52 protein-coding genes are annotated in these 45,871 nt (G+C 39.1%); 16 read left to right on the forward strand and 36 right to left on the reverse strand.

Going from position 1 to position 45,871, the window contains the following annotated elements; all coding sequences use genetic code 11:
- Window positions 1–465 precede the first annotated feature (465 nt).
- Entirely contained in the window at window positions 466–639 is a 174-nt protein-coding gene (rpmF, locus tag AAV98_RS17535; protein ID WP_010193033.1) for a 50S ribosomal protein L32, read from the reverse strand.
- Window positions 640–686: 47 nt separating this feature from the next.
- The gene (locus AAV98_RS17540) at window positions 687–1,202 is read right to left on the reverse strand and encodes a YceD family protein (RefSeq protein ID WP_060666832.1); all 516 of its coding nucleotides are present in this window, start codon (window positions 1,200–1,202) and stop codon (window positions 687–689) included.
- A 158-nt stretch (window positions 1,203–1,360) separates the two neighbouring features.
- On the opposite strand from AAV98_RS17540, the gene AAV98_RS17545 reads away from it, so the two are divergent.
- Window positions 1,361–2,605 (forward strand): nucleotidyltransferase, encoded by a 1,245-nt coding sequence (locus AAV98_RS17545; RefSeq protein WP_060666833.1) that lies wholly within the window; start codon window positions 1,361–1,363, stop codon window positions 2,603–2,605.
- A gap of 424 nt (window positions 2,606–3,029) precedes the next feature.
- On the opposite strand, the gene AAV98_RS17550 is transcribed toward AAV98_RS17545, so the two are convergent.
- Together AAV98_RS17550 and AAV98_RS17555 are read right to left on the reverse strand one after the other, a co-directional pair.
- Window positions 3,030–4,055 carry a SepM family pheromone-processing serine protease gene (locus AAV98_RS17550; RefSeq protein WP_060666834.1) on the reverse strand — a complete coding sequence of 342 codons (1,026 nt, stop codon included), beginning with the start codon at window positions 4,053–4,055 and terminating at the stop codon, window positions 3,030–3,032.
- The gene (locus tag AAV98_RS17555) at window positions 4,045–4,842 is read right to left on the reverse strand and encodes a patatin-like phospholipase family protein (RefSeq protein ID WP_060666835.1); all 798 of its coding nucleotides are present in this window, start codon (window positions 4,840–4,842) and stop codon (window positions 4,045–4,047) included. Before AAV98_RS17555 ends, AAV98_RS17550 begins: the two co-directional genes overlap by 11 nt.
- 346 nt (window positions 4,843–5,188) lie before the next feature.
- Here AAV98_RS17555 and ylbJ point away from each other — a divergent pair, with 346 nt between their 5' ends.
- Complete coding sequence (ylbJ, locus tag AAV98_RS17560) at window positions 5,189–6,427, forward strand: sporulation integral membrane protein YlbJ (RefSeq protein ID WP_060666836.1); 1,239 nt, start codon at window positions 5,189–5,191, stop codon at window positions 6,425–6,427.
- Between the two features lie 60 nt (window positions 6,428–6,487).
- On the opposite strand, the gene coaD is transcribed toward ylbJ, so the two are convergent.
- The 3 genes from coaD to AAV98_RS17575 all read right to left on the reverse strand — a co-directional run bounded on the left by coaD (window position 6,488) and on the right by AAV98_RS17575 (window position 8,172).
- Complete coding sequence (coaD, locus tag AAV98_RS17565) at window positions 6,488–6,970, reverse strand: pantetheine-phosphate adenylyltransferase (protein WP_060666837.1); 483 nt, start codon at window positions 6,968–6,970, stop codon at window positions 6,488–6,490.
- A 1-nt stretch (window position 6,971) separates the two neighbouring features.
- Window positions 6,972–7,544 carry a 16S rRNA (guanine(966)-N(2))-methyltransferase RsmD gene (rsmD, locus tag AAV98_RS17570; protein ID WP_060666879.1) on the reverse strand — a complete coding sequence of 191 codons (573 nt, stop codon included), beginning with the start codon at window positions 7,542–7,544 and terminating at the stop codon, window positions 6,972–6,974.
- Window positions 7,545–7,851: 307 nt separating this feature from the next.
- The gene (locus tag AAV98_RS17575; protein ID WP_060666838.1) at window positions 7,852–8,172 is read right to left on the reverse strand and encodes a hypothetical protein; all 321 of its coding nucleotides are present in this window, start codon (window positions 8,170–8,172) and stop codon (window positions 7,852–7,854) included.
- 94 nt (window positions 8,173–8,266) lie between these two features.
- On the opposite strand from AAV98_RS17575, the gene AAV98_RS17580 reads away from it, so the two are divergent.
- Window positions 8,267–8,656: a DUF7147 family protein gene (locus AAV98_RS17580; RefSeq protein WP_060666839.1), complete on the forward strand. Its 390-nt coding sequence runs from the start codon at window positions 8,267–8,269 to the stop codon at window positions 8,654–8,656.
- Window positions 8,657–8,740: 84 nt separating this feature from the next.
- On the opposite strand, the gene AAV98_RS17585 is transcribed toward AAV98_RS17580, so the two are convergent.
- The gene (locus AAV98_RS17585; RefSeq protein ID WP_060666840.1) at window positions 8,741–9,016 is read right to left on the reverse strand and encodes a YlbG family protein; all 276 of its coding nucleotides are present in this window, start codon (window positions 9,014–9,016) and stop codon (window positions 8,741–8,743) included.
- A 129-nt stretch (window positions 9,017–9,145) separates the two neighbouring features.
- On the opposite strand from AAV98_RS17585, the gene AAV98_RS17590 reads away from it, so the two are divergent.
- A complete protein-coding gene (locus tag AAV98_RS17590) occupies window positions 9,146–9,478 on the forward strand; it encodes a hypothetical protein (RefSeq protein WP_060666841.1) in 333 nt (110 codons plus the stop codon).
- A 150-nt stretch (window positions 9,479–9,628) separates the two neighbouring features.
- Here AAV98_RS17590 and AAV98_RS17595 read toward each other — a convergent pair whose 3' ends face one another.
- The 4 genes from AAV98_RS17595 to AAV98_RS17610 form a co-directional block, all read right to left on the reverse strand.
- Complete coding sequence (locus AAV98_RS17595) at window positions 9,629–10,078, reverse strand: YlbF family regulator (RefSeq protein ID WP_060666880.1); 450 nt, start codon at window positions 10,076–10,078, stop codon at window positions 9,629–9,631.
- 67 nt (window positions 10,079–10,145) lie between these two features.
- The gene (locus AAV98_RS17600; protein ID WP_060666842.1) at window positions 10,146–10,571 is read right to left on the reverse strand and encodes a hypothetical protein; all 426 of its coding nucleotides are present in this window, start codon (window positions 10,569–10,571) and stop codon (window positions 10,146–10,148) included.
- Between the two features lie 108 nt (window positions 10,572–10,679).
- The gene (locus AAV98_RS17605; RefSeq protein ID WP_060666843.1) at window positions 10,680–10,919 is read right to left on the reverse strand and encodes a YlbE-like family protein; all 240 of its coding nucleotides are present in this window, start codon (window positions 10,917–10,919) and stop codon (window positions 10,680–10,682) included.
- 15 nt (window positions 10,920–10,934) lie between these two features.
- Window positions 10,935–11,330 (reverse strand): YlbD family protein, encoded by a 396-nt coding sequence (locus AAV98_RS17610; protein WP_060666844.1) that lies wholly within the window; start codon window positions 11,328–11,330, stop codon window positions 10,935–10,937.
- 138 nt (window positions 11,331–11,468) lie between these two features.
- Between AAV98_RS17610 and AAV98_RS17615 the strand changes: the two genes are divergently transcribed.
- A complete protein-coding gene (locus tag AAV98_RS17615; protein ID WP_060666845.1) occupies window positions 11,469–11,954 on the forward strand; it encodes a PaaI family thioesterase in 486 nt (161 codons plus the stop codon).
- A 14-nt stretch (window positions 11,955–11,968) separates the two neighbouring features.
- Window positions 11,969–12,337: a hypothetical protein gene (locus AAV98_RS17620; protein ID WP_060666846.1), complete on the forward strand. Its 369-nt coding sequence runs from the start codon at window positions 11,969–11,971 to the stop codon at window positions 12,335–12,337.
- A 244-nt stretch (window positions 12,338–12,581) separates the two neighbouring features.
- Here the strand turns inward: AAV98_RS17620 and AAV98_RS17625 are convergent, their stop codons facing one another.
- Window positions 12,582–13,643 (reverse strand): CAP domain-containing protein, encoded by a 1,062-nt coding sequence (locus AAV98_RS17625; protein WP_060666847.1) that lies wholly within the window; start codon window positions 13,641–13,643, stop codon window positions 12,582–12,584.
- A gap of 166 nt (window positions 13,644–13,809) precedes the next feature.
- Window positions 13,810–14,223, reverse strand: a complete 414-nt coding sequence (locus AAV98_RS17630; RefSeq protein ID WP_060666848.1) for a CBS domain-containing protein — start codon at window positions 14,221–14,223, stop codon at window positions 13,810–13,812.
- Between the two features lie 241 nt (window positions 14,224–14,464).
- On the opposite strand from AAV98_RS17630, the gene AAV98_RS17635 reads away from it, so the two are divergent.
- Entirely contained in the window at window positions 14,465–14,821 is a 357-nt protein-coding gene (locus tag AAV98_RS17635; RefSeq protein WP_060666849.1) for a YugN family protein, read from the forward strand.
- A 66-nt stretch (window positions 14,822–14,887) separates the two neighbouring features.
- Here the strand turns inward: AAV98_RS17635 and AAV98_RS17640 are convergent, their stop codons facing one another.
- Window positions 14,888–15,229: an Asp23/Gls24 family envelope stress response protein gene (locus AAV98_RS17640; protein ID WP_060666850.1), complete on the reverse strand. Its 342-nt coding sequence runs from the start codon at window positions 15,227–15,229 to the stop codon at window positions 14,888–14,890.
- Between the two features lie 214 nt (window positions 15,230–15,443).
- Here AAV98_RS17640 and ytvI point away from each other — a divergent pair, with 214 nt between their 5' ends.
- Complete coding sequence (ytvI, locus tag AAV98_RS17645) at window positions 15,444–16,502, forward strand: sporulation integral membrane protein YtvI (RefSeq protein ID WP_060666851.1); 1,059 nt, start codon at window positions 15,444–15,446, stop codon at window positions 16,500–16,502.
- Window positions 16,503–16,543: 41 nt separating this feature from the next.
- Here the strand turns inward: ytvI and AAV98_RS17650 are convergent, their stop codons facing one another.
- The 7 genes from AAV98_RS17650 to cyoE all read right to left on the reverse strand — a co-directional run bounded on the left by AAV98_RS17650 (window position 16,544) and on the right by cyoE (window position 23,793).
- Window positions 16,544–17,011 (reverse strand): DUF420 domain-containing protein, encoded by a 468-nt coding sequence (locus tag AAV98_RS17650; protein ID WP_060666852.1) that lies wholly within the window; start codon window positions 17,009–17,011, stop codon window positions 16,544–16,546.
- 140 nt (window positions 17,012–17,151) lie between these two features.
- Window positions 17,152–18,060, reverse strand: coding sequence for a cytochrome c oxidase assembly factor CtaG (gene ctaG, locus AAV98_RS17655; RefSeq protein ID WP_060666853.1), 909 nt, complete (start codon window positions 18,058–18,060; stop codon window positions 17,152–17,154).
- A gap of 578 nt (window positions 18,061–18,638) precedes the next feature.
- Window positions 18,639–18,971 (reverse strand): cytochrome c oxidase subunit IVB, encoded by a 333-nt coding sequence (ctaF, locus tag AAV98_RS17660; protein WP_060666854.1) that lies wholly within the window; start codon window positions 18,969–18,971, stop codon window positions 18,639–18,641.
- Window positions 18,972–18,977: 6 nt separating this feature from the next.
- Window positions 18,978–19,601, reverse strand: coding sequence for a cytochrome (ubi)quinol oxidase subunit III (locus AAV98_RS17665; protein WP_060666855.1), 624 nt, complete (start codon window positions 19,599–19,601; stop codon window positions 18,978–18,980).
- Window positions 19,601–21,472, reverse strand: coding sequence for a cytochrome c oxidase subunit I (gene ctaD / locus AAV98_RS17670; protein ID WP_060666856.1), 1,872 nt, complete (start codon window positions 21,470–21,472; stop codon window positions 19,601–19,603). The genes AAV98_RS17665 and ctaD overlap by 1 nt, the downstream gene beginning before the upstream one ends.
- Before the next feature lie 25 nt (window positions 21,473–21,497).
- A complete protein-coding gene (gene coxB / locus AAV98_RS17675) occupies window positions 21,498–22,559 on the reverse strand; it encodes a cytochrome c oxidase subunit II (RefSeq protein ID WP_060666857.1) in 1,062 nt (353 codons plus the stop codon).
- A gap of 292 nt (window positions 22,560–22,851) precedes the next feature.
- Window positions 22,852–23,793: a heme o synthase gene (cyoE, locus tag AAV98_RS17680; protein ID WP_060666858.1), complete on the reverse strand. Its 942-nt coding sequence runs from the start codon at window positions 23,791–23,793 to the stop codon at window positions 22,852–22,854.
- A 491-nt stretch (window positions 23,794–24,284) separates the two neighbouring features.
- Between cyoE and AAV98_RS17685 the strand changes: the two genes are divergently transcribed.
- Entirely contained in the window at window positions 24,285–25,223 is a 939-nt protein-coding gene (locus AAV98_RS17685; protein WP_156317851.1) for a COX15/CtaA family protein, read from the forward strand.
- A gap of 45 nt (window positions 25,224–25,268) precedes the next feature.
- On the opposite strand, the gene AAV98_RS17690 is transcribed toward AAV98_RS17685, so the two are convergent.
- The 4 genes from AAV98_RS17690 to glsA form a co-directional block, all read right to left on the reverse strand.
- Complete coding sequence (locus AAV98_RS17690) at window positions 25,269–26,693, reverse strand: cryptochrome/photolyase family protein (RefSeq protein ID WP_060666859.1); 1,425 nt, start codon at window positions 26,691–26,693, stop codon at window positions 25,269–25,271.
- A gap of 666 nt (window positions 26,694–27,359) precedes the next feature.
- Entirely contained in the window at window positions 27,360–30,803 is a 3,444-nt protein-coding gene (gene pyc / locus AAV98_RS17700) for a pyruvate carboxylase (protein ID WP_060666861.1), read from the reverse strand.
- A gap of 221 nt (window positions 30,804–31,024) precedes the next feature.
- The gene (locus AAV98_RS17705) at window positions 31,025–31,306 is read right to left on the reverse strand and encodes a YlaN family protein (RefSeq protein ID WP_010192813.1); all 282 of its coding nucleotides are present in this window, start codon (window positions 31,304–31,306) and stop codon (window positions 31,025–31,027) included.
- A 104-nt stretch (window positions 31,307–31,410) separates the two neighbouring features.
- On the reverse strand, window positions 31,411–32,340 hold the full coding sequence (gene glsA, locus AAV98_RS17710; RefSeq protein WP_060666862.1) for a glutaminase A: 930 nt from the start codon (window positions 32,338–32,340) through the stop codon (window positions 31,411–31,413).
- 116 nt (window positions 32,341–32,456) lie between these two features.
- Here glsA and AAV98_RS17715 point away from each other — a divergent pair, with 116 nt between their 5' ends.
- On the forward strand, window positions 32,457–32,957 hold the full coding sequence (locus tag AAV98_RS17715) for a hypothetical protein (RefSeq protein WP_060666863.1): 501 nt from the start codon (window positions 32,457–32,459) through the stop codon (window positions 32,955–32,957).
- A 250-nt stretch (window positions 32,958–33,207) separates the two neighbouring features.
- Here the strand turns inward: AAV98_RS17715 and AAV98_RS17720 are convergent, their stop codons facing one another.
- Window positions 33,208–34,536, reverse strand: coding sequence for a PhoH family protein (locus tag AAV98_RS17720; protein WP_060666864.1), 1,329 nt, complete (start codon window positions 34,534–34,536; stop codon window positions 33,208–33,210).
- A 227-nt stretch (window positions 34,537–34,763) separates the two neighbouring features.
- Here AAV98_RS17720 and AAV98_RS17725 point away from each other — a divergent pair, with 227 nt between their 5' ends.
- Window positions 34,764–35,393 (forward strand): YhcN/YlaJ family sporulation lipoprotein, encoded by a 630-nt coding sequence (locus AAV98_RS17725; RefSeq protein ID WP_060666865.1) that lies wholly within the window; start codon window positions 34,764–34,766, stop codon window positions 35,391–35,393.
- A 284-nt stretch (window positions 35,394–35,677) separates the two neighbouring features.
- On the opposite strand, the gene AAV98_RS17730 is transcribed toward AAV98_RS17725, so the two are convergent.
- Complete coding sequence (locus AAV98_RS17730; RefSeq protein ID WP_060666866.1) at window positions 35,678–36,136, reverse strand: pyridoxamine 5'-phosphate oxidase family protein; 459 nt, start codon at window positions 36,134–36,136, stop codon at window positions 35,678–35,680.
- 165 nt (window positions 36,137–36,301) lie between these two features.
- On the opposite strand from AAV98_RS17730, the gene AAV98_RS17735 reads away from it, so the two are divergent.
- Window positions 36,302–36,502 carry a YlaI family protein gene (locus tag AAV98_RS17735; RefSeq protein WP_060666867.1) on the forward strand — a complete coding sequence of 67 codons (201 nt, stop codon included), beginning with the start codon at window positions 36,302–36,304 and terminating at the stop codon, window positions 36,500–36,502.
- 3 nt (window positions 36,503–36,505) lie between these two features.
- Window positions 36,506–36,940: a hypothetical protein gene (locus tag AAV98_RS17740; RefSeq protein ID WP_060666868.1), complete on the forward strand. Its 435-nt coding sequence runs from the start codon at window positions 36,506–36,508 to the stop codon at window positions 36,938–36,940.
- Between the two features lie 43 nt (window positions 36,941–36,983).
- Here AAV98_RS17740 and AAV98_RS17745 read toward each other — a convergent pair whose 3' ends face one another.
- From AAV98_RS17745 to typA, 3 genes are all read right to left on the reverse strand, one after another.
- Window positions 36,984–37,268 carry a hypothetical protein gene (locus AAV98_RS17745; protein ID WP_060666869.1) on the reverse strand — a complete coding sequence of 95 codons (285 nt, stop codon included), beginning with the start codon at window positions 37,266–37,268 and terminating at the stop codon, window positions 36,984–36,986.
- 12 nt (window positions 37,269–37,280) lie between these two features.
- Window positions 37,281–37,595, reverse strand: a complete 315-nt coding sequence (locus AAV98_RS17750; protein ID WP_060666870.1) for a YlaH-like family protein — start codon at window positions 37,593–37,595, stop codon at window positions 37,281–37,283.
- 99 nt (window positions 37,596–37,694) lie between these two features.
- A complete protein-coding gene (gene typA / locus AAV98_RS17755; protein WP_060666871.1) occupies window positions 37,695–39,530 on the reverse strand; it encodes a translational GTPase TypA in 1,836 nt (611 codons plus the stop codon).
- Between the two features lie 128 nt (window positions 39,531–39,658).
- On the opposite strand from typA, the gene AAV98_RS17760 reads away from it, so the two are divergent.
- Entirely contained in the window at window positions 39,659–39,844 is a 186-nt protein-coding gene (locus tag AAV98_RS17760) for a YlaF family protein (RefSeq protein ID WP_010192789.1), read from the forward strand.
- 76 nt (window positions 39,845–39,920) lie between these two features.
- Here the strand turns inward: AAV98_RS17760 and AAV98_RS17765 are convergent, their stop codons facing one another.
- Window positions 39,921–40,718, reverse strand: coding sequence for an inositol monophosphatase family protein (locus AAV98_RS17765; protein WP_060666872.1), 798 nt, complete (start codon window positions 40,716–40,718; stop codon window positions 39,921–39,923).
- A 159-nt stretch (window positions 40,719–40,877) separates the two neighbouring features.
- Window positions 40,878–41,057, reverse strand: a complete 180-nt coding sequence (locus tag AAV98_RS17770; protein WP_442853692.1) for a hypothetical protein — start codon at window positions 41,055–41,057, stop codon at window positions 40,878–40,880.
- A 222-nt stretch (window positions 41,058–41,279) separates the two neighbouring features.
- Between AAV98_RS17770 and AAV98_RS17775 the strand changes: the two genes are divergently transcribed.
- Window positions 41,280–41,924 carry a YktB family protein gene (locus AAV98_RS17775; RefSeq protein ID WP_060666874.1) on the forward strand — a complete coding sequence of 215 codons (645 nt, stop codon included), beginning with the start codon at window positions 41,280–41,282 and terminating at the stop codon, window positions 41,922–41,924.
- A gap of 282 nt (window positions 41,925–42,206) precedes the next feature.
- Here AAV98_RS17775 and AAV98_RS17780 read toward each other — a convergent pair whose 3' ends face one another.
- Both AAV98_RS17780 and AAV98_RS17785 read right to left on the reverse strand, forming a co-directional pair.
- Window positions 42,207–42,482, reverse strand: a complete 276-nt coding sequence (locus tag AAV98_RS17780) for a UPF0223 family protein (RefSeq protein ID WP_060666875.1) — start codon at window positions 42,480–42,482, stop codon at window positions 42,207–42,209.
- A 54-nt stretch (window positions 42,483–42,536) separates the two neighbouring features.
- The gene (locus AAV98_RS17785) at window positions 42,537–43,496 is read right to left on the reverse strand and encodes an NAD(P)H-dependent flavin oxidoreductase (protein ID WP_060666876.1); all 960 of its coding nucleotides are present in this window, start codon (window positions 43,494–43,496) and stop codon (window positions 42,537–42,539) included.
- A gap of 186 nt (window positions 43,497–43,682) precedes the next feature.
- Between AAV98_RS17785 and AAV98_RS17790 the strand changes: the two genes are divergently transcribed.
- Window positions 43,683–45,164 (forward strand): aminotransferase class I/II-fold pyridoxal phosphate-dependent enzyme, encoded by a 1,482-nt coding sequence (locus AAV98_RS17790; RefSeq protein ID WP_060666877.1) that lies wholly within the window; start codon window positions 43,683–43,685, stop codon window positions 45,162–45,164.
- A 61-nt stretch (window positions 45,165–45,225) separates the two neighbouring features.
- Here AAV98_RS17790 and AAV98_RS20085 read toward each other — a convergent pair whose 3' ends face one another.
- Entirely contained in the window at window positions 45,226–45,351 is a 126-nt protein-coding gene (locus tag AAV98_RS20085; RefSeq protein ID WP_082380950.1) for a GapA-binding peptide SR1P, read from the reverse strand.
- Window positions 45,352–45,871: the final 520 nt, after the last annotated feature.

The raw sequence follows: 45,871 nt of genomic DNA on the forward strand, positions 1-45,871 counted from the left end.
CATACACCGCCGTTCGGGCTTAGAGACGGCTTCTCTCCTTCCGTTTCCACTTCCCACTCCGCCGCTCGGGCGTAGAAACGACTTCTCTCCTACCGTTTCCCCTTCCTTCACCGCCGTTCGGGCTTAGAGACCGCTTCTCTCCTACCGTTTTCACTTCCTTCACCGCCGTTCGGGCGTACAGACGGCTTCTCTCCTTCCGTTTCCACTTCCCACTCCGCCGCTCGGGCGTAGAAACGACTTCTCTCCTACCGTTTCCCCTTCCTTCACCGCCGTTCGGGCTTAGAGACGGCTTCTCTCCTTCCGTTTTCACTTCCTTCACCGCCGTTCGGGCGTAGAAACGGCTTCTCTCTTACCGTTTCCCCTAACTCGATCAAATTCCGGGCGTAGAAAACCTCTTCTTCTCCTCATCAACTTTTCAGCACATAATAAAAAAAGCACAAGGCAGCAAGCCTCATGCTTTTTTCATTATTTATTTACTACTTCTTTCCCTTTGTAAGTACCGCATGCCGGGCATACACGGTGTGATAATTTCTGTTCACCGCAGCTTGGGCATTCTACCATACCAGGAACTTGTAGTTTAAAGTGTGTACGACGCTTTCTTTTTACAGTTTTAGACGTTCTTCTGAAAGGTACAGCCATTCTTCCCACCTCCTTAAAAAATGAGCATCTACTACATCATGTAATGTCTACTCTTGGTCTTTCTCAAAAAACTTAGCCAGTCCTGCAAGTCGTGGATCCACTTTTTCTTGTGTATCCTCTTCTGAAATGACGCCCCAGTCTTTACCAGATTGAGGTGCTGCTTCTTCCTTATCGGGAGAATCACTGAAAACCTGCATCGGCACTTCTAGGATAATCGCTTCTCGAATAATTGGCATTAAATCGACAACGTCTCCTTCGACCGTATGCAACTCTTCTTCATCTGTTTCATACTCGCCAGGCTGAAAAAGATAAGTTTCAGTTGTTTTTATCGTAAAAGGATAGTCCACATCAACCAACGTACGTGAACATGGTAAAACCATACTACCTTCCACAGTTAGATGAAACGTAGCTTTTCTTGAACTTAAATCAGCTCTTCCAGTTACGTGAACTGGTTTGACAGATCGAATTTCACTATGTGCCGTAATTTCACTTACATCAACTGTTTCATCGATTTCTAAACCTTTATGTTGTAACTGATTTAACTGGAATAATGTCCATTTCAACAAGATATTCACCTCAAGGCAACAAAAGTAATTATAGCTTTCGCAAGTTTATTTGTCAATATTTTTTCTTTACACTATAATTATAGACATAATAACGTAAATTGAACAAGTATCCAAGTAAATATTGATAAATGAAATATAGAAGAAGTGGGTGTGAAATGAAATCCTTAGGTGTAATTGTGGAGTACAACCCTTTTCATAACGGACATTTGTTTCATTTGACAGAATCCAAAAGACTGACAGGTGCAGATGTTGTAATAGCTGTAATGAGCGGGCAATTTCTTCAAAGAGGAGAACCTGCGCTTGTATCCAAGTGGACCCGTACAAAAATGGCACTATCTAATGGCATTGATATTGTTGTGGAATTGCCGTACGCATTTGCTACCCAGAAAGCAGAAGTTTTTGCTGGTGGCTCAATTTCCATTTTATCTGGATTAAAATGCGATAATGTGTGTTTTGGTAGTGAACAGGGTAACATTCAGGACTTTGAACGTACCATTCATTTAATGAACGATCATAAGGATACGTACGATTTGTACGTTCAGGAGTATATCGCAAAAGGTTACAGCTTTCCGAAAGCTTCTTCTCTCGCCTTCAAAAAATTGACTGAAAACAGAGAAAAAGTGTTGGATTTGACTCAACCGAATAATATCCTTGGCTTTCATTATGTAAAAGCAATACAAGATCAAAAAAGTTCCCTGCAACCTTGCACCATTGAAAGAACAGGGGCTGGCTATCATGATCCTGAGTTCAATGATTCCCCAATTGCCAGCGCAACAAGCATAAGGAAACATCTTTTTGATCATAGTGGAAATATTGAAAAGGTCCAAAGGTTTGTACCGGAACCTACATATAATCTGTTAGGCCACTATAAAGACCATGTAGGGAGTTTTCATCAATGGGAGGATTATTTCACTCTCCTAAAATACCGAGTTCTTTGTAGCACTCCTGCTGAGCTTTCAGAGATATATGAAGTGGAGGAAGGTCTTGAGCACAGATTAATCCATACGATGAAAGAAAGTTCTACTTTCCATGAATTTATGACCAAACTAAAGACTAAAAGATACACGTGGACAAGACTGCAGCGAATGTGCACTCATTTACTTACAAACACGAAAAAGGATGATATGTTGAAAGTTTCGTCATCAAAGCAAAGTGAGTATATTCGCTTGTTAGGTATGACAAAGCGTGGGCAAGCTTATTTGAAGAAAATAAAAAAAGAAGTGGAAATACCTATTCTTTCTAAAGTGTCTGGTGTGGAAAGTGCGATGCTTGATATGGATATTCGTGCAACGAATACGTATGCCATGAAATTTCAAGAACCCGCTCGGAGTGATTGGACGCTGCAGGAGTTTTCTAAACCACCTATACGCTATGATGAACAGGAACATAGGTTTATATAAAAATTTATCCGTCACCTGAGTAACTTAAATACCTTGTTTGTAACTTTTCACGGTCTTATTGTAACTACTTCTGAAGTTATTGTGACTTTTTAGACAGTTATTATGACTTTTTTAAGGATTATTGCGACATTTCGAAATTCGAAAAATTATTTCTCCCATAAATAACGCCTCACCACCATGAGGCCACTGAAAAAGTCATTGAATTAAGACTGTGTTTAGACACCGCTGTTGATTTCCGCAAATGGCTTCGCTTTCCTAGGTGCGTTGCTGGAGCCTCCTCGGCTACTACGCCTGTGGGGTCTCCACCTAGCGCTATCTCCCTCAGGAGTCTCCGCCTTTTGCAACAATCACCAGCTAGGAATCATTAAAAACTTTTCGTTATTAGTTTTTCAGTGGCCTCACCACCTTGTGTGAGGCGTTTTCCTTATTCATTATTAGCTTCTAATTGCTCCAAATACTTAATCGCATCTTCAAAGGTATCTACCGGCACAATCTTCATGGATGTGTTAATATCTTCTGCCGCTACTAGTGCCTCTTCATAATTAGACCCTTTCACACCTTTTTCATTTGGGGCAAAGAAAATATCAACGCCTGAGTTATCGGCGGCAACAATCTTTTGTGCGATTCCTCCAATGCGAAGGACTTCACCTTTTTCATTGATTGCTCCTGTACCAGCGATTTCATATCCTTTGGAGATGTCTTCTGCCATAAGTTGATTATATATTTCCAAAGAGAACATCAACCCAGCAGATGGACCTCCTATTTGAGCAGTATTGATTGTAATCGGAGGATCCATGGTAATTTCGTAATCTGTTAATAAACTGATTCCAAGCCCAGCACGGTTTGGGTCTTCGGGGTGCTCTCCTAATATAATGGAAGTTGTTTTCTCTTCCTCGTCACGATCAAAAGTAAGATCTATTGTGTCCCCAATATTTTTTTCACCGACTACTTCCATCAGTTCCTCTGCGGTCGCTGTTTGTTTACCATCAATATGTGTTATACGATCGCCAATATTAAGCTTACCTTCAGCTGCTAATCCTTTTTTAACACTGAACACATATACTCCTTTAGAAATGAGTTCAACTTCTTTGCCAGCCTTGTCATAAGCGATTTTTATAGCTGTTTCCTTAGAACTCTCCATCATATGTAACTGTCGGTAGTTATACTCTTCGTCCGTTTCATCCTCAGCACGGATCTGGTTAATAGGAAAGATATTTTGGTATTCACTTACTTTTGCAAAAGCATATGTAAAGATGTTTGCCTTCCCCATTTTAACGGTGGTCAGCATAAAACTTCCTTCGTCTTCATCGCCGCCTTCTACGGATACAAGGGGCCTTAATTCCTGCGCATCACCAGGACGTGTTATATAGTAGGGCAATGTCACAAAATTCAAGACCACTGCAAGCACTATCCCAATTAAAAGGGACCTCATAAAATATCTATTTTTCATGTTGCTGTTTCTCCTTCCACTCCTCTATCGTCTTCTTAATATAGGGTATTTGCAGTCTAGTCGCTTCTTCCCCGATTCGAATAATTTCTTCGATGTTGGTAAATGCCCGTGAACTATAGTGTGCAACAGACGGTCTTATCATAATATCTGCTTCCGTTTCACTTCGTTTTACCAACTCGTTTTGCATAATATCTATGGTTTGCAAAATAACATCGAATATGGAATCAACGGGTTCATTCGTTTTTACTTGTGAAACGTCAATCGCGATAACAATATCCGCACCCATTTCTTTCGCTACACTAGCAGGGACACGGTCTACAACTCCACCGTCGACCAGCAACCGCCCATTAACCTTTTCTGGAACAAAAATACCTGGAATGGATATACTTGCCCTCACTGCATCGGATATTGGTCCACTGGTTAAGATTACTTTCTCCGCTTTCTCCAAATCTGTGGTGACGATGGATAGGGGAATGTCTAATTCTTCAATGTTTTTGTTTTGAGTGAACATGCGGATAAGTTCTTTCACCCGGTTTCCACTCACAAATCCCATTTTGGGAACAGTAAAGTCCAGGTAATACTTTCGTTTGAATGCAGTGGCAATTTTATATAGGCGATCCATATCATGTCCCATTGCATAAAAGCTTCCTACAAGTGCGCCCATACTGCTTCCTGCAATCAAATCCACGTTTATATTCTCTTCCTGTAGTACTTTCAATGCGCCAAGGTGAGCAAAACCTCGTGCACCACCAGATCCCAATGCAATTCCTACTATAGGTTCTTTCAAGTTATCACCTCAAGCTGTTTACAGCCACCTAAAGCTTTACAGCACCAAATTATCAAGTCCTATACCATTATCCTTTGATTGTTCTAATTTATCATACGCTATTCCTTTTTCTTGGTGAACAAACTATGACGACTTGGGTCAATTTAAGTTCTAATTCACTATCCCTTTTACGTATATTGAAAGGTAAGGTGATAGGACAAACCTGGTTGCCAATCTAAGGGTAATTATTATTATTCTAACAAAAACCTATTCATTCTTGTACAAAAAAGAAATCAAGTGCTCATTGATTATTTTCATATGTGAACATATTAGTTGTTTTTTATACTTTTGAAGGGGGGTTAATCGGATGGACTATTCGAAGATAAAGACCGTTTTCTTTGCTATAAGTATTTCTCTACTTACACTCTCTCTTATTCTTAACCCCCAAGCATCTTTTCAAGCTAGTGTAAGAGGACTTAATATGTGGTGGGATATAGTTTTTCCGTCCCTACTGCCGTTTTTAATAATCAGTGAACTCCTAATTGGGTTTGGTGTTGTGGCGTTTATCGGGGTCCTATTAGAGCCTTTTATGCGGCCACTTTTCAGAGTGCCTGGTGTTGGAGGTTTTGTGTGGGCGATGGGCATGGCTTCAGGTTATCCTTCAGGAGCGAAATTAACCGTGAGGCTTCGTCAAGAAAATCAGATAACGCAAGTGGAAGGAGAAAGACTTGTCTCCTTCACGAATTCTTCAAATCCTCTTTTTATATTCGGAGCGATAGCAGTTGGTTTTTTTCACAATCCAAAAGTCGGCATTATACTTGCCGCTGCCCATTATATAGGTAATATTTGTGTCGGTTTGATTATGCGATTTTATGGACCTTACTATGTTTCCAAACGTCAAGATGAACTGTCTAGAAGTCCACAAAAAATATCTATCAGAAAAGCATTTTCCGAGTTGCACAAGACACGCCTAAAAAACAATAAACCGATTGGTAAACTGCTGGGGGAGGCAGTTTCGTCCAGTGTTCAAACATTGCTAATGGTTGGTGGATTTTTGATTCTGTTTTCAGTGTTAAACAGCATGCTTTCCATCATTTCCGTCACCGCAATCCTTGCAACACTTATCAGTGTATTTCTAGGTATATTTGATATTTCAAAAGACCTTAGCTATCCACTTATATCCGGACTGTTTGAAATCACTCTAGGCGGAAAATTAACAAGCGAAGTAAAAGGGGTCACTTTAATGGAGCAGATTATCATAACCAGCTTCTTCCTTGCTTTCAGCGGGTTCTCCGTTCAAGCACAGGTTGCAAGCATATTGGCCGAGTCCGATATTCGTTTCAAGCCTTTTTTCCTTGCTCGAATCCTGCATGGTGTGTTTGCAGCAGTTATTACATTTGTTCTATGGCAGCCGTTAGATCAAAGGTTAAATGGGTTTGAGACTGCTGATGGAGACTTGCCCGTTTTTTCGCCCTATTTGCCTGCAGGATTTTGGGAAACAGTTTTGGGCCTGTTTGAGACATATGGTCCTATTTTTACGATTGCCATGCTTTGGATTTACCTTTTGCTTCTGTTAAAAAAAGTTGGTAAAAATGAACATGCTTAAATGGTTATCAAAAAAAGCCGTCATGAAAATTGGTTTTCATGACAGCTTCCGTTTATTAGTTTATTTATGAAACTTCTTTTTCAGAGCTTCTTCCACTGTAGGCGGAACCAATTCTGCAACCGATCCATTATATTTCGCAACTTCCTTTACAATGCTTGAGCTTAAGAATGAGTACTGGTTATTAGTCATCATGAACAATGTTTCAATACTTTCATCTAATACTCTGTTCATGGAGGTGATTTGCATCTCATATTCGAAATCGGATACTGCGCGCAACCCTCTTACAATGGAACGGGCATTTTTGCTGTGTGCATAATCAATAAGCAAGCCATGGAATTCTTCTACTTCTACATTCCCAAATTCTTTTGTCACCTGCTTGATCATATCAACTCTCTCATCGACAGAAAATAAAGGTTTTTTAGATGAGTTATTTAGCACACAAACATACACCGTATCAAATACTTTAGAAGCCCTCTTGATTATATCTAGATGCCCGAAAGTTACCGGATCAAAACTTCCCGGACAAACTGCTACACTTGCCAAGTCATTCTCCCCCTTTTTCTCCACTGCTATGGTGGTAAACGGAGATGACCGTCAACCCATAGACTTCCTTTCTTGTTCTTTTAAACGTAGCCAGAATTTCAGGCAACTCCACTTCATTGCTATGTTCTGCCATGATCAGTCCGTTTTGTTCCAGAAGATCAAATTCACTTATTTTATGTATCAATTCCTCTAAATGATGCTTTTTATACGGGGGGTCTAATAAGATTAAATCAAATTTGACCTCACGTTTCTTTAATGCGTTTAGTGCTCTCACTGCATCGTTTCTATAGACTTCAACCTGTTCTCCTATATGGAAGGTTTCTATATTTTGCTTGATTGTCTGGATGGCTTTTCCGTCCTTGTCCACAAAGATTACTTTGTCCACCCCACGACTTAACGCTTCAATGCCAAGAGATCCACTTCCTCCAAATAGGTCAAGTGCCAAACCACCATCAAAATATGGACCGATAATATTAAACACGGACTCTTTCACTTTATCTGTAGTTGGTCTCGTATTCATTCCCGGAACCGCTTTCAATTGTCTACCTTTCCATTTACCTGAAACTACTCTCATCTTCTCACCATACTTTGTTTCTAAATTACCAATCATCAATATCCTATCATATTCGACATGAATTTCAAAAGTATTTCTCAGCTTCCATTTTAGTTTTATCAATTGTGTATAGCTTTACACCTTTTGGTTCATACTTAGTGTTAACAACATCCTTTCGTGTGATGTTGTTGCCAACCGCGGAGAAGACTTACGTTTCCCCATAAGTTCTTCCTCCGGTTTCTCCTCTCCCTTTGCCTTCTTAACCTTGATTCGTTTCAAGGGATGGAAGGACCCTGCCCGGACATCCGAGCAGGGTTTTTTTGTTAGGTTAGGTTGATGGCATATCAATATCAAAGACATTCTCATGTGTCTCACAGTGTGTTAAGCATAATTTTCCCCATTCGTGTTGATTCAAGATACCTTTCTGTGAAACATACCCTTCTATTTCCTCAAGACTTTTATCTTCTAATAGCTTTTCTTCTTCCTTGCTTAATAGCCCTTCTTGGACAAGGTAGTATAAAATTCCTGTTACAAGCATCCCTTTAATAGGAAGGCCCTTATTGGATAAAGAAGTATTCTTTCCGTAAAAATGATCATGAATGTACAAATCGATCAAACTTGTTATAAGAAACAAGGTGAACCAAAGCATCGATATACCTCCTTTAGACTGTATATTCGCTTCAATTTTCAAATGGAACATGGTAAAGTATGTGTGAGTAAAGCTCGTTGAGAGGAGAAATAAAATGATACAACGCTTTATTGAACTCGGAGAAGGCTATTCTGATATATATGAACTTATGGAGCTCGCAAGAAGTAATAAAAATAGACTGCAGCATCTCATTATGCTCCATACGGTGAAAAACGGACGAAATCTGTCTTCTTTTGTTGTTGTAATGAAACCTACAAACCCTGGTGACTTTCAAGCTCTTTATATTAGTTTGGAAGGGATTCCAAACCATCAAGTCCAACCTAATAAACGCGCTGCCCTTTTTCAAGAACTGGCTAAGGAATTGGATAAAGAAATTATTCAATTCGAAGTAAAATCTACAGATGTTTTTGCTGAAAAAGAGCTATATTTTCAATATTTAATTGGAATATTGCGGTTAAATCATTATATTCCCGCTTTAAGGTAATCATGAAACATATCCGTACCGGACATCTCTGTTTAATAGAAAAAGCAGTATCAAACCTAATCTCTTAAGTTTGTACTGCTTTTTCTATAAGCCCATCTTATAGTCATATTCTTTTGCTTTGTCCGGTCTGGAGTTTTCATAATGCGTTTTTATGGACGGCTTATGTGAAACCTCTACCTTTTTAACATAAGATTGTCTGTTAAGCTTCTCCACCAACGCTTCCGTATCCTCACTGTTACAATAGAACAGGACATATTTCAATTTTTTTGATATGTAGATGACATTTCCATAGCGCCTCAGCAGTTTGGCTTGTTTCAATGAATGTAGCCACACCACAATGCCTTGTCTTTGTGATAGCATATGATTTACCCCTTTAAAATATTGATCCATGTTATATTATAGTTTAGCATGAATGGAAAAATTATGACATACTTAACGCACACCAATTAGGGATTATTCCATTATAAAATAGAGGAAAGGACGTTTTTTATGGAGTTGGAACAGATTTGGGATGTATTTTTAGAAGAACTTGATAAAAATGTTTTAGTCTTGAGCTGTTTCCGAAAACATGTAGCTGGAATTCCCTTTTTATACGTAGATGTTGATCCTAAACATATTAATGATTGGGAAGATAAAGGCATGTCCTTTATTGAAGTTTGTTCAAAAGTAGCGATGCATAAGAAGAAAGTGACAGTGGAAACGCATTTTGTGAGAAGCAAAAAATCTTTGTTTGTTTATAGGCACCGCTTCTATGTCCCTCAGGAAAAGATGTTTTGTTGTGGCAACCTTTGTGAGGATTGTATTCGGTTAAGAGTAAAATAATTTAGTTGATTGGTTATACTCCTCTATTGATTTCTGCAAATGGCTTCGCTTTCCTACTGCTCCAATCAACAGCTATGTGTATTTAGCTTAGCTCCAAACTTACCATTTAAACACAAAAAAAGAAGCTACAATTAAGCAGCTTCTTTTTTATTAACTTGCTTTACATCCACAACCGCCGCCTGAGCCACAGCCGCCTCCGCAGCTTGATAAGGAATCAAAGAATGGGTTACCAGTTGGAACTTTTACATTTGTCGAAACTGCCTGTCCTATCATCACACTGATTTCATCAAGTGTTTTTTGAATGGCATCTTCAGCTTGTTTAAAAGCATGGACGGTTTCGTGGAGATCCACTTTCCGTTTCAACTCCCGTGTTTCTAGGGTTACTTTGCGATAGTCGGGGTGATATTTCCCGAATCGCTGAACTTCCTCATATCTTTCTTTTATAGAATCGAATGCACGGATAAGCTCCTGCGCTTCTTCGTCATGTTGTAAGTTATATAAACAGCGATGATAGTCTTCAGCAAGTTCGGACTGCCAAATCATTTTCGCTAATTCTTCTGCTTTTTCAACCATTTGAACATGCTCATAAGTTGCAATCATCATCGAATACACCTCCAAATCCATCATACCATGTTTTTCTAGAGATGTATAATACCCAAAGAGGTGATTAAATTTCCACTTGGATTGTCTGTTCTACACCGTATTCAGTCTCATCATTATGAAGCAATTTGACCGTAAGAATATGTTCTCCTTTTGGTACGCCTTTAAGTATGAATGCACCTTTTGCGAAACTTCCCCATTTTTTATTATCTACGTACACAATTACCTGGCCTTCTCCTTCTTTTTTTGCCTTGCTGTTCTCTTTGAATTTAAAATTTGGTGTGACAATACATTCTACATAGATATCCTGATTTTTCACGGAATGATGCAAAGTCATGGAGATGTCTTGATCTTTTGATTTAGTATTTGTTGAAATGACCTCCATCACCTCTACTTCTGTTGCTGCTTCACTTTCGGGCTTTTGTTGGTCTTCTTTACAACCTCCAAGGGTTAGTGTTAATAAGCAGATCATAATAATTAAAGATCGTTTCATATTTTTGCTCCTTTCTTATACTGCTATTTCTATAGTTTGAGAAAGGAGGATATATTCTATTCTAATAAAAAAACGCCCACTTATAAGTGGCGCGCATGAATTTGAAGTTTAGTCCATATTCTTCATCGTTTGAAACATGTGAACCATCATGGAAGCCATTTGAACGGAGTTTTGAAATTTCTCCACTTTATGAGGAATCGTTTGCTTGTAATAATGCATGGAGGATAACTCAAAGTCGTTAAGCTTATCAGGTTCTCTAGTAAGGGTGCGATACCATATAGGTTGTTCGCGTAAGTAACTTTTTAACGTTTTCTTTTTTTGGATATATTCATAGACGTCTTTTCTCATTTGCCTCATCCATTCCTAGTCTTTTCTAAACGAAAACGGATTTTTTACTCCTTGGGTCGGGGAACTGCTACCTTTGGTTGAATTCGGAATGAACTGTTGTATTAACTCCTGGATATTGCCTATAGCAGAATTGACATTAGTCAGATGATACTGCATCTGGTTCACATCCATTTTTTTCAATGATTGCAGCAGTAGAGGAATAACATCGGATTTTTTTTCTGTTTTCTCCTCTTGTGTTTCGTCATCACGGAAATTTTTCCAACTTTCGTCCTCTTCTCCGAGCAAATACCATTCCTCAAATAAATCCTGCCAAGTCTTTTTCTTACTCTTGACTTCCTGTGAAAGCTTTGGATGTCGTTTTACAAAGTCTTTGAACTTTTCGATGCTAGGATGTTTTTGATTAGTTGCCATTCTCTCACCTCTCTCCTCGTTAATATGCCTAGTTTATTTTATTTGGAAAAAGTAAAAGCGTTCGCCTATTTTTCTTTTCTTCCGTGCTCGCCCTTGATAAGATGTAGGTAAACTTTTTGGAGAAAGAAGGACAGAGTAATGGATATTAAGCAGCAATGGAACCACTTTTTATCAGATGCTACGGAGGAGGAAAAACATGTAGCTTCCCTATACCTAAAAAGCATCGAACGCATAAGGAATGGTTCGAACAGTACTCACATTGGCGCACTTATGGATATAAACAGTGAATTTCAAGAACCAGATACTTTAACCATGCGGATACCAAACAGCGAACTGCTTCAGAATTCGTTAGATATTTTACACGGAGGTTTAACGGCGACATTGCTTGACTCTGCTATGGGAACGCTCGCTTTCAAATTAATCCCGAAAGACAAAGCTGCCGTTACGACTGAAATGAAAGTGAATTACGTAGCAAAAGGCGTAGGAGATCATTTTACCTGTGTGGCTTCTGTGATTCATAAAGGAACAAAGTTATTGGTGATGGAAGGCAAAGTCTTTCGAAGTGATGGTGTTTTGATTGCACATGCAACAGGCAGTTTCTTTGTTATTCCAAAAAGAACCTAGAAAGGAAGGGTGATATGGTTACTGCCATCGTTATCCCTATTCTGATTGGTTATTTTTATTGGATTACCAAAAAGGAAGCTAAGAAACAGAAAGAGCGTTGGGAGAACCTCTCACACGTACCTTCTGAAGCTAGAGTGGAAGGAAAACTTCTGTCGATACATACAGAGAATAAACGCTTTTATCATCAACTGTATATACTTGAAACTACTTGTCGGATACAAAATGATCATGGTCTTACAACGATAGTATATAGGCAACCATTTACTCCTACAATTACCGCTCCTTCGTTTAATAAGGGAGATCAATTACAGATTGTTGGAAGCTGGGATGGTGAAGTTTTTCTTGCAGGCAATATGAAATTGGTGAACAGAAAAATGTCTTGAATGAAGCATCTGGAAAAGTCTTTGATTTTAGTTGTTGATTAGACACCGCTGTTGATTTCCGCAAATGGCTTCGCTTTCCTAGGGAAGGTGCTTGAGCCTCCTCGCTATTCGTTGCGGGGTCTCAAGCTACCTTTATCTCCCTCAGGAGTCTTCGCCTTTTGCTCCAATCAACAGCTAGGAATCATCATAAACTATACGTTTCCAGTTTCAGTGACGTTCTTTGAATGACTGTCTTTTTTCTGTTCTACCATGTTTCAATAAAATTTTGGGTATAATATTTCTCCTTCACTCCTACTCCAAGGTGAGTGAACCTTGGATTTAATAACGTATTCCTGTGCCCTTCACTATTTAACCAGCCTTCCACTGCTGCAACCCCGTCCACGTACTTTGCAGCGATATTTTCCCCAGCCAAACGAAATGGGACTTCTCCTACTGTAAGTCTATCAGTTAAGTTCCCTTTTGTAGGGGAGGTATGAGAAAAATAGTCTTGCTCCCTCATATCTTTACTATGTAAGTATGCAACCCTTGCTGTTTCTTCATCCCATTCTACTGGTGAAAGCTCAAAGCGATGTCTAATAATATTAGTAAAGTCAATAATTTGTTTTGCATCCCCTTCTTCAACCCTAGCCCATTCTTCTTCGCTTAACTCTCTCGGTTCGACTAAAGGGCCTCTATATAAAAGTTCATAAGGGCGTTGTTTAATCAAGGTAGAGCTGTCCATATAGCGAACACTTGAAAGAGTTTGTTCAAAATTATCAAAGTACAACTGTACATAGAAATCTTCTATTTTAAGCAAAGGTCTAGTTTTCAATTCTTCTTCTTTTAACTGAAAACGATAAGAACCTTCTTCATGCGAAACTGTCATATCATTTGAAAAGTTGTAAGTATTATTCAACTCGTCGTAAGACTGCCCTACCTTAAACAGTTCATTTTCACTTTCACTTCCTGTACTAAAAATAGTGACGATTTTCCCCTCACTCACGCCAAATTGCATGTAATTCTCCAAATTCCCATTATATATCCACCATTCATAGTCATAGGAGGACAGATCCTTTCTAACCGGTTCTCCCAGCTTGTCCATTAAGAATTGAGGATCTTTCCCCATAAAAGTAGCTAGTCCGCCGATCTCTTGATTCATTTGTATTTCAGATTGTACAAAAGCTTTGTCTTCTGATTGTCTCTTTTCTGTGGCGATTTGGCCAGTTAGTGGTTGTTCTGTTATCAGCTGCTCCAATTCATGTGGTTCGACATTAACAAATAAATATAAACAAAATGCAATAAATAGCAAAAAGAATAAACCCCTCATGTCTCTTTTCCCTCCCTTTTCTATCATTATATTTACTAGATTCACTTTCATTCACAATTTTATAGTAGAGTTATTCTATCTATACCCTATTACAGAAGAATGAATACTTTTCTAGACATAAAAACAAAGAACTGAATCTAGGTAGATTCAGTCCCTAAAGAAACGATTAACTTTCAGAGATATCGCTTAAGGCATCTCCCGCTTGGTCGTCTGAATAATCCCGTACAGCCAAGTCTCCAAGTGATACTATTCCGATTAAATGACCATTTTCCACTACAGGTAATCTTCGTACTTGATGTTCTGCCATTAGATGGGAAGCCTCGGCAACAGAAGTATCAGGACTAATGGTAATTAAGTGGTCGCTCATCACATTTGTTACTGGATTAGAACCTGGATGTTTTTCTGCAATACCTCGGACAACTAGGTCCCTATCTGTAATCATTCCCAATAGCTGTCCATTTTCCACAATTGGAATGGCCCCTACATTCAAATCCTTCATTTTTGTTGCAACTTCGAACACATTATCCAATGGTGTGCAACAATCTACATCCGTTGTCATAACATCTCTTACCGTTTGCATTTTTTCTACCTCCGTATCATGTCATACATAGCTGTACACTATTTTGAAGAGGATAAAGGTATCTTCTTCTATAATGATAGGTTCACCATTTTCTACAAAATCATGAATTTTTCCAAAAAACTTAAGTGGACCGGCCTGAGATTGAGAACCTTTTATTGAAAGTTGTCCGCTTTCGTACTATTATTAAACAGGGAGCATGCTTAATTAGGTTTCATAGTGATAGAAAAAGGAGTGTACATACATGAAGATTGAGAATACAGGTTTTGAAAATGAAAGAGTGGAATTATCCCGTTTAACAGACATTATGGAAGATTTAGGTTTTGACCTTGCTGGTCAATGGGACTATGAGCGAGTAACATTTGATCGTAAATTTGAAACAAAAGAAGGCACATTCTACCTTCGATTACAAGGCTACGCTGTTGAAGGTGATATTGGTGGTTCACATGCCATCATTAATTTGATGACACCGCTTTTAGGTAAGCATTACTATCCACATGGTGTGGAGTATGGAGAAGGCGAAACATTTCCTTCCAATATAGTATCCACTTCCACTTCTTTATTAAAACAAGCTAAAGAACGTATGGATTCCATTAAATAATTGAAATGAATTCTGAAGGTGAATTGCAGGCATAACGGGCTTGCTTCACCTTTTTTTATTTAAACTTTATTTGATCCATATATGATTTACGTATATATTTACTTCAGATACTGTTTCTCCAGTAATGACTTCAATTTCTTTCTTTATCAATGCTTGTAGCTCCTTGCATTTTTGTGGAATACATTTGTTGTGTACGACAGCAACAAAAAGCTCGATACATAGTTTTTTTTCTATATTATAATTAATAACTGCATAATTGATTTGGTCTCTATTTATGAAAGAGTACAATTTTCCTACCGACTTAGGTGGAAGAAGTTTGATATCACCAATATCTGAAACACAGATAGATATTACAGTTTGCAACAGCATATTACTCATCTCTTCCTGACCTTTATTCAGTACCAACATCTTGTATACCTCCTTTTCTCTTCAGGGATTTTATTAGTTTATGCTAATATTCACTAACTGTGCTTCCTTAACTATTATTTACTTTTTCCCTTTTATGTATAAATGAATGTAGAAATAGAAATCGTTCTCATATTTATTTTCATACATACTGTTATTTCAATAAAATCCATACTATAATTAAAGAAGGAGTATGGTATTAGAAAGGAGACATCCATTGTCAACGCTGTTTAGTATTCGAACACTTTTTATACTAATTATTATTGCTGTTATAGCAATAATCGCATTCTTTATTTTGCCTGTATCGATACCCATCATCATTGCTTTGATTACTGCAATGTTTCTTGAACCTCTTGTAAGGCTTTTGCAAGCGAGAGCGAAATTACAAAGAAACCTTTCTGTTTTCATCGTTTTTCTGTTGTTCTTGACTAGTATCGGGATAGTAGGCTATTTTCTAACAACGAAAGTAATCACAGAAGGTATTAACTTGGTCGAGAATGCCCCTTCTTACATAAATGAAGTTAACAGGGTATGGCGTGATTTTCAATCAGATATGAATAATGCTTCTGAAGATCTTCCGCCTGAATTTGTTACCGAAATAAGCATGCAAGTAGACAAATTTCTTTATGAATTGAGAATATACTTGACAGATTTGTTTAATATTCAAAATATCAAGAGTATTTTCACGAATATCCCAAATTATCTGGTCAGTTTCATTGTGTACCTGATTGCTCTTTTCTTGTTTTTACTTGATATGCCTCGCTTAAAAGCAGGTCTTTATTCACATCTTAAAGAAGAAACAGCTGCCAAAGTAAAGTTTATGAGTTCAAGATTATCTTATGTTGTTTTTGGTTTCTTTAAAGCACAATTCCTTGTCAGCGTCATTATTTTCTTTGCAAGCTTAATTGGACTGTTATTTATCTCACCCGAGCTAGCATTACTTATGGCTTTCATCATCTGGGTCATTGACTTTATTCCCATTATAGGTTCCATTGTCATCTTGGGACCATGGGCAATATTTCACTTCATTACAGGTGATATTGGACTTGGAACACAATTGTCCATTTTGGCAGTCGTTCTTTTAGTCATTAGAAGGACTGTAGAACCGAAAGTTATGGGAAGTCATATTGGACTTTCTCCACTGGCAACATTGATTGCTATGTATCTTGGATTAAAACTTCTTGGCATTCTTGGATTTATCGTCGGCCCATTATTATTGATTGCGTTTAATTCTGCACGTGAAGCAGGAATCATTAAGATGAACTTTAAAATATAACATGCAAAAAAGGTGGTTGGACAATCGTCCAGCCACCTTTTTTATAGACCTAAAATAGCTTTGAAAACGGAAGTAGTTTCGCCGCCTTGGTAAATAACATATAAAAGTAAGTATACAGCTACACCTGTTATTGCCGTAGAAAACCAGATGATACTTGTTATTGGTCCAAGCTTTCTATGCTTTTCCAATTTGTTTTTGTAGCCTGTCCATAGAGTGATAATTCCCATGACAGCCCCTACTGTAGCAAGGGTGATGTGAAAAAGTAAAAAGATTGTATAATACACTTTAATATCATCAGGTCCTCCGAAGCTGGTATTGCCAACAAAAATAGTTCTTGATGCATAGATGACAAAGAAAATTATTGCGAAGATTGCTGAAAAGAACATCGCCTTTTTATGTGCTTCAATATTGCGTTTACTAATTAAGTACCAGCCTATTGCGACGAATATTGCGCTAAGTACGATAAAGAATGTACTGATTGTAGGCAAAATTGGAATTGAGTGATCCATGTTGTTCTCCTCTCGTACGTCTATTCATTCTTTTATTTTAGAAAACATTTCTGATTGATTCAATATGATTATTAAACGTTCATGATATTGTAAACAATGCTGCATAGAAAAACAGCAACAGAAAGTGTTGCTGTTTTTCTTTACTCCACCACTTTAGGTTGCATGGCTTGATTTAGGTCGATTTCGTCCTTTTCTCGTTCACGCTTGGCCCAGCCGAAGAATACATAGGCTAAAATGCTGCCGTACATAATTTCTTGAATGATTTTCATAATGACACCACCAAGCTGTTGATCTTCAACCAATGGAAGGGCATTGAACATCTCTGGCCCACCAAGATCAAGACCGCTTAAGGTTCCGGCTGGTACACATAAAGCAAGTGCTGCCATCCATGCAGTCAATTCAGAATACGTAGAGTATAAGGGCTGATCTGCGAAAATAATTAATGCACAAGCAGGTGTCAATAACATTCCGTCTGCCATGATGTAACCAATTTTTTTAATACCTGAAAGACGTTGTTCCTCAGGAAGTGGATTAACAAGAGGCCACCACATGATAAAAGCACCTAAGAACATAACAGAGGTATATGCCGTATGGTAAACCATATCCACCTTTATCGTATCAAAAACGACTGGTATATGGTAAAGAGAGAACAATACGTTAAAAACGAATAATGCAATAAGTGGTTTTGAAAAGAACCGGAACACAGGTTTTACGACAGGGAGATTAATGATTTTTCTTAGAACCCATGCAGGCATACCCATAAGTAGAATAGGCGGAATTACCAAGTATAATATCGCCATTTGCGTCATATGAGCACTTAGCATTAAATGAGATAACAGATCAACTGGTGAACCTTTAACAAGGTAAAACAGTATCATACTGATGAGGAATAGAGCTCGTTGTTTATTTGATATCTCCTCAGAGTCCTTGAAACGGTGTCTCCCTTTGCCGGTAATATAGAAATAAAATGCTATGGTAAGGATAGTGAAAATTAATAATAATGGACTCCATAAAGCTTGGAATCCGAACATATCCAAGTTGCCGATCATTATGCTGTCACCTCAATTTTATAGAGACCTTCATGCTTCTCTCTTTGCATAACCATATTATACTATACAAGAGCAAGCTCATTCAATGTGATACAAAAAGGATAGTCCTCATTAACAGAAAGTGTCATGAATTAGACAATGTTACTCTTTTATATGGGCTTTAAGTTGTCGGTTGATCGGTGCTGTTCCTTTCCGCAAATGACTTCGCTTTCCGCGGGACGGTGCTTGAGCCTCCTCGCTGCGCTGTGGGGTCTCAAGCTACCGTTACTCCCCCGCTGGAGTCTCCGCCATTTGCTCCAATCCACAGCTAGGAATTACGTAAAGCTATGTTTATGCCTTTTCTAAAAACTCAATTAGAAGATTTTTTAGACCTAAGTGAACGAAGTAACCTTGTTGATTGGAGTGGAAGGCGCGTAGACGCCCGCGGGAGGAAGGGACAGGGGAGACCCCGGAGGCGAAGCCGAGGAGGCTCCCGGACCGCCCGCAGGCAAGCGAAGCGCCTGGAACGGAAATCAATAGTATTACACATTCTTATCAAACAAAAAAGACAGCCTCTAAGGCTGCCTTTTTGTTTGGTTTTACCACCAAATGATAGTAGTAAATGCCAAAATTGTGATTAAGCCAACTGCCAATCCAGAATATAAGAATAATGCTGGAGTTTCATGCCCTTTATGGTTCATATGCATGAAATAGTATAGTTGGAAGATACACTGTACAATTGCAAGCAAGATGATGAACGGTACGATAAAGTACTTGGACATCTCTGCTCCAACTGCAAGGAATGCAAGTAGAGTAAGGAAGATCATTAACACGAAGGATACAACCTGGTATTTCATTTCTTCCTTATTCTTTTTGCGACGATAAGCTAAGTCTACTTTTGGGTTACCTGTATTTGATTGAGTATTTGCCATCAGTCATCACACCAATCCCATTAAATATACAACAGTAAAGATGAATAACCATACAACGTCGATAAAGTGCCAGTATAGTGATGCTACATAGAATTTAGGAGCGTTGTATAGATCCAAACCACGTCTCATGTTACGGATCAAAAGAGTTCCGATCCACAGTAAACCGAAGAATACGTGGGCACCGTGAGTACCAACTAATACGTAGAATGCAGAACCAAATGCACTGCTAGTAATAGTATGGCCTAAATGGATATAATGATTGAACTCATAGATCTCTAGAATTAAGAATGATAATCCTAGAAACCATGTGATACCCATCCACAATTGCATCTTTTTGAAGTTAAAGTTTTTCATGTGGTACATTGCATACACACTTGTTAAAGAACTTGTTAAAAGAATCATTGTCGCTGCAAAAACTAATGCTAAATCGAATAATTCTTTTTGGTTCGGACCAGAAACAATGGAATCAGGTCCACTTAAAGCTAAATATGTTGCAAACAATGAAGCAAAAAGTACAGTCTCTCCACCTAGGAAAAGCCAGAAGCCTAAAAACTTGTTTTTGCCTTCAAGGGTCGCCTTTTCAGGCGAAGCTGGGAAAGTTTCTGCTGTGAATTTTTCTTCTGTATGCATTATAACTTCGCCCCCTTGTCATCATCTTCAGCAAGAAGATCTTCTTTATGAATATGATATCCATGATCATCGATAATAGAACGGAAGAACATGGCACCAAATGTAACTAATAATCCAATAATCATTAACGGAAGACCCCAAGTGAAATCAGTTCTATACATTACACCGAATGCTGCAATAAACAATCCGATAGAAATTATAAATGGCAAGATGGAACCGTTTGGCATGTGAATGTCTCCAATTGGTTCAGCTGGAGTCATGCCTTTTTTACCTTCCATTTTCTCTACCCATAACGGATCTAGACCACGAACAAGTGGAATTTGGGTAAAGTTGTGCTCTGGAGGTGGTGAAGGAATGGACCATTCTAACGTACGTCCATAGCCCCAAGCATCGCCAGCAACTGTCTGCTTGCTTAATGCAGTTTTTACGATGTTGATGAACAAAACAACTGTTGCAAGTGCCATGAATATAGCACCTACGGAACTAACTAAGTTACCAAAGTTCCAACCATTTCCGTCCGCGAAAGTGAATACACGACGTGGCATTCCCATAAGACCAAGGAAATGCTGAATGAAGAACGTTAAATGGAAACCAATGAAGAATAACCAGAAAGTAATCTTTCCAAGAGTTTCATCTAAAATCTTACCGAAAATTTTTGGCCACCAGTAGTGAAGTCCAGCGAAAAGACCAAACACTACCCCACCTACGATTACGTAGTGGAAATGGGCTACAACGAAATAAGAATCGTGGTATTGATAGTCAGCAGCAGCTGATGCTAGCATTACCCCTGTTACCCCACCTAGTACGAAAGTAGGAATAAATGCTACGGACCATAGCATTGCAGTATTGATTTGTAACTGTCCGCCCCACATCGTGAACATCCAGTTAAAGATTTTAATACCAGTTGGTACGGCAATTGCCATCGTTGCAACTGCAAAGATAGCATTCGCAATCGGTCCAAGACCTGTTGTAAACATGTGGTGAGCCCATACCATGAATCCTAAGAAACCGATTAATACTGTTGCAAATACCATGGAAGAATAACCGAAAAGACGTTTTTTAGAGAAAGTAGAGAATACATCAGAGAAAATACCGAATGCTGGTAGGATCAAGATGTAAACTTCAGGATGTCCGAAAATCCAGAATAAATGTTCCCAGATTACCGTGTTACCACCAAGGTTTGGATCAAAGAAAGCTGTTCCAAAAAGGCGGTCGAACATCATCAGCGCCAACCCAACAGTTAATGGAGGGAAAGCAAAAAGAATTAATGCAGATGCTACAAACGTAGACCATGTAAACAATGGCATACGCATATATGTCATACCAGGTGCACGCATGTTAATGATTGTAACAAGGAAGTTAATACCACCAATTAACGTACCAATACCCGAAATTTGAAGCCCTAACGCATAAAAGTCAATTCCATGACCTTCAGAGGCTAGAGACAACGAAGCGTAAGACGTCCAACCAGCATCAGGTGCTCCGCCTAAGAACCAACTCATGTTCAGGAATACTCCCCCGAAGAAGAATAACCAAAAACCTAATGCGTTGATAAAAGGAAATGCAACGTCACGTGCTCCAATTTGTAAAGGAACAGCTGCGTTCATGAACGCAAACAATAATGGCATCGCTGCCAGGAATATCATAGTTGTTCCATGCATAGTAAGTATTTCATTATAAAGGCCTGCAGCTAAAAAATCATTATTTGGTAAAGCCAACTGGATACGAATAAACATCGCTTCCAAGCCACCGACGATAAAGAAGAATCCGCCGGCAATAAGGTAAAGGATGGCGATTTTTTTATGGTCTACTGTTGTAAGGTAGTCCCATACCGTTGCGCCAAAGCCTTTTTTCTGTGCTAACGTACTCACAATGTAACCTCCCTTTCTGTGAAATCTATTCTTCGTCTACTTTTAATGACATTAAGTATTCAACAAGAGCGTCAATTTCTTCTTGTTCCAAGTTACCGTAAGTACCTGTCATCAAGTTAGCTGGTTTAATTTCTTCAGGATTTTTCAACCATTTCGCAAGGTTGTCTGCATTATGGTCGAGTATACCTGCAATCTTAGTGCGGTCCCCAAAGTTTGTTAAGTTTGGTGCAACCCCAGCATCACTTTGTGCATCTGCTCCAACAGCGTGACAGGTGATACAGCTTTGGTTGAAGATTTCTTCACCTGCTTGTGCAAGATCAGTTTGAGCAGCATGCTCTTTTCCTTGCATTTTTTCTACCCACTGATCAAAGTCCTCACGAGACATCGTTTTCACTTTGAAATCCATCAATGCATGTGAAGGTCCACATAGCTCGGCACATTTACCGTGGAATAGGTTTTCAGCTTGCCCAACTCGTTTTGAATCAAAGTTTAACCAAAAACGGTTTGTGTTGTCCGTGTTGGTATCCATCTTTCCTCCGGCAGAAGGAATCCAGAAGGAGTGCTTTACTTGACTTGCTTCCAAGTTGAAGTAAACATTCTCATCTGTTGGAACATAAAGGTCTTGACTTGTTACAATACCATACTCTGGGTATTCAAACTCCCACCAGTACAAGTGTGCAGTAACATTTACTACAAGTGCATCAGTCTCTTCCTTATCCATTTCGCTGACATCAGCAAGGTTGAAAGTGTAAGATACAGTTGGAACTGCTAAGATTAATAGTAATAAAATCGGAATAACAGTCCAGGTGATTTCAAGCTTGTGGCTTCCTTCCACTTGCTTTGGAATAATTTCTTTATCGCCTTTACGTTGACGGAACTTAACTACAACGTAAACGAAGATAATAGAAACCACAACTACTACAAGAATCATAATTGCTGAGCTTAACAAAATCAGTGATTTTTGCATATCTGCCACTTCACCTACTGGCTGAAGTGTAGATAAGAATGGTTTACCACAGCCTGCTAAGAATAGCGCCATTACACTGAAAAGTGATACTATACGCCAATTAGGTAGCCATTTCTTCATAGCCTAATCAAACCCCTCTTTCATATTTAGTGAGTGAAGTAGAATGTATTGATAAATTCCTTCAAAGCTTTGAGAAAGAATCTAATCACAAATTATAGAGCCGACAGGTTTTTCCACATCAGCTATACACGATTTACCTCAAAAGGACAAAATTTGCACCCATTGTTTACTATACCACAGGTTATGTAATTTCACCCTTAAATTTTGAGGTGTTTCGCGTGAAAACAGACAGCTATTCTTAATTAGGAATAGCTGTCTTGCTCTCTTCTAGTTGTACAAATATTTCCTGATCTTAAAAGATGGTAACAATGATCATGGAAACAAATAAGATAGTAAGATAATTTAAGGAGTAGACAAACATTAATGTTGCCCATCTCATTCCGTCCTTCATCCTGAAACCAGCAATACTCAAAGCAAGCCAGCCTATATTCAGAAGTGTAGCCAATACGATTAATCCAATTCCAAGGTCGAATAACCAGAAAGGTAACGGCAACAAACAGGTTACCCATACAAGCATTTGTCTTCTTGTTATATCAAAGCCATGAACAACAGGTAGCATTGGAATGCCTGCATTTCGATATTCCTCACATCTTCGGATGGCGATGGCAAGGAAATGTGGTATTTGCCATACAAACATAATGAAAAATAATATCCAGGCAATCATCGATAGACCCGGGTCCACAGCAGCCCACCCAATTAGCGGCGGAACCGCACCTGATACACTTCCAATAACTGTGTTAAGTGTATTTTTCCTTTTTGACCACATCGTATATAAAACCACATAGGTGAAAGCCCCGATAAGTCCGATTACAGCTGCTGTAATCGTTGTAAAGCCTAGGATAATGGTTCCTACTACAGTAAGAAACAACCCAAGATATAGAGCACCTTTAGGATTCATTCTTCCGGTTACGGTTGGACGGTTCTTGGTTCTAGACATTAGATGATCAATGTCTCTGTCAATATAGTTATTTAAACTACAGGAACCCGCAACAACCAGTGAAGACCCTATCATTGTCAGAAGTACGATATCCAAATTAGCAATAAAACCATTAGTCTGGGTAAAATATATAGCTAACCAGAGGCCGGTAAACGTAGTAATGAAATTGGAATTTACTATTCCAATTTTAATTAGCGCTAAGAAGTCTTTCCACTTTGAAGGAGCAACTTCCATATCTTGAGGACGTTCATCTGATAATGAAACAGGCGCTTGGTCCAAAGTCCTCAAATTTGCCATTTATATTCCTCCTTTGAACCTTTTATGCAATCATTTGCTAAACAAATGAACATGTGAATGCGTTTTCACTTCCGCAGGATCATGCGGTTTTCATGCACAAATTGAGCAGTATATGCTCAATAACATTCTCTCTGTATATTAAATCATATTTGCTAAATACTTTGTGAATTATATTTGAAGAAAATATGACTAATTTGTGTCACCTAAAGAGAATCCGACCCGTGCTTTATAAAACGGTATATAATAGGATTTGTTGATGCTTTTCACAAAAGTGATGTAGCTCATTACAAACTTCCCTTATATATTACTAGCAAACTCCACACTATTATTCAACCTTTTTCACGATAATAATTTCCTCATTGTTAAATGAACGAGGATATTGTCAATTATCGTAAGATTGTGTAGTATTGGGAGGACGTTTATTATTTTACCATTTCTGTTTCTTTTTTTATATAAGGGAGATACAAATTCTTTCTGAGAAGGTGAATCAAGTGAATAAATTGTTAAAATGGTTCGCCGTTTGCACGTCTATTGTCATGCTTTTTGTTCTGATCGGGGGAGCTCTTGTTACGAAAACAGGATCTGGTATGGGGTGCGGAAGATCATGGCCTCTCTGTCACGGCGAGCTTATACCAAGTAATATTGACTTCGCCCTCATTGTAGAGCTTAGTCATCGAGTTGTTTCAGGGTTAGCTGCTCTTATGGTTTTAACTCTGGCAATTTGGGCTTGGAGGGCTATTGGCCATAAACGGGAGACAAAATTTTTAGCACTTTTATCCTTTCTGGTATTAATCTTACAAGCTCTAATTGGAGCAGCTGCTGTAATGTGGGGACAATCATCTGCAGTATTGGCACTTCACTTTGGAATTTCCCTCATTTCATTTGCGTCCGTCTTTCTTCTTACACTTCTAATTTTTGAAGTAGATAAGAAATTTGATGCTGAAACGTTGTTAGTGGATCGAAAGATGTCGTTTCATATTATCGGTATTATTGTTTACTGCTATTTAGTTGTGTATAGCGGTGCATTAGTTCGACATGTTGGCGCAAGCTTAGCATGCCCAAGTTGGCCTAGCTGTACACGAAATGGACTAGGGCTACCCTCCCAGATGCATGAATGGATTCAAATGGGACACCGTGCTGCTGCCGGACTTATAGTTGTTTGGATTGTATATGTTACAATTCTTGCCATTAAGAAATACAAACACCAGCCTGTCATAAAAATAGGATGGATCATATGCTCCATTCTTGTACTTTCTCAGGCTACCACTGGAGCCTTGATTGTTGTTACCAAGTTAAATATCTTGGTGGCATTATTACACGCTTTAATTATCTCTTGTTTATTCGGAGTATTAAGCTATTTCTTAATGCTAGTAACACGTAATAAAACCAATAAGGTTAAACTGAACAATCAATCAACTAAATCTATGTAAAAAAACGAGTGGGCTTTTTATAGTCCACTCGTTTTTAATAAGTAATTATTTTAATTCTTGAAACATTTGAATTGCTTTTTTTCTTTGAATGGCATGGTCTACCACTGGGGTTGGATAATCTTTGCCAATCTCACAACCTGCTTTCTCTTGTTCATGCTCATTCATTTTCCATGGCTCATGAATGAATTTTTCTGAAACTCCTGCAAGCTCTGGAAGGTATTCTTTTATATACTCTCCTTTAGGATCAAACCGGTTTGATTGTGTCATTGGATTAAACACACGAAAATATGGTACTGCATCCGTTCCTACTGACGATGCCCATTGCCAGCCCCCGATATTGGACGCTTCATCATAATCGTGCAACATCTCCTCAAAATACTTTTCTCCAAATCTCCAATCTATTAACAGATCTTTGGTTAGAAAAGAAGCTGTAATCATTCTAATACGGTTATGCATCCAGCCTTCTTCTTTCAATTGTCTCATACCTGCATCAACAATTGGAAATCCAGTTTTTCCATCTTTCCATTTCTCTAAAAGATTTGAATTGTCATTCCATTTTAGTTGCTGATATTTGTCATCTATTTCTTTTGATTTACTATCAGGATAGTGATGATAGATCATATTGTAAAAGTCTCTCCATGCCAATTCCTTAATAAATGTATCCATTCCTGTACTATAAGATGTTTGTTGTTTTTCTTGAATGTTATACAAAACGGTCCTAGCAGAGATTGTTCCTGTTCTAAGATGGACGGATAACCTTGATGTCGCTTCTGCTGAGGGTACGTCCCTGAAGCGGTCATATTGATCTATTTTCTTTTGTAAAAATACCTTTAGCAATTCTTTTGCTGATTCTTCATGTGGAGCAGAGTGGTGATTTGAAAGCACTGATAGATTGGATAAATTTTTTTGTCCTTTAGAATAAAGTGAGTTATTTTTGACACTATTTAGCTTTAGGTCTTCTTCTGTTAACACGTATGGATCTCTTTTTGGCTGAGCAATCCACTTCTTGTAATATGGGGTAAAGACTTTGTAAATAGAATCATCCGTTTTTTTCACTTCCATAGCACCGTGGATGGTGTAGTCGATATAGGAAGAAACCTTAATTCCCCTTTGTAAAAAGAACTTGTCTACCTCTTCATCCCGTTTTTGACCAGCACCCACTTCATCTTGATTGTAGTGTAATGATGACATCTCAGGGAAGTGTTCTAAAACTTGAGAGAAGGCTTGCTTCCATGTTCCCTCTATTATATGAATGAATATTCCCAGCTTTTCACATCGTTTCACAAACCGATCCAATGCCGCAAAGAAGAAGCGGTGATTGGGTGTATCATTTTTAGTAAATACCGAATCTAGATGATAGATGAACAGTAAAGGCTCTTTTCTTTGTTGCGCTTCCTTTACCGCGTGGTATAAGGCAGTGTTGTCCTGCAAGCGAAAATCTCTGCGAAACCACATTACTGATAAAGTCATAAGTTAGTCACCTCCCTCACCATTATAGGTACATAGCTAACCTAATAAAAGTTTGGATGGGTTACATTCATATATTAGTGAAAAACCGACCGGCCATTTTTAGTTACTTGGAACACTCCGCTGTTGATTTCCGCAAATGGCTTCACATTCCTGGGGGCTGACGAGAGCCTCCTTGGGCTTCGCCGGGGCCACTGAAAAAGTCTTGATTTTAGTATTTTTATAAACACCGCTGTTGATTTCCGCAAATGGCTTCGCTTTCCTAGGGGCGCTGCTGGAGCCTCCTCGGCTTTCGCCTGCGGGGTCTCCACCTAGCGCTATCTCCCTCAGGAGTCTTCGCCTTTTGCTCCAATCAACAGCTCAAGATTACTTGAACGAAACGTTATACCTTTTACTATTAACTCAGCCAAATACCTTACCTCTTCAAAAATCCTTAAGGTTAATGAGGTCACCTTGTTGATTGGAGTGGAAGGCGCGCAGACGCCCGCGGGAGGAAGGGACAGGTGAGACCCCGGATGGCGCTTGCCTGAGGAGGCTCACGGACCGCCCGCAGGCAAGCGAAGCGCCTGGAACGGAAATTAACTGGATTACATACTTTCTTATCTATTAAAAAAAGAACCCAAGAATGATGGACCATCATTCTCAGGTTCTTTTAATAAGAAAATTTAATTAAACTTTATCCACTTCAATTAATAAATCTCCTGTTGCAATACCCTCTCCAGCTGCTACATGTATCTGTTTAACAATACCGCTGAAAGGTGCTTGTACAGTTGTTTCCATTTTCATGGCTTCTGTAATCATGAGGTGATCTCCTTTGGAAACCTTCTCTCCTTTTTCCACCAATACCTTGATAACTGTCCCAGGCATCGTAGCTCCAATATGAGTAGGATTTGTTGCATCCATTTTAGGTTTCGTTACCACATCGGATTTTACATTTTCATCTTTAATGTAAACTTCACGAGGTTGTCCATTTAATTCAAAGTACACAACTCTATTGCCGTCCCTTTGTGGTTCCCCAATGGAAACAAGTTTCACCATTAATGTTTTTCCTTGCTCGATTTCCACTTGAATTTCTTCTCCAAGCCTCATGCCGAAGAAAAATGTTGGTGTATCAAGAACGGAAACATTCCCATACTGCTCATATTTCTTTTGATAATCTAAGAACACTTTTGGATAAAGTGCATAAGCAACCATCTCATGACTTGTTACTTGGCGATTCAATGTTTCAAACAACTTTTTGCGAATCTCCTCAAAGTCGACATCATCCAATAGCTCGCCTGGACGAACCGTAATAGGTGATTTTCCTTTTAAGATGACTCTTTGCAGATCTTCCGGGAATCCCCCATGCGGTTGTCCCAAATATCCTTCAAACAATTCAATAACAGAGTCAGGAAAATCAATGGTTTCTCCTTTTTCCAGTACATCTTGTTCAGACAGATTGTTTTGAACCATGAATAACGCCATATCGCCAACCACTTTAGATGAAGGTGTTACTTTCACAATATCACCAAACATATCGTTTACGCGACGGTACATTTGTTTTACTTCTTCCCATCGAGCTCCAAGCCCTACAGCTTTTGCTTGTTGTTGAAGATTACTATATTGCCCTCCAGGCATTTCGTGCATATATACCTCGGAATGCGGGCTGTTCATTCCACTTTCAAAATCACTGTAATATTTACGTACATCTTCCCAGTAATGAGAAAGCTGTTCTAACGCTTTAACGGATACATCCGGTTTTCGGTCTGTTTCTTCCAGGGCATAATAAAGGGAATTAGCACTTGGCTGTGAAGTCAGCCCTGCCATGGAACTAATGGCCACGTCGACAATATCAACGCCAGCTTCAATTGCTTTTGCATACATATAGATTCCGTTTCCACTAGTATCATGTGTATGAAGGTGGATTGGAATGTCCACTGTTTCTTTCAAAGTGGATATTAAACGATACGCTGATTGCGGCTTTAATAGGCCCGCCATATCCTTGATCGCAAGAATATGAGCTCCGCTTCTTTCCAATTCTTTTGCCATATCACTATAATATTGCAGATCATACTTCGTTCTGCTTGGATCATTGATATCTCCTGTGTAACAGATAGCAGCCTCTGCCAATTTTCCAGAATCTCGAACGGCATCAATTGCCAAGGTCATCCCCTTAACCCAGTTCAAGCTATCAAAGATCCGGAAGACATCAATTCCTGCATATGCAGATTTCTCGACGAATTCCTTAATCAAATTATCTGGATAGTTTTTATACCCTACCGCATTGGAAGCTCTAAGTAACATTTGGAAAAGAATATTCGGCGCCTTATCGCGCAGAGTCAATAGACGGTCCCAAGGATTTTCACTTAAGAATCTATATGCCACATCAAATGTTGCTCCTCCCCACATCTCCAGCGAGAAAAGATTTGGCAGCAACTTAGCTGTTGGCTCGGCAATCTGCTTTAAATCATTTGTACGGACTCTTGTTGCCAATAAAGACTGATGCGCATCTCTAAAGGTGGTATCTGTCAATAAAACTTCCTTCTGGTCTGTCACCCACTTAACCAATCCGTCTGCTCCACGCTCATCCAGAATTTGCTTTGTACCGCTTGGTACTTCACCAACATGGCTTACTTCCGGCATCCTAGGATTAGTAAAGATTGGTTTTTTCCTTTTTTCCACACCTGGGAATCCGTTGACCGTTACATTTCCAATATAGGTGAGCATTTTTGTACCACGGTCTTTACGTTTTGGGAAGACAAAAAGCTCAGGTGTTGTATCAATAAATGATGTATCATATTCCCCATTCATAAATTTCGGATGCTTTACCACATTTTCTAAAAAGGGAATATTTGTTTTAATTCCACGAATTCGGAATTCTTTCAGGTTTCGCTCCATTTTGGAAGCTGCATGTTCAAATGTTAAAGCCCATGTGGATAGCTTAACAAGTAAGGAGTCATAATACGGCGTAATGACTGCTCCTTGATAGCCATTTCCTGCATCCAAACGTACTCCAAATCCGCCACCAGAACGGTATGCCATAATCTTACCTGTATCCGGCATGAATCCATTTAATGGATCTTCGGTTGTTACACGGGACTGAATGGCAAACCCATGAACGCGAATGTCTTCCTGCTTTGGTATACCAAGTTTACTACTATGTAAGGCATGTCCTTCAGCAATCAAGATTTGGGACTGTACGATGTCGACACCCGTTACCATCTCTGTGATGGTGTGTTCAACTTGCACACGAGGGTTTACTTCTATGAAATAAAATTCCTCTCCTGCAACCAGAAACTCAACTGTACCAGCATTAATATAATCCACGTTCTCCATCAATTCTACTGCAGCGTTACAAATTCGTTGACGCAAGTCTTCAGATAGAGAAACACTCGGTGCAATCTCTACGACTTTCTGATGGCGTCGTTGAATGGAACAATCGCGCTCAAATAAATGAATGATTTCTCCATGCTGATCACCAAGGATCTGAACTTCAATATGTTTTGGGTTTTCAATTAGTTTTTCTACATACACATCATCATTTCCGAATGCCGCTTTTGCCTCTGATTTTGCACGATCAAACGCTTCACGCAATTCAGATTTGCTGCGGACGATTCGCATGCCACGACCGCCGCCACCAAGTGCAGCTTTAATCATCAATGGATAGCCATACGTTGCTGCAAAGTCCATCACTTCATCCAAGGAGTGGACAGGACCATCTGTACCCGGTATAACAGGAATATTTGCAAGTTGGGCTTGTGTTCTCGCCTTTACTTTGTCCCCGAACATATCCAAGTGCTTGGAGGTTGGCCCAATAAAAATAATTCCTTCTTCTTCGCATTTTCTAGCAAAATGAATATTTTCGGAAAGAAAACCATAACCAGGATGAATCGCATCTACGTCATTCGCTTTTGCAATTTCAATAATTCCATCGATATCAAGGTAAGCATCAATTGGTTTCTTACCTTCTCCTACAAGATATGCTTCATCTGCTTTATAGCGATGGAATGAGCCTATATCCTCATTTGAGTAAATAGCAACTGTGCGAATGTTCAGTTCTGTACAAGCTCGAAAAACACGAATTGCAATCTCGCCGCGGTTCGCAACAAGAACCTTGTTTATTTTTCTCGTCATATTGTCTCCCCCTAGTAGCTACTTCTCACGCGGAAAAGTTTAGAATATTTTTTCAATTATAAAAGTATTATACATTATTTTTCGATAACTTTCCTCTTTTTCGATACAATCCTTACTAAATATGTAGAAAAAATGAGAATAATGCTGATATTTAGTACATCTTTGATTATATAATAAAAACGCTCAATCAGCATCTATCGCATGATTGAGCGTTACTAGTATTAATTTCTTTCCCACGCTTCGTAAAGTGCAGAAAGTTCTTTTTCCAACTTAGAAAGGATATCCTTCCCCTCTTTTTCGGAAATTAAACCAAGTCTGACAGCGAAATCCATTTCTCGAGAAAGTCCGAACATTTGTGTGTCCAACACTTCTTCGTATAGTGGACATTGGGGCATGGTTAAGTTGTCCATTTGGACTTGAATCAGCTTTAAAATTTTATCTGAATCAGCTTTTAAAAGCGTAATAGCTTTATCACGATGATCGACCACGATATCTGATGCCAATATCGATCCCTCCGTTTACGTACAAATACCTATCTTATCTATAAATTTTATCGCTATTTTTAATAAATTGCAAGGAGGATACGAGCATTTACTATAACTGAATATTAAAACATGCTTAAATCATATTGATCTTGTAGTAATTCTAATAATTTTAATCCTGTATGGCTGTTCCCGACTTCATTTAACGGTGGTCCAAAAATTCCAATCCCCATCCGACCAGGTACAGATCCCATAATTCCTCCTGATACACCACTTTTTGCAGGGATACCAATTTTAATGGCAAACTCTCCCGAAGCGTTATACATACCGCAAGTCACCATAAATGTTTTACAGATCCTCGCCACTTCTTTAGGCATCACACGTTCATTCGTTAATGGGTTTATTCCATCTAATGCAAAAACAGCACCCATCCTTGCCAATTGAAGACAATTTAATCGAATGGCACAATGTTTCGTATATACTTCCATAATCTCCTCTACATTCCCATGTATGACCCCATCATTCTTCATATAAAAACAAAGGGATCTGTTCAAAAAAGATGTCGTAAATTCAGAGATGGCTACTTCTTCACAAAAATCAATAGTTGGTTCATTGGTAAGCTTCCGGACAAAATCCAATATATAATCTACTTTGGCTGCTGCATTACTGCCTTTCATCATGGAAGTGACGGCAAGAGCACCTGCATTAATCATCGGGTTCAATGGTTTAGCTTTTGAGGATGTTTCTAGTTTGATTATGGAGTTGAAGGGATCACCTGTTGGCTCCATTCCTACTCTATGGAAAACATGTTCAGGTCCATAATCCATTAATACTAGTGCAAGGGTAATAATTTTCGAGATGCTTTGTAACGTAAATCGTTTATCAATATCACCTGCAGACATGCAGTTTCCATCTGGATATACAATAGCACAAGATAAATGCTCTGGATTTTCCTTTTGTAATGCCGGTATGTAGTTTGCCACTTTCCCTTCCAATGCTGACTTCTTGGCTTCTTCCACTAATGACTGAAGATCTTCCTCACTTCTGCAGGCCAAGTAAACCTCTCCTTTTCTGTCCTTCATGATAATCTACCATTAGATTCCCCGATAACATGACAAAAAAACATTCAAGTTATATAATAATGAAAAGGATTACAAATGAGGGGGACAACATGGAAAATATCATCAGAATAGAAGGAAAAGTTAACTTTTCCATTACGCTTGATCCAGGTGTCTGGATTTTCGACGATCGCAGAATAGATTTGGATACATATTTTAAAGAAGAAAAACGAGAGAAAACAGATGAGCTAGAAGAATACACAAAAGCAGTTTCAAAACATTGGGAACGTGAAATTAGGGAAGGTGCCATCTATCCTCCAACCTTAAAGTCAGAACGTAAATTTGAAAAAGAAAAATTGTTGAACGGTACGTTTGGTATCCAATTCGGACCATTTCTGCATAATGCAGAACCACAACCAGATTCTTCAAAAGTTGTTTTTGTTGGAGAAAATAGTGAACTCGAGGTAGACATCCCTACTGCTCAGGAGATCATTCTTGCCTTTTCTAAAAATGGCAAACCTCTAAAAGAAAACGGACCTGTCCATATTTATTTAGAGGATGGTTCCAATCATGCAGAACCGCTTACAGGTGTTCATAAAATCATCGTAAAATAGTCGGAACTTCCCCAAAGTGCCGCCGTGACAACAGTTACGGCGGCACTTTTTTGGCCTGTTAAATGAAACATATAATTTTTAGGACCTCCAGCTGTGGGTTGGAGAAAAAGGCGAGGACTTCCTTGTCCTGAGGGAGATAGCGCTAGGTGAAGACCCACCCCACAGGCTAGCCGAGGAAGCTCACGTCAGCCCCAACGAAAGCGAAGCCATTTGCGGAAATCCTCAGCCGTGTTTAACAAACCCATCTATTCTATAATAGGTCTGCGGCAAGCTTTGCAAGCATGGAACGCTCCCCTTTTACAAGCTTCACATGCCCAGCCAACTTCTGATCTTTAAAACGCTCCACTACATAAGTTAACCCATTGTTATACTCATCTAAATATGGATGATCAATTTGCTCCGGATCTCCCATTAATACAATTTTACTCCGCTCCCCAACCCTCGTTAAAATGGTTTTCACCTCATGTTTCGTTAGGTTCTGTGCTTCATCAATAATAATAAATTGTTCGGGAATGCTTCTTCCCCTGATATAAGTTAAGGCCTCCACTTCAATGGACCCCATACCTGCCAGGATCGCGTCAAGTTCTCCTGGTTTTTTTGTATTAAATAAATATTCCAGGTTGTCATAAATCGGTTGCATCCACGGCCTTAACTTCTCCTCTTTTTCACCAGGTAGAAAGCCAATATCTTTCCCAACAGGTACGATGGGGCGTGCTACTAGCAGTTTTTTATAACGGTTCAAGTCCTCCGTCTGCATTAGTCCTGCAGCTAATGCCAATAGAGTTTTTCCCGTTCCTGCCTTACCCGTCAGCGTAACTAGTGGAATATCTGACCGTAAAAGCATTTCAAACGCCATTGTTTGTTGTACATTTCGAGGTCGGATCCCCCAGATGTGGTCTTGATCAAATACAAGTTTTTTTACTTTCTTACCTGTGGAATCAATGATACCAACTGCCGAAGCAGAACCTCCCAATGCATCTTTCATAATAATGAATTGGTTGGCATAAAATGGGTGATTCGCTAATTCCGCCGCACTAATTTCTCCTTTTACATAAAACGTGTTTAGGGTATCTGTTGGAACATAGATTTCAAGGAACCCTTTATAAATATGGTCCACTTCTACTACACGATCATTTAAAAAGTCTTCAGAGATCAACCCGATTGCATCGGCTTTCACACGCACCAAGGCATCCTTACTCACCAATATGACGGTCCGCCCATCCTCTTTTGTCTGTTCTTCCAACGAAAGGTTTTTCGCCACTGCAAGAATCCTATTATCGTTTGTCTTTTCTACAAATATTTCCTGCAACTGATGAAAACTCCTATGATTCAATTCAATTCGAAGCGCTCCACCATTGTGCAAAGGTATTTTTTCATGAAGTTTTCCCGTTGCTCTCAAAGAATCAATTATCTTTGATACTTGCCTGGCATTTCTTCCTATTTCATCCATATATCTCTTTTTCGAATCCACTTCTTCCAATACCACCGCAGGAATCACTACCTCATTATCCCCGAAGGAATAGATTGCGTATGGATCCTGTAACAATACATTTGTGTCCAACACATAAATTTTACCCAACCTGCCGCCTCCTACTCTCAGCCCTTCTATTGTCTTTCTGGAGTGAATCAAGGCATCCTCCCTTTCATTATATGGCCCCAATACAATTAGTGTGTTACTACTTGACCATAAAAGAGGGACGGACCGTTGTTAAAATATATGTCGGAATGAATAAAGATAGAAGAACAAATAAACAATAAAATCAAGTTAGATGAAAATGGAACCATCCTAAAGAAGGAGTGAAATAGGTGAAAAGATATCTAGTAGTGACCGCAATCGTTGCATTGTCTCTTACTGGTTGTATGAACAATCAACCCAAAAATATTTCCAGCGAAGATGAAAACTCTCGAATAATTCATGTCAAAGATTCTGCAGATGTGCAAGTAGATAGAAAAACCGGCCAGGAAGTGTCCGCCCATTTGGTGGAGCTTGCAACAAGAGTGCCAAATGTAAATGATGCTACCGCCGTTGTACTTGGTCCATATGCAGTAGTGGGCATCGACGTAAACTCCGATTTGGACCGCGAAAGAGTCAGCACTATTAAGTATTCGGTAGCAGAGAGCTTAAAGAACGACCCTTATGGGGCTACAGCTGTCATCCTTGCAGATGCAGACTCCTTTGTTCGGTTGCAGGAAATGGGACGAGACATTCAGAATGGACGACCTATTACAGGTGTAATGGAGGAGTTAGCTGAAATTGTTGGCCGAGTTATGCCGGAAATTCCGATTGATCTTAAAGAACCAGTAGCTCCTAATCCTACGGAGCAAAATAATTCCAAACTTCCAAAAGATCAGGAAAAGCAGCTTGAACAGAAACAACAAAATCAGTCCAATAACCAAAAGAACGAAGAACGATACAAGGAAGTAAAGCAGGACTAGGACTAAACATTGGTAACTGTCCCAAGTGGTGGAATCCCGCTGTGGGGCAGTTTTTTATGATTTGAAGGTACCGTGTTGCTTGGGTTATCAAGAAAAAAAACAATATATCAAGAAATTTTGGGTTTTATCAATAAATTTTGAGATATATCAATAATTCTCAAGATTTATCTATAATTTTCGAGATATATCAAGAAATCGACACCGCCCATACTTCGACAACAACGAAACCATCTCTCCTCTCAAAAAAACCAGGCTTTCACCTGGTTTCACCTTCTCATCTGCTCTTATCCATAATTTCGTAACGCTGTCATCACCTGATCATCTAATTTCTTAGCAGCCTCCACGTCATAGGTCTTTTCGAATTTCGGCTCCACGCTTATTTTGGCGCCATAAAACATAACATCCCTTACTGTTTTTACTTCCAGAGACAACAATGCCAATTTTAATGGAACACCATCCATTCTATCTATTTTAACCTTTGCATTGGTATGGATGGCATAAACAGAATCGTTGGCCATCAGGTTTACGACAAGCTCACTATTATGTACCACATTCTTTACAATACGAGAATCACTTTTAACAGCAAGTAAAATGGATCTTTCATCTGGTGCATACAACCAAGAAATTGCACTGACATTCGGTCCACCAGTTTCATGGTCAACAGTACTAATTGTTACCAATGTTTCTTTTTGCAGTGCTCCTACAAGCGGTTCCACAAGAACGTTTTCTACAAGGTTAGGCATTGTCTAATCCCCCCATTGTTTTTTTATAATCTTACCATATCACCAATTCCATAGAAAGAATCAGTAAGCTGACGTTTCTTACGATAAAGCTCTTCTTCGCAATTAATTCTTAATTATCACCCTTTATGCTATACTAAAAAGTAAGATTGAATAAAGAGGTGAACCATGAGAGTTAAGTGTGTAATATGTGATAAAATTGAAAGCATCAATGACGAAACATTGGTTGCGAAAAGGCTTCGCAATCGACCAATACATACATATATGTGCGATGAATGCAGCGAAAGAATTAAAAATAGAACAAACGAGAGAAAAGCTACAGGTAATTTCAAGCTTTATGAGCAAAAACAAAATCAGGATGAGTGGTAGACCATGATACGAAGAGGAGCTTTTACAGGTATAATAAGCGGAATACTGATGGGGGTCTTTATTAAAGCACTTGAAGTTCTATCCGGAAAAAAGGTATATGTACTCTTGTTAAACGTAGATTTCATTCCAGGTTTCAAAGATTCAAATCTTTCGGAACTGACCGAATTCTCCCTTCATCTCATTGTTGCTGTTCTTATCGGTATTATGTTTGCTTTTATTATTGAACACTTTCATTTTGTTGATAAAAGAAGGCAGTATCTTGTCTCTATCGCCATTACCTTTCCTACGATCCTGCTGTATTTTCCATTAACGATATTGGCTATAAAAGAAACCCCTTCAACAAATGATGCTGTTGCAATACTTCTATGGTCCATCGGACATTTGGCCTTTGCAGTATTTCTTCCTATTTTTTATAAGACAACAAACCAAAAAGGATAGATCCCTCACAAGTGCCAATCACTCGGGAAGGAGCTATCCTTTTTTATTCATAATTATGGTACTTATCAGGTTCATTTTCTATTTGTTCAAGCATTACGTCAATCAGTTCGATTGGAAATCTTACTTTATGCCGTTCTTCATCTTGATCATATTCTACGTAATACATAGGCTCCTCTTTTGAAACTACGATGTTTGTGAGCTTATGATCATCAAGGAGAATCCCTTCAAATAATGCCTTGGTATCTTGTGCGGATTTATCCTCCGGCCTTGCATCAGCCACCACTTTGATGGTCAACCAATTATAGAGCGTGTCTTGTAGAGACCTCATTTAACCCGCCTCCTAAGATTCCGAACTTTCCGTTTGCTTGGAACGATGAAGTCGTATTTTATAGATGATCAATATTAAAGCTGCCACTACCAACCCTTCTCCAACAGGAAGAAAGATTCCTAGAAACGTAAGCACTGTACTTCCTAAAGCCAGAAATAAATAAATAACCACTGACTTTAATATTGGCAGTTTCAAGGCGAATCCAAGCTTATAAACTAAAATAGACAACCCTAAAATGGTAAAATACAACAGCCACATGCCTAAATCCGCGTTTTCATCAACACGGTATAGACTAGCAAAAAAGGATAATCTTTGTGTTACATCCATTGCCTTTTCCCCATTTCTAACATTATTAAATAGATATTATTTAGAAAAAGGGATGACAAAGGTCCTCTTTCAGCTCCCCTGCATCCCTGCTTCTAATTTTTATGCTTCAGCGTACTTTTTCTTTTTCGCTGCTCTTTCACGTTCGTTTTTATCAAGAAGTTTTTTACGTAAACGGATGGATTGTGGAGTAATCTCACAGTACTCATCATCGTTCAAGTATTCTAAAGACTCCTCTAATGTCATAAGACGAGGTTTTTTCATACTAACTGTTTGATCTTTTGTTGCAGAACGAACGTTAGTCGCTTGCTTCATCTTACATACGTTCACGACAAGGTCATTTTCACGGTTATGCTCTCCCACGATCATTCCTTCGTAAACCTCAGTTCCAGGTTCAACAAAGATCACTCCGCGGTCTTCAATACCCATGATACCATAAGTAGATGCTTTACCACTTTCCATAGAAACAAGAACACCTTGACGACGTCCACCTACTTGACCTGCTGCCATAGGCTGGTAGCTATCAAATGTGTGGTTGATGATTCCGTAACCACGAGTTAGGGAAAGGAATTCCGTCGTATACCCAATCAATCCACGAGAAGGCACCATGAAGATTAGACGAACTTGACCGTTACCATTGTTGATCATGTCGACCATTTCACCTTTACGTGCTCCAATGGATTCCATGATAGAACCAGTATAATCTTCCGGTACGTCGATTTGTACACGCTCAACTGGCTCTGATTTAACACCATCAATATTTTTAATGATAACTTCAGGCTTAGATACTTGAAGTTCAAAGCCTTCACGGCGCATGTTCTCAATCAGGATGGAAAGGTGAAGCTCTCCACGACCCGAAACAACCCATGCATCTGGAGAATCAGTAGGATCTACACGTAAACTTACATCTGTCTCCAACTGAGCTTCTAAACGTTCTTCAATTTTACGAGAAGTTACAAACTTTCCTTCTTTACCAGCAAACGGACTGTTGTTTACCAAGAAAGTCATTTGTAGAGTCGGCTCGTCAATACGAAGAACAGGAAGTGCATCTTGTTGATCAACAGGACAAACAGTTTCCCCTACGTTAATGTCTTCCATTCCAGAAACGGCAACAAGATCGCCAGCTTTTGCTTCTTCAATTTCCACACGTTTAAGACCGATGAAACCAAATAACTTCGTTACACGGAATTGTTTAACAGAACCGTCAAGCTTCATTAGTGCAACTTGTTGGCCAACTTTCATCGTTCCACGGAAAATACGTCCAACACCGATACGTCCCACATAGTCATTGTAGTCAAGTAGCGCTACTTGGAATTGAAGCGGCTCGTTGCTGTTATCAACTGGAGCTGGAATATGCTCAAGAATGGACTCATAGATTGCTTCCATGTTTTCATCTTGTTTTTCAGGATCCATACTTGCTGTACCGTTGATTGCGGATGCGTAAACAACTGGGAATTCTAGTTGTTCTTCGTTGGCACCTAATTCAATGAATAAATCGATTACTTCGTCGACTACTTCCGTTGGTCGAGCAAAGTCACGGTCAATTTTGTTAACAACCACGATTGGTGTTAATTTTTGCTCTAACGCTTTTTTCAAAACAAAGCGCGTCTGTGGCATACACCCTTCATAGGCATCTACTACTAAAAGTACTCCATCAACCATTTTCATAATACGTTCCACTTCTCCACCAAAGTCGGCATGTCCTGGTGTGTCCATGATGTTAATGCGCGTATCTTTATAGTTAATTGCCGTATTTTTAGCTAATATAGTAATCCCACGTTCTCTTTCTAAATCATTGGAGTCCATGGCACGTTCTGCTACCTGCTCGTTCGTTCTAAACGTACCAGCTTGATGTAGCAATTTGTCCACTAACGTTGTTTTACCATGGTCTACGTGAGCGATAATTGCGATGTTTCTAATATCATTGCGGATGTTCACTATTTCATCTCCCTAATTATACAACTTAATAACTTTAGTATTATACCACAAACATGGTAGAAAAGAGAAAGACACTTATGTAAAATATATGTTATATGTATTTAGCGTTATCCAAAGGAGTTGATTTTATGAAGGATATTAAGTGGATCTTTATGCTTTATGCTGTTTTAGCAGCGGTTTCTTTAGGCATGGTCGGCATCGCGATTGGTGAAAGAAACACGCTTGGGATAGTTGGCGCGTTTGTATTGTTTGGTGTGGTAATGGGACTTGGATTTAAAACAAAAAGAAAAATGCGTGAAAATGGACAATTATAAAATTGTCAATATGTTCCTACAATAACTTATCCACATAATGAAAACCCACGGCCTTATTAACGGTCGTGGGTTTTCATTATTTCTTCAATTTATACAAGTAATCCTTGCTAATCACTTCATGCAACCCTGGCTTACATACAAAGACACTGTTTTGCCCAAGCAAGTTAAGAGGTTCACCGTGAAGTGTGGTCACTTTACCACCGAGCTCGTTTACAAGTATTAGTCCCGCTGCAAAATCCCAAGGGGAAAGTCTCAAAGTAATATATGCATCAATTCGGCCTGTTGCTACATACGCCATTTCAAGCGCAGCCGATCCATAAGATCTCGTACCTCTAACTTTCTTCACAAGTGGAGCCAAGATAGTGGGATCAATTCGTTTGTTTTCTGTAATCCATGTTGCATTTAGACCGATAATAGCTTTCTCTACCGCCACCTCTTCCAATGGGGGAAGTTTAAAATCGTTTAAATATGCACCCTCCCCTGCTCTTGCATGGTAAAGCTCATCATGAACCACATCATAAATGAGACCAATTTTTCCAACACCATCTTCATAAACGGCAACTGATATGGCAAAATTTCGCTGTTGATGGACAAAGTTCATTGTGCCATCAATAGGATCAATAATCCACACCGTTCCATCGAGTTTATCCAGATTATCTCCAAACCCTTCTTCTCCCAAGATTTGGTGTTCTGGATAAGTATTTCTAATTTGTTCTATAAAGAATTGTTCCGTTTCCCGGTCAATATTAGTTACCAGATCATCAGGAGAGGATTTAGTATGTATCATTAATTCCTTGCTGAAAGAAGTTCGAATACGTTCTCCCGCTTCTCTCGTCCACTTTTTTGCATTCTCATCTATTTGAGTCCAATTCATGTATTCTCCTGCCCTTCTGCTACAATTTTCATTGCAATTAATACAATATGTATAATCAAATATGTATGTTTTAGCTTACTGAATCGAAAGGGTAAAATCAAGTAATAGGTCACACAGAAAAACGAACCTCATACAGGTTCGTCAAAGTAGCTGTTGCCACTAAACCCCTAGACTTAACATTTCTTTTCGAAGTTGCTCTAATTTAGATTTGCTTTTCTTCATTTTTTCCTTATCACTCTCTTGTATTGCTTCAAATAAAACTGCCAGTTCATAGTCAATTTCCATCCGCAATACCGCTAGCTGATTTTCCTCTTTTTTCTTTTTCCAAGGTGTCGCCACTTGTTTCAAAATAATTCCCTCCCTCATTAAAGTTTCTCGGTTCCAAAGGATTCAATTTTCTAATGGTTGCTATATCATATGAAGCGATTGAAAGATGGTAACTAAAATGTGCAGTTACCTAACAAGAAACTAAAATGGGGGAAAACCTAATCTTTTGGCAGAGAAAAAGGGCTATGCTAAAATGAGGATTATATAAAGTTATGTTCAGAATGGGGCGTCTACATGAAAAACACAAAATTTAACGGATTTAAGAAAAAAGATTTCCATGTATTTACTATAGAAGGACTTGAAGAAAGAATGGAAGCTTTAAAGTCTCAAATACAGCCAAAGTTTGAGTTAATCGGCCAATATTTCTCTCCTTCTTTAACTGCCATGACCGGTGATGAAATGCACTATCATGTTGCCAAGCATGCAAGAAGAACGAAGAACCCTCCAAAAGATTCCTGGGTTGCCTTTGCAAATAATGCACGCGGCTATAAAATGTTGCCTCATTTCCAGATTGGCTTGTGGGAAACACATGTGTTTGTCTGGTTTGCAGTTATCTATGAAGCACCAATGAAAGAAGCATTTGGCGAAATTTTAATGGAAAATTTGTCAACTATCCGTGAGCAAATCCCTTCGGATTTTGTCTGGTCAAAAGATCACACTAAACCGGAAGTTATCAGACAATCTGAATTGACAGAGGAAGCACATAAAGAACTATTTGAGCGATTGATTAACGTAAAGAAAGCGGAAATACTTTGCGGCATCCAAATACCAAAAGAAGAGGCAATTAAGCTTTCTGGAGACGAAACGATAGCGCGCATCGAGGAAGCAATCCAAACAGTAAAAGGATTGTATAACCTAACGAAACAGACAGCGGAATAAAGGATTACTTAGAGAACTAGGCTTGCAGAGTCTAGTTTTTTGTTGTTTAGGGGTTTAAGGTTAGTTTTTTGTTATAAAGACCTCTTAAGGAGAATTTTGTCTGGCGAGGGTTCTTTATGACTATTATCAAGAACTGTTTAATAGGCATTTCTCTTTCGTGAGGTCTTAAAAACTACTCTTATGACCTATCCAACCAAGTTTTCTCAACCATAAGGTCTTTACAAAGCAAAAAAAGTAAAAATCCCAGAGCATGAGCATCTCTGGGACTCTTATAAATTCTTATCATTTAGACATCTTCACCAGTTCACCAGGGTTCATGTCTTTTGCTTTCTTGATCGTACGGTACACAGAAAAACCACTCAATTCTTCATATTCATTTGCGAGATTTCGTTCTTCCGCCTTGCCTGGTACGATTTCTTTGAATCTGCGGTATAAAGATAAAAGCTGATCACGCTCCACACCTTTGCTGTAAGTAAGCTCGACCGCTTCATATAGTGCAATAACGTCTACAATTTCATCTGTAGACCAGTCATAAGAAATGGGATAAGAGAAATCCATAACTTCACCTCATTATATGTATAGTGGAAAAGTAAAGTATATCATCTTCCTTCTCTAGTTTGTCCACTTCTCGCGAATATTTTCCGCTTCCTTCACCATTCTCGAAAGAAGCTGTTCCACACTCGGCACATCGTCTATTAACCCCATTACCTGACCAGCCCAAGCATAGCCTGAATTTGTGTTACCGTCATAAATATATCGTCTGTTCGCCGTTCCACTGATAAAGTCTTTCAATCCTTCATACCCTACTGCATCCTGTTCGAGCTTAATTATTTCTTCTGTCCAAGTGTTTTGAATGGCCCTTGCAGGTGCACCAAGGCTTCTTTTGATGACCACTGTATCATTTTCTGTTCCTTGCACTAACCTATCTTTGTAAACTGGATGAGCATGCATGCACTCCTTTGTCGCAATAAATCTTGTACCCATTTCAATTCCTTCCGCTCCAAGTGCCAAAGCTGCCATCAACCCCCGTCCATCACCAATGCCTCCTGAAGCGATGACAGGTATCTTTAAGGCGTCCACCACCTTCGGGACTAATACCATAGTTCCTAAATCATTTTTGCCTAAATGACCGCCTCCCTCTTGTCCTACGACCATTACTGCATCAGCACCAAGTTCTTCCGCCTTTTCTGCTTGTCTGCGAGCTGCGACAAGTACTAATTTTTTGCATGTTGAGCCCTCCAGCCTCTTAAAAATAGGTGAAGGGTTTCCTCCTGTCATCGATATAACCGGGACCTCTTCTTCCAAAGCAATATTCAGCATATGCTCAAAAGGTCGTCCATGCTGGCCAATCGCATAATTTACGCCAAAGGGTTTATCGGTCTTCTTTCTAACCTTTCTAATTTCTTCTCTCAGTAATTCAGGAGTTTCCAAACTCATTGCCGTTATTTGCCCAAGTCCACCTGCATTAGAAACAGCGGCAGCTAAGTCTGCATATGCTAAATAAGCAAGTCCACCTTGTATAATAGGATATTTAATATCTAATAGTTTTGTTACTTTGGTCTCCCAATTCATCAACTTCTTCCCCTTTCCACTTCTCTATATATGTTTCTTTTTAATGTGATAAATTCCTGCTATGCAATAAAGAGGATAAATGCTATAATTTCATTTGTTTTATGTGAAAGTTTGTTCTGCGTAACTAGATGCGTTAAGATAAACGAAACCGAAACTAAGCTAAATTTAAAGAGGTGCATAAGTAAGTTGACATATTCTCAAAATGACACGCCATTATTTACTGGACTATTAAATCACGCCAAAGGGAATCCGATTCAATTTCACATTCCCGGACATAAAAAAGGAGCCGGCATTGATCCAGAATTCCGAGAATTTATCGGTGAAAATGCTCTTTCGATAGACCTAATCAATATCGGTCCTCTTGATGATCTTCATCAGCCAAAAGGGATGATCAAGGAAGCACAAGACCTCGCAGCAAAAGCTTTTGGAGCGGACCATACATTTTTCTCTGTTCAAGGAACTAGTGGAGCCATCATGACAATGGTGATGGCAGTTTGCGGGCCTGGGGAGAAAATTATTGTACCAAGGAATGTTCATAAATCTGTTATGTCTGCCATTGTTTTTTCAGGAGCAGTGCCAATCTTTATTCATCCAGAGGTAGACAAAGACCTTGGAATCTCACATGGCATCACAACTGACTCCGTTGAAAAGGCACTTCAGCAACATCCTGATGCAAAAGGTTTACTTGTCATTAACCCTACTTACTTTGGTGTTTCAGCCGACTTAAGTCAAATTGTTGAGATTGCTCATTCTTTTAACGTGCCTGTTCTTGTGGATGAAGCCCATGGTGTTCATATACACTTCCATGAGGAACTTCCTTTATCGGCCATGCAAGCAGGAGCTGACATGGCTGCGACAAGCGTTCATAAGCTTGGAGGCTCAATGACACAAAGTTCCATATTAAATGTAAGAGAAGGCTTGGTAAATGTTAATCGCATACAAAGCATTTTAAGCATGTTAACCACCACATCCACCTCTTACCTTCTATTGGCTTCCCTGGATGTTGCGAGAAAACGACTTGCAACTGAAGGTCATTTACTAATAGAAAAAACCATTCAACTTGCCAATAAAACAAGGGATGCTATCAATGAAATTGACCATCTATATTGTGTGGGACCTGAAATCTTAGGTAGAAAAGCAACGTTCGACTATGACCCAACGAAACTCATTATTTCTGTAAAAAAACTAAACCTTACAGGATATGATGTTGAGAAATGGCTTCGTCAAAAATATAACATTGAAGTGGAACTTTCCGATCTTTATAATATCCTTTGCATTATCACACCTGGTGACTCAGAGGTAGAGACTGGAACGCTTTTAGAAGCGCTTAAAGCCTTATCAGAAGAGTTTAAGCATCAGGCAGGAGATTCCGGTGAAAAAGTAAAGGTTCTACTTCCAGACATCCCCGTGTTAGCTATTGCACCAAGGGATGCCTTCTACTCTGAGACGGAGGTTGTACCATTCGAAGACTCTGCCGGTCGAATTATTGCAGAGTTTATCATGGTGTACCCTCCTGGGATTCCTATTTTTACTCCCGGTGAGATCATAACGGAAGAAAACCTGTCCTACATTACAAAAACACTTGAAGTAGGACTTCCTGTACAAGGTCCGGAAGATTATGAATTAAAAACATTAAGAGTAATAAAAGAACACAAAGCAATTCGATAAACGAACAAAGAGCAGGTCCCCTCACTTACCGGGGACCTGCTCTTTCTATTACTATATGATTCTAGGCTAGATCTTCGCTTTTTTCAGAGCACTGACAATCTGCACATTTTGCATAATAAGTTGTAACTTTTTCATCCTCAAAGTGATCTACTGCGCTGTTACAAGTTTGACAAATGATTGTACCCATACCCTTCAACCTCTTTCCTAAAAGAATTTTTTTTGCAAAGTCGCCATTTAATGAAAGCGTTTTATGTTTTATTACTTCCATCATAAAACCTCAAATGTGTTATGTCAATAACTAAATTGTATAACACATTTAATCATTGTGTTTATAGGTTGCTTTACATTATTTGCGTCTATTGGACGGTTTTTTTTGGGGGATTGCTTTGTTCAGGTGTTGAGAACGCTTCTATTTGACCGTTTTTGATGATTTGCGGCCTGTTAGGATGTTGAGATTCCACTTATTTCCTCCTATTGGACAGTTCTAACGGATTTCTATTCGGTTCGGGCTTATAGAACCTTCTATATTACCTTTACAGCTTTTACCGGGGAGTTTCGGGCATGAGAGCATTTTCTCTCCTACCGTTTTTCCTCTCCACGGAGCTTTTCGGGCGGAGAGACACCCTCTCTCCTACCGTTTTTCCTTTTCCCAGAGCTTTTTGGGCGGAGAGACACCCTCTCTTCTACCGTTTTTCCTTTTCCCAGAG

Source organism: Bacillus sp. CHD6a, from assembly GCF_001293645.1.
Lineage (GTDB): Bacteria > Bacillota > Bacilli > Bacillales > Bacillaceae_I > Sutcliffiella_A.

Coding starts and splice junctions, on each gene's coding strand:
- rsmD (WP_060666879.1), bottom strand. CDS start 7,544: ATGAGAGTAGTTTCAGGTAAATGGAAAGGTAGACAATTGAAAGCGGTT.
- AAV98_RS17580 (WP_060666839.1), top strand. CDS start 8,267: ATGATACAACGCTTTATTGAACTCGGAGAAGGCTATTCTGATATATAT.
- AAV98_RS17745 (WP_060666869.1), bottom strand. CDS start 37,268: ATGAGGTCTCTACAAGACACGCTCTATAATTGGTTGACCATCAAAGTG.
- AAV98_RS17550 (WP_060666834.1), bottom strand. CDS start 4,055: ATGAAAAATAGATATTTTATGAGGTCCCTTTTAATTGGGATAGTGCTT.
- AAV98_RS17765 (WP_060666872.1), bottom strand. CDS start 40,718: ATGAATTGGACTCAAATAGATGAGAATGCAAAAAAGTGGACGAGAGAA.
- rpmF (WP_010193033.1), bottom strand. CDS start 639: ATGGCTGTACCTTTCAGAAGAACGTCTAAAACTGTAAAAAGAAAGCGT.
- AAV98_RS17600 (WP_060666842.1), bottom strand. CDS start 10,571: ATGAAACGATCTTTAATTATTATGATCTGCTTATTAACACTAACCCTT.
- coxB (WP_060666857.1), bottom strand. CDS start 22,559: ATGAAGAAATGGCTACCTAATTGGCGTATAGTATCACTTTTCAGTGTA.
- AAV98_RS17665 (WP_060666855.1), bottom strand. CDS start 19,601: ATGCATACAGAAGAAAAATTCACAGCAGAAACTTTCCCAGCTTCGCCT.
- AAV98_RS17595 (WP_060666880.1), bottom strand. CDS start 10,078: ATGATTGCAACTTATGAGCATGTTCAAATGGTTGAAAAAGCAGAAGAA.
- AAV98_RS17590 (WP_060666841.1), top strand. CDS start 9,146: ATGGAGTTGGAACAGATTTGGGATGTATTTTTAGAAGAACTTGATAAA.
- AAV98_RS17650 (WP_060666852.1), bottom strand. CDS start 17,011: ATGGATCACTCAATTCCAATTTTGCCTACAATCAGTACATTCTTTATC.
- AAV98_RS17635 (WP_060666849.1), top strand. CDS start 14,465: ATGAAGATTGAGAATACAGGTTTTGAAAATGAAAGAGTGGAATTATCC.
- cyoE (WP_060666858.1), bottom strand. CDS start 23,793: ATGGCAAATTTGAGGACTTTGGACCAAGCGCCTGTTTCATTATCAGAT.
- AAV98_RS17740 (WP_060666868.1), top strand. CDS start 36,506: ATGATACGAAGAGGAGCTTTTACAGGTATAATAAGCGGAATACTGATG.
- ctaG (WP_060666853.1), bottom strand. CDS start 18,060: ATGATCGGCAACTTGGATATGTTCGGATTCCAAGCTTTATGGAGTCCA.
- AAV98_RS17640 (WP_060666850.1), bottom strand. CDS start 15,229: ATGTTGGTACTGAATAAAGGTCAGGAAGAGATGAGTAATATGCTGTTG.
- AAV98_RS17585 (WP_060666840.1), bottom strand. CDS start 9,016: ATGCTATCACAAAGACAAGGCATTGTGGTGTGGCTACATTCATTGAAA.
- ylbJ (WP_060666836.1), top strand. CDS start 5,189: ATGGACTATTCGAAGATAAAGACCGTTTTCTTTGCTATAAGTATTTCT.
- AAV98_RS17610 (WP_060666844.1), bottom strand. CDS start 11,330: ATGGCAACTAATCAAAAACATCCTAGCATCGAAAAGTTCAAAGACTTT.
- AAV98_RS17630 (WP_060666848.1), bottom strand. CDS start 14,223: ATGCAAACGGTAAGAGATGTTATGACAACGGATGTAGATTGTTGCACA.
- ctaF (WP_060666854.1), bottom strand. CDS start 18,971: ATGGCAAATACTCAATCAAATACAGGTAACCCAAAAGTAGACTTAGCT.
- AAV98_RS20085 (WP_082380950.1), bottom strand. CDS start 45,351: ATGGGTACAATCATTTGTCAAACTTGTAACAGCGCAGTAGATCACTTT.
- AAV98_RS17620 (WP_060666846.1), top strand. CDS start 11,969: ATGGTTACTGCCATCGTTATCCCTATTCTGATTGGTTATTTTTATTGG.
- AAV98_RS17605 (WP_060666843.1), bottom strand. CDS start 10,919: ATGAGAAAAGACGTCTATGAATATATCCAAAAAAAGAAAACGTTAAAA.
- AAV98_RS17730 (WP_060666866.1), bottom strand. CDS start 36,136: ATGCCTAACCTTGTAGAAAACGTTCTTGTGGAACCGCTTGTAGGAGCA.
- AAV98_RS17615 (WP_060666845.1), top strand. CDS start 11,469: ATGGATATTAAGCAGCAATGGAACCACTTTTTATCAGATGCTACGGAG.
- AAV98_RS17760 (WP_010192789.1), top strand. CDS start 39,659: ATGAAGGATATTAAGTGGATCTTTATGCTTTATGCTGTTTTAGCAGCG.
- AAV98_RS17780 (WP_060666875.1), bottom strand. CDS start 42,482: ATGGATTTCTCTTATCCCATTTCTTATGACTGGTCTACAGATGAAATT.
- AAV98_RS17575 (WP_060666838.1), bottom strand. CDS start 8,172: ATGCTTTGGTTCACCTTGTTTCTTATAACAAGTTTGATCGATTTGTAC.
- pyc (WP_060666861.1), bottom strand. CDS start 30,803: ATGACGAGAAAAATAAACAAGGTTCTTGTTGCGAACCGCGGCGAGATT.
- AAV98_RS17545 (WP_060666833.1), top strand. CDS start 1,361: ATGAAATCCTTAGGTGTAATTGTGGAGTACAACCCTTTTCATAACGGA.
- AAV98_RS17715 (WP_060666863.1), top strand. CDS start 32,457: ATGGAAAATATCATCAGAATAGAAGGAAAAGTTAACTTTTCCATTACG.
- AAV98_RS17750 (WP_060666870.1), bottom strand. CDS start 37,595: ATGGATGTAACACAAAGATTATCCTTTTTTGCTAGTCTATACCGTGTT.
- AAV98_RS17735 (WP_060666867.1), top strand. CDS start 36,302: ATGAGAGTTAAGTGTGTAATATGTGATAAAATTGAAAGCATCAATGAC.
- AAV98_RS17785 (WP_060666876.1), bottom strand. CDS start 43,496: ATGAATTGGGAGACCAAAGTAACAAAACTATTAGATATTAAATATCCT.
- AAV98_RS17690 (WP_060666859.1), bottom strand. CDS start 26,693: ATGACTTTATCAGTAATGTGGTTTCGCAGAGATTTTCGCTTGCAGGAC.
- AAV98_RS17775 (WP_060666874.1), top strand. CDS start 41,280: ATGAAAAACACAAAATTTAACGGATTTAAGAAAAAAGATTTCCATGTA.
- AAV98_RS17625 (WP_060666847.1), bottom strand. CDS start 13,643: ATGAGGGGTTTATTCTTTTTGCTATTTATTGCATTTTGTTTATATTTA.